This is a genomic window from Streptomyces sp. NPDC003456, from assembly GCF_042878735.1.
Classification (GTDB): domain Bacteria; phylum Actinomycetota; class Actinomycetes; order Streptomycetales; family Streptomycetaceae; genus Streptomyces.
On sequence record NZ_JBIAOK010000005.1, the window covers coordinates 307,509 to 364,369 of the forward strand.

The following is a 56,861-nucleotide window of genomic DNA, read 5'->3' on the forward strand; positions in this document are numbered from 1 at the left end:
TGGGTCGGCTCCCGCCACGTGCTGCGGCTGGCCCTCGACCGCGAGAGCACCCTCCGCCAGCGCCGCGAACTGCGGCTGCGCGACCTGGTCCGCCCGCACCTGCCGATGACGGTGCCGGTCAGCGTGGCGGCCGGCGAATGGGCGCCGGGGCTGACCTACACCCTGGACACCAAGGTGCCCGGCGGCTCCGGCGAGCGGCACGACGTGTCGGCCGTCGGCGAGGCGGACCTCGCGGCGCTGCTCACCGGCCTGCGCGAGGTGCCCGCCCGGCAGGCCGAAACCCTGGGCGTGCCGCGCGCCGCGCCGCGCTCCCTGGAGGCCCTGCGGCGGGCGGCCGCCCGGGCCGCGCAGCGCCTCGCCGAGGCAGACGAGTTCGACGCCGCCGGGCTCGACCGGCTCACCGCCCCCGCCGCGGCCCAGCTCGCCGCCCAGCCCGGCTCGGCCGTCCTCACCCACCGTGCGCTCACCGGCGGCCACCTGGTGGTGAGCGCCGACGGGCGGGTGCGCGGCGTGCTCGGCTGGGGCGGGGCGGTCGTCGGCGACCCGGCGGAGGACATCGCCGGCCTCGCCGCCGCCGTCGGCTCACCGGCCGCCGTACGTGCCGCCACCCTCGCCGGGTACGGCGCCCGTCCCTGCCTTCGGGGCCTGTGGCTCGCCCGCTGCGACAGCGTCGTCCGCCTCGCCGAGGCCCTCGCCGCCAAGGACACCACCGCACTGCGCACCCGGCTGCGCCACGCCTGGGAACCGATCCTGTTGGAGCGGGTGACGGATCTGGGCGCCCCGGAGGACGTCCCGTAACGGCCCAAGCAGTACGGCACCTTTCGGCCCGATGCGGGAGGGGCCCTGCGCAACTGGCGCCAGGGAGAGGTGCGTTCGAGTCGCCCGGGTTCGGTCGCATTTCCCCCGCTCCTTGATCGAAAGGGGAGGGGCCGGTTCCTGCCCGCATGAGAGGTGAGTTGCCGGGAACGACCCGGAAGTTTGTGCGACTCCTGTGACAACTTGTGGGCGCCCGGTGGCCGCTGGGGTCGCCGGGATCTGCCTTCCTGTGGGGGGAAGTCATGCACGAGCGTGCCTTCGGCATGCCGTTTCGGCGTGCCCGCAAGAGATCAGCAACCGGTGTTTCCCTGGCGGCGATCGCCTCGATCACCCTGGCCGTCTCCGTCCTGCCCGGCGCGGGCGTGGCGGCGGCCGACGACAAGCCGGTGTCGGCCTGGGGGAAGGACAGCCCGGACTTCGAGATGCCGCCGGTGAAGGTCGGCGCGAACCGGCCGGTGGCGTCGGAGCGCTCCGGGAATCCGACGGACGAGGCGTTCCTGCCCTGGCAGCGCGAGCAGCGCGAGCGCGTCAAGGGCCCTGCGGGCAAGGCGGGCGGCGGCAAGCAGGCGCCGTCCCGGTCCGCGGCCGCCGACACTTCCACGCAGAGCCTCGTCCCCGAGGGCCAGGGCAATGTGCCCTGGCACCGCTCCACCAGCTTCGCGATCACGGACGCGCTGACCGCGAAGATCGACTATTCGACCGGCAACCTGATGCTGACGGCGACGGACTTCGACATCGCCGGCGTCGGCCGGCGCCTGCAACTGGCGCGCACCTACAACTCCCTCGACGCTCCTTGGGGCCGGGTCTCGCAGCGCTGGTGGCAGCAGTACGAGCGCTACCTGTCCGTCGGCTCCTCGGAAGTGATCTTCTACGACGCCTCCGGCGCGACGGTCCGCTTCACCCAGAACAGCGACGGCTCCTTCACCACGCCCAAGGGCTACTCCCAGGACCTGACGAAGAACGCGGACGGCACCTACACCCTCACCAAGTGGAAGTCGGGCGAGAAGGAGACCTACAACCAGTACGGCACCCTGACGAAGATCACCGACCGCAACAAGGGCACGATCACCGTCACCCAGCACGACGAGGACGGGCAGAACAAGGGCTTCAAGCTCACCGACACCCGCTCGGGCCGCTTCATCGACCTGGTGAAGACCTACCCCTCGCAGTGGCAGGCCAAGGACAACACCGGCCGCACGGCCGTCTACAACCTCGACGCGGAGGGCAACCTGGCCTCCACCACCGACACCGAGGGCAAGACGGTCACCTTCCGCCACGACTCCTCCGGCCGCATCGACAAGATCACCACGGCCGAGGGCCGCGTCACCGTCTTCACCTACGACGACACCAACCGCGTCACCTCCATGCTGCGCGGCACCACCCTCAACAGCGACGGGCACACCGGCCCGACCTGGACCTACAGCTACAGCGCCGCCTCCCCGACGGCTGCCGGCACGACCACGGCCAAGGACCCGGAGCTGCACGCCACCCAGTACGTGCACGACGGTGACGGCCGGGTCACCGAGGTGTTCGACGCGCTGGAGCGCAAGCGGTCGACGAAGTTCGACGCCAACAACAACATCGACTCCACCACGGACGCGATGGGCTCGGGCACCACCCCGGGCAACGTCACCGACTACGGCTTCAACACCCGCAACAACATCGAGACCGTCACCCTGCCCACCGGTGGCAAGACGGTCAACAGCTGGCAGACCATCGCCGGCGGCGACGTGCCCAAGGACTCCACCAACGCCGACGGCGAGAAGACCAGCTTCACCTACGACACGGCCGGCAACACCACCTCGGTGGCCCAGACCGGAACCGGCGGCGGAAACGTCTCCTTCGAGTACAACCCCGCCACACCCACCTGCGGCGGCTTCGAGGGCCAGCGCTGCAAGGCGAAGACGAGGATGACCTCCACCAAGACGGTCACCACCGACTTCAAGTACGACAGCAAGGGCAACCTGAAGACGGTCAAGGCCCCCGCGCCGCTGGGGGAGACGACGTTCACCTACGACGCGCTGGGCCGCACCGAGACGGTCACCGACGCCCGCGGCGTCAAGAAGGTGTACGTGTACGACGAGCGCGACCGCATCACGACGGTGTCCTCCACCAACGACACGGTGCGCTACTGGTACGACGGCGACGGCAACCTGGTGCAACGCTCGGACAGCACCGGGACGGTGAAGTACGAGTTCGACCCGCTCCAGCGCGAGACGGTCCGCCACCTGCAGGACGGCTCCCAGACCCTGCTCGCCTACACCCCGGCCGGCAACGTCGACTACTACCGGGACCCGGCCGGCACGACCGACTACACCTGGAACGAGGTCAACAAGCTCACCGAACTGAAGGACCCCCAAGGGAAGATCACCACGTACGGCTACAACAACAACGACGTCCGCACCACGACCACCTACCCCGGCGGCACGGTGCACAAGGTCGACGTCGACAACTCCAGCCGCCCCAAGGCCATCAAGGCGACCTCCCGGCAGGGCACCCTGGTCGACCTCGCCTACACCTACGGCTACGGCACGAACGCCGGCACCGACGGCTCCAAGATCCGCACCTCGACGGACACCGTCCGAGGCACCAAGCGCACGTACTCCTACGACGGAGCGGGCCGCTTCTCCTACGCCAAGGAGGAGAAGTCCGGTGCGGTCACGGACTCCTGGCAGTACTGCTACGACCTGGCCGGCAACCTCACCTCGCAGGGAGCCGACCAGGGCTGCCCGCGTGGCACGACCTACACCTACAACGACGCCCAGCAGCTCACCGCCAAGTCCTCCACGAGCGGCCCCTGGTCCTACGACGCGATCGGCAATGAGACGGCCGGCGCCTCCACGGACGACTTCGCCCGTACGGGAGAGTCGTACACGGACCACTCGCAGCTGAAGTCGATCACTGTCGCCGGGAAGACGTACGCCGGCCAGTACGGTTCGACCGACCAGAGCGAGCGCGTCAAGCTGGGTGACACCTTCTTCCACAACGGCCCGCTGGGGCTGTCCGCGAAGACAACTGCCGCTGTGGACATGGGCTTCAACCGCGAGCCCGGGGGCACGTTGAACTCCATGACGACCGGGGGCAGGACGTACTACTACCTCACGGACGCCATCGGCAGCGTGGTCGCCCTGGCGGACGGTGACGGCAAGAAGGTCAACACCTACGCCTACAGCCCGCGCGGGGTGCGCATCCTGTCCCAGTCCTCCGAACAGGTCGCCCAGCCCTACCGTTTCGCGGGCGGCTACCAGGACCCCACCGGGCTGTACCACTTCCAGGCCCGCTACTACGACGCCAACATCGGCCGCTTCACCCAGCCCGACCCCTCCGGTCAGGAGAGAAACCCCTACCTGTACGCCGAGGGCGACCCGGTCAACCGGATCGATCCCAATGGGCTCTTCTCGGTCGAAGGAACCATGAAGGGGATGCTCAAGAACGCCGGACGAGCGACCCGGGCCAACGCCATCTACAAGACGGGCAATGCCCTGCTCGACGGTGACTACGGCAAGGCCGCTGCCGTGGTGGTGGGCGAGGTGGCGTCCAGCGTCACCGGCGCAGCATGTGGCGCCGTGGCGACAGCCGCTGGAGCACCGACTGCTGGGGCAGGAGGCTTCGTCGTGGGAGCCGCCTGCTTCACGGGAGCTGAGTACGTCGGCAACGCGGTGGAGAACAAGGCGACTGACGCCTGGTCGTGAGGTCAGGCACGTGAGAGGAGAACCAGTGGAAACGACGAGTACCTACCTGCTGGCCAATGAGGGCCGCGTCATGCCCGAAGGCACTGCTGGGCTGGTGATCCTCGGCATTGCCGTCGCCGCCCTGATAGCCATGATCATTTATGGCAGAGTGAGCCGGAACCGCGGCCGCCGAGGCTGATCGGGATCACTCGACCTGTCACGTGTTGCCGCTGCCCCCGAGTCGTCGAGACCCGGGGGCAGCGGGCGAGCCACCGGTTGCGACAAGGGTTGCGTCTTGTGTGCTGGAGCCGCTGGCGGTCGGGACGACCGGCGGAATGCCGACGCAAGGCTGGAAACCGGATGGCCTTCACCGCGATGCCCTAACTCGCACTACCGCGGACGGCAACGAGGTCAACACCTGCGCCTACAGCACCCGCGGCGTGCGCATCCTGTCCCAGTCCTCCGAACAGGTCGCCCACCCCTACCGTTTCGCGGGCGGCTACCAGGACCCACCGGGCTGTACCACTTCCAGGCCCGCTACTACGACGCCAACATCGGCCGCTTCACCCAGCCCGACCCCTCCGGCCAGGAGAAGAACCCCTACCTCTACGCCGAGGGCGACCCGGTCGACCGGATCGATCCCAACGGAACACTGTCGTTCGGGCCGGTTCTGGACGCCATCTCTTTGGGTAACGACGCCGCAACCGTGGGTAAAGCATGGAACGCGGCTGTTGACGGTGACTACGGCAGAGCCGCCGGAATCACCTTCGGTCTGCGCCGCCCCGCTCACTTCGAGGAGAAGCCGTGATTCAGATCGCCTCAGAGGGTAAAGGATGGTGGATTCCCGAAGGATGGGGGCCTCTCATGATCGTCGCTGCCGTCGCGTGCGTATTCGCTAGCGTTTTCTACTACCGTCAACGGCAGAAGTGAGGCGCGTTCGGTGACGAGGGGCGCGGTGGCAAAGGTCAATGAGTCCAGGCATCCCGCTGTCATCGCCAAGCGCCATTCCGTTTTGGGGCTCTGATCATTACCGGCAGAGGCATTGAATCCATCCTGATTGGGCTGCTGCGCACGCCTGCGCCGTCCCTCCCCACCGGAGAGAAGGTAAGTGCAGGACGCGGTGGGGATGGCTCCCGTACAAAAGCGCCACCCCGAACGCAAGCGGTCGGCTCGGCTACGTGCCCATCGGTGCAAGCCGGTGGCAGTGAAGGGGGGCGCACGGTGCGCCAGGTCGGAGCATCACTCCAGCGCCAAGCGCTGGCCAAGCGATTGTTGACCACGACACATGTCTTCGGCGTGCTTGGCGTCGTACTTTCAGCCGCGCTATTGATCATGGGCATGATCGCTGGCGGACTGACCATCCTCGCCATGACCGTCCTCTTCTGGGGCGGGGCAGTCATCGCCGCGCGAGCAGCGGCAAAAAGGCAAGTGTAGGAGTGGGTGGCGCCTGCCAGAAGAAGGCGACACCCCACCATCAGAGGACCGTGGTCTGGTTGCCGTACGCCTCTACCTCGCCCACGCATGTGTGGTGGCCGCAGCGGACGTGGACGGCAACAAGGTGGACGCAACGAGCTAGAACCCCACGAGGCCGGCGCATCACATGGAGGAGATCCCCTGCACTCACACATCGCTTCTACGTCCCTAGCTTACAAAGGACTTGATGGCGTCCCTCTCTGGCTGTTGTCCGGAATCGTGATCGTAGTTTTCATCACCTTCGGCGTGACGCAGGTCCGTAAGCGCAAGTAGCCCACAGCCATCCAGCGAACGGAGTTTGCTGCACGCGCCGTTCGCTGGGTCTTTCCGGTGTCCCCACCGATCGGGTGATGACCATGGTGCCCGCAACGGGCTGGGGTCTTCGCCATCGGGTGCCTCGTGAGGCGTGTTGCATGCTTGAAGGGCTCGGCAAAGGCAGCGACTTGCTGAAGACCGGTATCGCCGCTTTCCAGGGCGCCACTCGTGCGGCCTGGGCCAGTGTGGCTGGGTGGGCCGTCGGCGCGGTGGCTGGTGCGGGTTGTGGCGCTCTGACCGCGGGAACAGGGATGGGAGCGGATCCGTCGCAGGGAGGGAAAGGTAACCCAACCCTGATTCGGAAGGAGCGAGTATGAGCCAGGGAAGCTTCACCGACGCCAGCAGAACCCGCAGGAATATGCGATGGACGACAGCGATCCTCAAAGGGGAGGCAGCTCGTCGCCCGCTGCGGCAACCCCCTGTTCCGGTTCACCGGCGACCGCAAGGACTTCAGCGTCCGGCCGTGAAACTGCTGGGCGCAGGGCGGGGCCAAGCGGGAGGACCCGCCGGCGAGGCGCTGGCAGCGGGCAAGAAATCGCCCGCCTGGGACACGGCGCTCACGTGCTCCGGCGAGAGTGCCGCGACCCCGACCACGACCACGACCACGCCGACCGGAACGAGCTTCAGGCGTGGCTTGCGGTGCAGGGGGTAGCGGGGCCCATCATGGGGACAGGGCATCAGCATCCTTGCCGTTCTATCTGCCGCGCAGGCGGCGTCCTGGGAGGCAGAGGCGCCTGGCGGCCGCCGAGTTGGTGCTCCAAGACTCGCGACGGCGTATGTCGACACGTACACCTACAGCCCGCGTGGGGTGCGGATCCTGTCCCAGTCGTCCGAACAGGTCGCCCAGCCCCGACTTCCAGGCCCGCTAGAAACCTTCCGGCTCGGACCGTCAGTCGAGCAGGTCGCTCTCGGTCACCCGGTGTGCCTCCAGCTCCGGTGCGGCGAGCAGGTCCGCGATCAGGGCCTCCGAGCCGCCGACGTACGTGCTCTTCAGGTCGGTGTCGCCGCCCACGCACCAGGCGTGGTCGTCCGGCCACCACAGGTCGGGGAGTTCCGCGTCAGGGTCGAGCGAGTGCGGTGAGACGGCGTCGGACAGCGTTCCGCTCATCAGCACCCTGCCTCGGTGAGGGGTCTCGAAGCGGGGCACCGCGTCCCAGTCCCAGCGCCCGTAGCCCTCCCACAGCGCGTACCAGCACCGGTCGGGCGTACCGGTGTGCCGGGTGAGGACAGGGACGAGGGCGCGTGCCACGTGACCGGGTGTGGGCCCCTCGCCGGGAGAGGTGTCCCAGACGCCGGGCAGGTGCAGGTCGCCGTACGACTCGTCCCGGGTCACGCCGAGCAGGTCGTGCCAGGGCAGGGTCCCGGAAGGCGTGCGGCCGTAGGCCGCCCCGACGGTCTCCCAGCGCACCGGGTGCTCATCGAGGTACGCCGGGTGGAGGACACGGGCGTACGCGGCGAATCCGGGGGCGGCCACCCCGCCTACGGTGCCGAAGCGCCCGGGCCCAGGATGCCGGCCGGTCAGCCAGTCGGCCGCGGAGAGGTCGGCCGTCCGTACCCGCAGGCGCCCGTAGCGCTCGGGTCCCGGCGTGCGATGAGTCGATCCGAAGGTGGTCACGGATCCAGTCTGCCGTCCTCCGCCGCCCGTATGGACGCCGTGGAGTGGGTGGCAGGCTGCTGAGCCGGGCCCTCGTCGGTCACCGCCGCGGTGCGCGTGAGGCCAGCAGGAGCGCCCCGCCGACGGCGAGCGCTCCCGCCGCCATGACCCCACCCCGGGAGCGCCAGGACATGACCGACCAGCACGACTGGCCGGACAGCAGAGATGCGGCGCTCAGCCAGGAGCCCACCGAGGCGACGGAGCCGGCAGAGCCGATGGAGCCGATGGAGAGCGCCGATCCCACGGAGCCGATGGACAGGACGGAGCCCACCGAGCCGATGGAGAGTACGGAGTCCCGGGACCAGAGGGAGAGTGCGGCGGCCATGGTCCGATCGTAGACGCGGTGCGCTCCGGGTGCCCGTCGCGGCGTCGCCCCCAACGGTCGGCGGCCTCCCCCCCCAAGCGGCGATACGCACATCGAACGCGGATCCACCTCGACGAGGCGGGTACCCGTTGCCGGACAACAACGGTGCGAGCCACGTGGGAGAGTCATGACGAGCGAGACGGAACGAGGCAACAGGTTCTGCAAGGCGTGCGGTACGCCGGCGGAAGACGGGAAGCTGTGCAGCCACTGCGGCGAGGTCCTGAACTTCCCGGACGGGGGTGGGCTGGTGGAGGACGAGGGCGCCGCCGTACGGAGGGACCTCGAGGGGCGCTCCACCCATCCGTAGAAGTGAACGACCGCCGCCTCGGCGCACCCGGTCTTCACCGTCATCGCGACCGTCCTGGCCGTGTTCGGCATTCTCCACGCCACCGGCGCAGTCGCCTCGGGGACGAACTCGGTGGCCTGGAGCGTATGTCCAGGCCACCGAAGCCGTTCCTCATGCACTGGTCATGCACTGCCCAACGGAACTGCCGTCGGCGGGACCGCGGATGCGGAGGGCGACCGGCCCTCACTCCTGCAGCAACACCACGCCCGACTCGGCGGGCACCCGCACCACCCCGTCCGCCCCGGGTGTGTCCACCGGCTCCCACGCGGCCAGGACGCGCGCGTGCGGGACGCCGAGCGGCAGGTCGGCCGGTTCGGCGGCCAGGTTCACCGCCACGAGGACGTCCCCGCGCCGGAAGGCGATCCAGCGCCGTTCCTCGTCGAAGGCGACCTTGGTGTCGGCGAGGTCGGGGTCCGTCAGGTCGGGCTGTGCGTGGCGCAGGGCGAGGAGCTGCCGGTACCAGGCGAGCACGCGCGCGTGCGGCTCGCGTTCCGGTTCCGACCAGTCGAGGCAGGAGCGGTCCCGTGTGGCGGGGTCCTGCGGGTCGGGAACGTCCTCCTCCTTCCAGCCGTGCGCCGCGAACTCCCGCCGCCTGCCCTGCCGTACGGCCTCCGCGAGCTCCGGGTCGGTGTGGTCGGTGAAGAACTGCCACGGTGTGCCCGCCGCCCACTCCTCGCCCATGAACAGCATCGGCGTGAACGGCGCGGTCAGGATCAGCGTGGCCGCGCACGCCAGCAGGCCGGGGGAGACCAGCGCGGAGAGCCGGTCCCCCTGCGCCCGGTTGCCGACCTGGTCGTGCGTCTGGCCGTAGCCGAGCAGCCGGTGCCCGGCCACCCGGGCGCGGTCCAGCGGCCGCCCGTGGTGCCGCTCGCGGAAGCTCGAGTACGTCCCGTCGTGGAAGTAGCCACCGGTCAGGGTCTTGGCGAGACCGCCGAGCGGGGCGCGCGCGAAGTCGGCGTAGTAGCCCTGCGCCTCACCGGTCAGCGTGGTGTGCAGGGCGTGGTGGAAGTCGTCGTTCCACTGCGCGTGCAGCCCCAGCCCGCCCTCGGAGCGCGGGGTGATCAGCCGGGGGTCGTTCAGGTCCGACTCGGCGACCAGGAACAGCGGCCGGCCGACCTCGGCGGCCAGGGCGTCCACGGCCGTCGACAGCTCCTCGAGGAAGTGCAGCGCGCGCGTGTCGACCAGCGCGTGCACCGCGTCCAGCCGCAGCCCGTCGAGCCGGTAGTCCCGCAGCCACGCCAGCGCGCTGCCGATCAGGAAGTCGCGCACCTCGTCCGACCCGGGTGCGTCCAGGTTGACCGCCGCGCCCCACGGCGTGTGGTGGGTGTCGGTGAGGTACGGGCCGAAGACCGGCAGGTAGTTGCCGGAGGGGCCGAAGTGGTTGTGCACCACGTCGAGCACCACCCCCAGGCCCAGTTCGTGGGCCCGGTCGACGAAGCGTTTCAGCGCCTCGGGTCCGCCGTACGGCTCGTGCACCGCCCACAGGGAGACGCCCTCGTAGCCCCAGCCGTGCGTGCCGGGGAAGGGGGTGAGGGGCATCAGCTCCACGTGTGTGACGCCCAGTTCGGCGAGATGGCCGAGCCGTTCGGCGGCCGCGTCCAGCGTGCCCTCGGGCGTGTAGGTGCCCACGTGCAGCTCGTACAGCACCGCACCGGCCAGCGGGCGCCCCTGCCACTGCGCACGCCAGGTGTGCCGCTCGTGGTCGACGACGGCGCTCAGCCCGTCCGGACCGTCCGGCTGCCGGCGCGAGCGCGGGTCGGGCAGCACGGGACCGCCGTCCAGGGCGAAGCCGTACCGTGACCCCTCACGCGCTTCCGCCTCGCCCCACCACCACCCCGGCCGTTCCGGATCGCGCTCCAACGCCCGCGTGACGCCGTCGCACTCCAGCGTCACCCGGTCGGCCTGCGGTGCCCACACCTCGAACTGCACGGACGGTTCCCCTTCGTCTGCTCACCGTGATGTAGCCCGTCCATGGTGCGTCAAACACGATCAATCCGCTGGCGCATCCACCCATTCGCCGCGGGTCTCCCGGTTACCGGGTGCCGGGCGGCCGCCGTCCTGTTACCTGGACAGTGCGCCCCGCGCTGCCCGACAATCACGGGGTGACGTCGTCCTTCGAGTTCAACACGTACCCCGCGCGGCTGTCCGACGCGGAGCGCGACAGGGCGCTGAAGGTGCTCCGGGACGGCGCCGCCATGGGCCGCCTGTCCCACGACACGTTCGTCCGCCGCATGGAACTGGCGCTAGCCGCCCGCCGTCCCGACGAACTGGCCGTGCTCACCGCCGACCTGCCCACGGAGAGCCGCTTCTCCCGCATGGTGTTCGGCAGTGTCGAGGCGGTCTCCGGGTTCACCGTCCGGCTGCGCAGGGCCTGGCAGGCCGAGCGCCTGCCGAAGCTGCTGCTCCCGCACCCGGAGCACGGCCACCCGCTGCGGATAGGGCGCGACCCCGCCAGCGGACTGCGCCTCAGCCACGAGACGGTCTCCCGGGTGCACGCCGAGCTGCGGCGCCAGGGGGGCCTGTGGGTCCTGCGCGACCTCGGCTCCACCAACGGCACCACCGTGAACGGGCGGCGGGTCGTCGGCGCGGCCGTCGTCCGCGAGGGCGACCAGGTGGGCTTCGGCCGCATGATGTTCCGGCTGTCGACGGGATGACGGCCTGACGGCTTCCCGCTCTGTGCCGGGCGGCCGCACCCCCCGCGTCCATCCGTCGACCTCGCGGCCCCGTGTCCCGGCGGCCTCAGGACTCCTCCGTGTCCGACGGCGTCACGGCCCCCGCCTGACGGCCGCAGCCCCCGGCACCCGACGGCTCCCCCCCGAGGCATCACGCCCTCGCCCCCCGCCCTGACGGCTCGGCCTCCGGCCCCGCTACGCCCCGAGCACGCCGGTCCGTTGACCGGAAAGCGCCCCACCGCTCAGCTCTGGCCTGGGCGTTACCGGGCGTAGATCAACCGGTCCTGGCTCAAATGCCCGTGCCGTCCACGGTGTTGACGTGTCCTCGAACTCGTGACTCACTGTGCGTACGCCCTCCACATCGGGTGAAGCCACGGCGCCGCATCGGGGAGGTGTGCCCTGCCGCCCCTGCCCCGCTACCCCACCGTCGACGAGCTCGGCGCCCGGGCCGCCGCCCTCGCCGCCCGACACCCCCGGGACGCCCGGCTGCGCCGGGTCGGCACCTCCCGGGCCGGCACCCCCCTGTGGCTCCTGTCCGTCGGCCACGGCGACCGCCAGGCCCTCGTCGTCGCCGGGCCCCACGCCAACGAGCCCGTGGGCGGGGCCACCGTGCTGCGCCTGGCCGAGCGGACCCTGGCCGACCCCCGGCTGACCGACGGCGCCGACGCCACGTGGAACCTGCTGCTGTGCCTCGACCCGGACGGCCTGCGCCGCAACGAGGGCTGGCTGACCGGCCCGTACACCCTCGGCCAGTACTTCCGGCACTTCTTCCGGCCCGGCTTCCTGGAGCAGCCCGAGTGGCTGCCCGACGGCGCGGACGCAGCCGCCCTGCCCGAGACCCGGGCGCTGCTCGACGTGCAGGACGAGCTGCGGCCCGTGCTGCAGTGCTCCCTGCACGGCGTCGACGTCGGCGGGGGCTTCGTCGAGCTGACCCGCGACCTGCCCGGCCTCGGCCGGCGCCTGGCGCACATCGCCGCGCGGCTCGGCATCCCCCGCGAACTCGGCGCCTACGACGCCCTGTACTGGCCCGGCCTGGAGCCCGCCGTCTACCGCATACCCCCACCGCGCCGGGCCGGCCTGGCCGCCGCCATCACGGAGGCCGCCGTCGAGTCGACCTGGTTCCACCCCCGCCGGCACGGCACCGTCACCGCGGTCGTCGAAGCTCCCATGTGGGGTGTGGCGGCCGTGTCGGACGGCTCCCCGCCCCCGGACCGGGACGCCGTACTGCGGGAGGTCAGCCGCACCCTGCGCCACGACACCCACCTGCTGCGGCTGCTGCTGGCCAGGATCCGTCCGCAGCTCGCCGGTGTGCCCGACGCGGCCCGGCTGCTCGCCCCGGTCGGCGACTACCTGCTGGTCTGTCCCGGCCTCGCCGACGCCTGGGACCCCGACACCGCCGGCGGACCGCATCCCATGCCGCACCTGACCGCCGCGCACCTGGCCGCCCTGCGCATCTCCGGACGCCGGCTGGCCCTGCGCACGGCGGGCCTGCTCCACCAGCTCGTACGGTCCACCGGGCGCGACCCGTCCGGTGTGCTGCCGGAGCTGGACCGGCTCATCGACACCTGGTGCGCCGACTACCGCGACGGCTGCCGGGCGCGCTGGATCCCGGTCGCCCGGCAGGCCGAGTACCAGGCGCGCGTGGTGCTCTCGGCGTTCGAACTGACCGCCCGCCAGGCGCGCCCGGCCGCTCCGTCCCCCGCCCCGGGGAGGGACCCCGGAGCGGCGGTCCCGTAGCGGCGGTCCCGTAGCGGAGGTCCCGTAGCGCTCCGGCCCTCCGGCGTTCGCGCCCCCCGGCCGCCCGGCGACTGCGGGCCGCCCCGCCCCGCCGCACCGCGTCGGTCGCTGCGTCTCCTCACCGCAGTCGGCTACTGCGTCTCCTCGCGCGCGTGCAGCGCCGCCGTGACCACCGTGCGGGCCTGGTGCTCGACCTGGTTCTCCAGCGGCACCCAGCGGGCGCGGAACCGCTCCGCGAACGCGTCGCTCCACGTGGCCACCAGCGTCTCGAGCCGCTCCGCCGCCCGCTCGTCCGTCCCGCGCAGCACCCGCAGCAGCATCGCCGCCGCCCGCAGCGGCACCCGGCGCACAAAGGCGTCCACGCTGCCGACATAGGCCCGGGTGAGGTCGGGGGGCGGCGTGTGCAGCAGGTCCGAGGCCAGGCCCGGCACCAGTTCCAGACCCCACCGGGCCGCCCGCAGCAGCGGCCCGTCCGGTCCGGCGAGCCGGGCGCCGTCGAGGACGCGGGTCACCTCCAGCGCGTCGCGCTGCAGCCGCCGGGCCAGCCGGCCGATGGCAGCCACCGGGGAGGGGTGCGGAGCCGGGTCGTCCACCAGGTCGCTGGCCCACATCGGCACCTCCACCACCGCGGTCAGGCCGCCGTAGCGGTGGGCGTGGTACCAGGTGCTGAGCCGCGCGTCGTCCGGCAGGCTCGGGTAGGCCGGCCCGATCCCCGGCGCGGGCATGACGTGCACGCCCGGACCGGAGGCGGGCCAGCCCGCGGCGTCCGAGGCGCCGGTCTCCACCGGGATGTGCAGCTCGGCGGCGGACTTGGCGAACGGCTCGGCCAGCCCCGGCACGTCCCGGGTCAGCTGCACCCAGCTGCCACCCAGGTCCGTGCCGTGCAGCGTCACCTGGAGGTAGGGGCGCAGTTCGTCGATGACGCCGGTCAGGGCCCGCGTCTCGGGCGGCAGCCGGTCCGGCGGCAGCAGGGACGGCGCCCACTCCGGCTGCTCGGGCCCCGCGGGCCGGAAGAAGCCGAGGTGGTAGTCGTGCAGGCTGCGCGGCGCGGGCGTGACGTGCAGGCTCGCCCCGTCGGGGTCCGCGCACAGCAGGAAGTGCCAGGAGATGCCGTCGCGCAGCTCCCGCTGCTCCAGCACCCGGCGGGCGACCGCGAGCAGGGTGCAGGAGCCCGTCGGCTCGTTGGCATGGGCCCCGGCCACCACCAGGACGGCGCGGCGCGCGCGGCCCACGGACAGCAGGTGCAGGGGCCGTCCCGCGCGTGAGGCACCCACCTGGCGCAGGGTGCACACGCCGGGGCGTTGGGCGGTCAACGCCCGGGCGGCCGAGACCAGTTCGGTCACCGTCGGGTAGCGCAGCTCCGGCAGGACACTCACCCCCGTCACATCCGCCCGAGTTCGCCTTCGCAGTACCCCACGGCCATGGTGCGAAGTCAAGGGCGCGACGGGGGAGCCTCCCGGGGGCGCCCGGAGGCACCGGGAGCCCGCCGCGGGCAGTGGTGTGCCGGGTCACGCCGGACGGGTGACCCGGCCCCGCCCCGCCTCAGCCGCCCGTGCGCTCCAGCAGGACCACCGGCAGGTCGGTGAACAGCTCCGCCACCGGGACGTCACCGGTGAACGTGCGGTCCGGGCGCAGGGCGTCCGACCAGCGGCCCGGCGGCAGCGTCAGCGCGGTGTCCCGCCAGCCTCCCGCCTCCGCCAGCCGCAGGGACAGCCGGGTCACGGCCGTCACCACCTCGCCCGAGCGCGCGAACGCCAGGCAGTGCGCGGCCGCCGGGCCCTGCGCCGGCAACGCCATGTACGTCGCCGTGTCGCCGAAGGCGCCGGGGCGGCGGGCCCGTACGCCCAGCGCGGCGCGGGTGAGTGCCGCCTTGTCCGCGGACGTGCCGCCCGCGTCCCGGGGCGGGTAGTCCACCGCCCGCCGGTTGTCCGGGTCGACCAGGGCCAGGGACTCGGCCTCCGTGCCCTGGTAGACGTCCGGGACCCCCGGCATCGTCAGGTGGACGAGGGCCGCGCCGAGCACGTTGGCCCGGATGTGCTCCCGCAGGGAGGCTCGGAACGCGGCGATCCGCTCACCCGGCGGCCCGCACGGGCCGGCCGCCACGAACCGCTCCACGGCCTCCTCGTAGGGCGGCTCCTGCTCGGTCCAGCTGGTGAACAGGCCCGCCTCGCGCACGTGCTTCAGCAGGGCGCCCTGCACCCGCTCCGGCTCCGCCGGCCCCAGCCCGAACACGGTCTGCCAGGCCGCCCACGCCAGCTGCGCGTCCGGCACGCCCGCGCCGTCGCGGGTGACCTCCGTGAGGACGTCGGCCCAGCGCCCGGGGCACTCGGTGAGCACGTTCAGCGCCGCCCGCACGTCCGCGCTGCGCTTGGTGTCGTGGGTGGAGGCCACCGTCCCGGTCAGCGGCCAGTCGCGCTGGATGCGCGCGCAGTACGCGTGGAACTCCTCCGGCGGCAGGGCGGGACGGCCGGGATCGCCGCCCACCTCGGTCGCCGACAGCAGCGGCACGTACCGGTAGAACGCCGTGTCCTCCACGGACTTGGCCCGCAGTGCCGAGGAGGTCTGCGCGAACCGCGTGCGGAACTCCACGTGGGCGGGCCCGTCGCCGTACCGGCCCAGCACCAGGTCCCGTACGACGTCCACCGCTCCGGCCTCCTCGGGCACGGCGAAGGCGTGCCGGGCCTCGGCGGCCGCCTCCTCGGTGACCACGGACGCGGCGCCGGTGGACTCGTAGGGCCGGTAGACCTCCATGCGCACCAGCAGCTCCTGCAGCGCGGTGCGCAGCGCCCAGGGGGCGCGGTCGCGCAGCGCGGGTTCCGGCGAGGAGGCGCACAGCCGGGTCGCCACCCGCGTCAGCCGGTCCGTCTCGGCGGCCAGCTCGTGCGTGAGCACCTTGTACGCCGCCCGCCGCACGGTCGCCTCCCACTGGCCGCCCCGGTCGGTCTGCGGGGCCGCGAAGCGCCGGTACTGCCCCAGCAGGTCCCCGAAGCCGGCCGGGTCGGCGAACACCGCGTCCACGTGCCGCAGGGCGTCGTAGCCGGTGGTGCCGGCGACGGGCCAGGAGGCCGGCAGCCGCTCGCCGTCGGCCAGGATCTTCTCCACGACCGTCCAGCGGCCGCCCGTCGCCTCGTGCAGCCGGGTGAGGTAGGCGTCGGGGTCGGCGAGCCCGTCGGGGTGGTCGATGCGCAGCCCGTCGATCACGCCCTCGTGCAGCAGCTCCAGGATCTTGTCGTGGGTGGCCTCGAAGACCTCCGGGTCCTCCACCCGCACGCCGATCAGCTCGGAGATGCTGAAGAAACGCCGGTAGTTGAGCTCGGTCCGGGCCAGCCGCCACCACACCGGGCGGTACCACTGCGCGTCCAGCAGGTGCGGCAGCGGCAGGTCCTCGGTGCCCTCGCGCAGCGGGAAGACATGGTCGTGGTAGCGCAGGACGTCCCCGTCGACGCGCAGCTCGTCGAGCACCTCGCCCAGCGGCCCGCCGAGCACCGGCAGCAGCAGCTGCCCGCCCTGGGCCTCCCAGTCGATGTCGAACCAGCGCGCGAACGGAGACTTCGGGCCCTCGCGCAGCACCTCCCACAGGGCGCGGTTGTGGCGCGGGGACATGGCCATGTGGTTGGGGACGATGTCCACCACCAGGCCCAGCCCGTGCTCCCGGGCGGTGCGCGCCAGCGCCCGCAGCCCGTCCTCGCCGCCCAGCTCCTCGCGCACGCGCGCGGGGTCGACCACGTCGTAGCCGTGCGTCGAGCCCGGCACCGCCTCCAGCACGGGCGACAGGTGCAGGTGCGAGACGCCGAGCGAGGCCAGGTACGGCACGGCGGCCTCGGCTGCTCCGAACGGGAAGTCGGGCTGCAGCTGCAGCCGGTAGGTGGCCGTGGGCACCACCGGGTCAGGACGCTCAGGTGTCATGCAGACCTACGTACCCGCACGGCCGGGGTTCGTGCCTCCCGCGCCGCCGGGTGCGCCGCGCGTCGCCCGGACGAGTGGCTTCGTCCGGACGACGGGCGGCGGCTGCGGCCCGCGGGCCGCGGGGAGGCTAGACGGGCCGGCGCAGCACCGTCATGCTCCGGTCGGTCAGCGTCAGCCGGTCCCCGGCCTGCACCTTCAGGCCGGTGTCGGCGGGCACGCCCTGCGGGCGGGCCGTGTCGACCACGACCTCCCACTGCCGCCCGTGGTTGACGGGGATCTCGAACTCCAGCGGGTCCGGGGAGGCGTTGAACATCAGCAGGAACGAGTCGTCGGTGATGCGCTCACCTCGTGCGTCCGGCTCCGAGATGGCGTTGCCGTTGAGGAAGACCGTCAGCGCCGACGCCTGGGCCGAGTCCCAGTCCTCCTGGGTCATCTCCCCGCCCTCGGGGGTGAACCAGGCGATGTCGGACAGGTCGTCGTGGGTGCCCTCCACGGGCCGCCCGTGGAAGAAGCGCCGCCGGCGGAAGACGGGGTGGTTGCGGCGCAGCCACACCATCGCGCGGGTGAAGGCCAGCATCTCGGTGCTCCGGCCGTCCTCGGCGGCGCCCTCCCCCTCCTCGGGCCATTCCACCCAGGACAGCTCGTTGTCCTGGCAGTAGGCGTTGTTGTTGCCGTGCTGGGTGCGGGCGAACTCGTCCCCGTGGCTGATCATGGGCACGCCCTGGGACAGCATCAGCGTCGCGATGAAGTTGCGCATCTGCCGAGCCCGCAGCGCCCGCACGTCCGGATCGTCGGTCTCGCCCTCGACGCCGCAGTTCCAGGACCGGTTGTGGCTCTCGCCGTCCCGGTTGTCCTCGCCGTTGGCCTCGTTGTGCTTGTCGTTGTAGGACACCAGGTCGTGCAGGGTGAAGCCGTCGTGGCACGTGACGAAGTTGATCGAGGCCAGCGGGCGGCGGCCGTCGTCCTGGTACAGGTCCGACGAGCCCGTCAGCCGCGAGGCGAACTCCGCGAGGGTGCGCTGCTCGCCCCGCCACAGGTCGCGCACGGTGTCGCGGTACTTGCCGTTCCACTCGGTCCACAGCGGCGGGAAGTTCCCCACCTGGTAGCCGCCCTCGCCGACGTCCCACGGCTCGGCGATCAGCTTCACCTGGGAGACCACCGGGTCCTGCTGCACCAGGTCGAAGAACGACGACAGCCGGTCCACCTCGTGGAACTGCCGGGCGAGCGTCGCCGCCAGGTCGAAGCGGAACCCGTCGACGTGCATGTCCGTCACCCAGTACCGCAGCGAGTCCATGATCAGCTGCAGGACGTGCGGGGACCGCATGAGCAGGGAGTTCCCCGTGCCCGTCGTGTCCATGTAGTAGCGGGGGTCTTCGGTCAGGCGGTAGTAGCGCGGGTTGTCCAGGCCCTTGAAGGACAGGGTCGGGCCCAGGTGGTTGCCCTCGGCGGTGTGGTTGTAGACCACGTCGAGGATCACCTCGATGCCCGCCTCGTGCAGGGCCTTGACCGCCGACTTGAACTCCAGCACCTGCTGGCCCCGGTCGCCCCAGGACGCATAGGCGTTGTGCGGGGCGAAGAAGCCGATGGTGTTGTAGCCCCAGTAGTTGTTCAGGCCCATGTCGACCAGGCGGTGGTCGTTCACGAACTGGTGGACGGGCATCAGCTCCAGCGCGGTCACGCCGAGCTCGGTGAGGTGCTCGATGATCGCCGGGTGCGCCAGGGCCGCGTAGGTGCCGCGCAGCTCCTCCGGGAGGCCGGGGTGGCGCATGGTGAGGCCCTTGACGTGGGCCTCGTAGAGCACCGTGTGGTGGTACTCGGTGCGCGGGCGCCGGTCGTCGCCCCAGTCGAAGTAGGGGTTGACCACGACGGACGACATGGTGTGCGGCGCCGAGTCGAGATCGTTGCGCCGGTCGGGATCGTCGAAGTGGTAGCCGTAGACCTCCTCGCCCCAGTCGACGGACCCGCTGATCGCACGCGCGTACGGGTCGAGCAGCAGCTTCGCGGAGTTGCAGCGCAGTCCGTGCTCGGGCGCGTACGGACCGTGCACGCGGAAGCCGTACCGCTGCCCGGGCATGATGCCGGGCAGGTACGCGTGCCGGACGAACGCGTCGCTCTCGCGGAGCTCGATCGCCGTCTCCGAGCCGTCGTCGTGCAGCAGACACAGCTCTACTCGGTCCGCGGCTTCGGTGAAGACCGCGAAGTTGGTTCCGGCGCCGTCGTACGTGGCACCGAGTGGATACGCCTCTCCAGGCCAGACCTGCATGGCTACGACTCTTTCAGGTGTGCGGCGCCGGTGGGGACGCCTAGGTCCCGAGTCTCCCCGAAAGTGAGGGAACCTCCTGTGACTTATCTCCCTCTTACCGAGTGACCAGTGCATACGCGGTATGCCGAAACGTTGGGGCAAACACATACTCCCGGAGCTGTTGGGGGAGTAGGGGGAACTACGTGCGCAGCAGAGTGCACCGCCATCTGGGCAAGGTGGTGGCCGGGACGGCCGTCGCGGTGGCCGGCACCGCCGTGATGATCGGGATCACGCTCCCGGGCACGGCGGGGGCGGACGACACGCGGACCGGGGCGGGGAGGTCCGTCCCACAGGAAGCCGGCGCGGACGGGGCGGGCCGGGCGGTGGCGCCCGGGGTCGTCGAGCAGGCGCCGGCCGAAGGAGAGAAGGGCACGGGCCGCGACCCGCTGACCGACGACGAGACGGAACGGGTCGCGAAGATCGCCCTCAGCCGGCAGCTGTTCCGCAGCAGTGAGGGCGTGGACGGGGAACGGGGACCCCAGCTGCTCGGTGTCGACCTCGCCGAGCCGGAGGCGGACGAGGTGGGCGACCCGGCCGCGCCGCGGCGCGCCGACGTGACGTTCTACGACTACCGGGACGACACCCTCGTCACCCGGACCGTCGAGCTCGGCACCGGTAACTTGGTGGAGACCGCCACCCAGCGCGGCGTCCAGCCGCCCCTGAGCCTCGCCGAGAAGGCCGAGGCGGCCGCCCTCCTGATCGCCGACCCGCTCGGCGCGGATCTGAAGGCCGACTACAAGGACGCCACCGGCCGGCCGCTCACCTCGCCGGACCAGCTCCGGCTCAGCGGCGCCGTCTACCGGGCCGCGCCGGGCGCCCAGCCCGCCGCGCTGGACCGCTGCGGCGAGCACCGCTGCGTCCGGCTGTTCCCGAAGGTCAAGAACGGGCCGTGGGTCGACGCCAGGTCGATCGTGATCGATCTGAGCGCCCGCAAGGTCGCCCGGCTCGACCACTGACCCGCTCCGTCCGCTCACCCGTCCACCTCGCTTTCCCGGCAGGAAGTCATCTCGTCATGCGTGTGAACCGCACCATCACGGCCCGTACCCGCGTGGCCACGGGCCTGACCGTGGCCGCCCTGGCCGCCGGTGTCACCACCGGCGCCGGACCCGCCGCCGCCCGCCCGCAGGCCGCCCCCGCGCCGGCCGCCGACTGCAGCGCGGCCTACCGCATCGAGCAGAAGCTCTCCACCGGCACCACCTGGCGGATGTGCTGGCGCTACGACGGCAAGGCCGGCCTCGTCCTGGAGAAGATCTCGTACCAGCCCAAGGGGGAGGCCAAACCGATCAGAGTCCTCAACAGCGCCCGGCTCGGTCAGATCCACGTCCCCTACGACGACGGCAAGGTCGAGTACGACGACCTGACCGGCTTCGACTTCGCCCAGGGGCTGATGAACCTCGCCCCCGGCGAGTGCCCGGGCGGCACCATCAAGACGGTCAAGGTCCCGGAGTCCTGGAACGAGGACCCCAACGTCAAGGGCCTGTGCACCACCACCCGCTCCCGCGGCCACGCCTACCGCATGCAGGGCGACACCGCGAACAAGGTCTTCCAGACCGCGGGCAAGGACCTCCTCGTCTACACGGTGAACCAGGTCGGCTGGTACGAGTACATGTCCGAGTGGCGCTTCCAGGACGACGGCACGATCACCATGAACGTCGGCGCCACCGGCAGCCTGTCCTACGACGACTACGACGCCGGCGACGGCCGCGGCTGGCCCATCGGCAAGGGCGCGCGCGCCAAGGCCACCAGCCACAGCCACAACGCCTTCTGGCGGCTGGACTTCGCGCTCGACGGCTCCACGAAGAACACCGTCGAGCAGTACGACTCCACCGTCACCGCGCCCACCCGCGGGCAGCGGGCCCCCACCACGAAGACCACCCGCACGAAGGTCACCAAGGAACTCGCCGGGGACAGCAAGAACTACCGGTGGTGGCGCGTGGTCAGCGCATCCGGCAAGAACAAGGACGGACACGCGCGCTCCTACGAGATCGTCCCGGGGCCGTCCACCAAGTACCCGGGCCGCGGCTACACCAAGCACGACGTGTACGTCACCCAGTACAATAAGTGCGAACTGTTCGCCAGCCACAACCCCGGCAGCTGCGGTGCCGGCGCCGGCAAGTCCGTCGACAAGTGGGTCGACGGGCAGAGCCTGACCCACCCGGTGGTCTGGACGAACATCGGCTTCCACCACATAGCCCGGGACGAGGACCAGCAGCCCATGCCCGTCCACTGGCAGGGGTTCTCGATCGCCCCGCGCGACGTCACCGCGATGAACCCGCTCACCCCGGCCGAGCTCGACTGGCAGAACGGGCACTGGCAGCCCCGCAGTTGAGAAACTTGCGGCCCATCCGGCTGCACCGCCGACCGCTCCCGGAGTACCCTTCCTTGATCGTTGGATGGGGCCTTCGGGAGTGTGACGCCGGGCCCCTCGGGAGTGCTCGGGGGAGCGGAAGGCGGTGCGCGGGTGGGCTCGGGAGGGCTGGAGCTGCCCCCTGGTGACGAGGGTCACGAGGGGAGCTCCGCAGACGTCCCGCCCGGTGCCGTGTCCCTGGCGCGGCCGATGGACGCGGCGGGCTCGATCGGGCCCGAACTGGACTGGGGCGCCGACGCCTGGCGCGAGGTGCGCACCCGGGCCCAGCGGGCCGGCCGGGCCTACATCTGGCTGAACCTCGTCGAGCAGCGGCTGCGCGCGGTCGTCGCCGCCGTCCTGCGCCCCGTCTACGAGCCCGTGCACGGCGAGGACTGGGTGGTGGCCGCAGCGGGGCCGGCCGGCCAGGAGTGGGTGCAGCGGGCGGTCGCGGTGCGCGAGGTGAGCCGCCGCAAGGGCTATCTGCTCGACCCGGCCGACGACAACGTGCTGTCCTTCCTCACCCTGCCCCAGCTGCGCGAGCTGATGGTGCAGCACTGGCCCTGCTTCGAGCCCTACTTCGACGACCGCCGCGACGTCGAACTCGCCCTGGACGAGCTGGAGGTCACCCGCAACGTCGTCTCCCGCAACCGGGCCCTGTCCGAGGCGGTGCTGAACCAGGCCGAGCGGGCCTCGGCCCGGCTGCTGGAGATGCTCGGCGCGGGCGGCGACGTGCCCTCCGCCCGCCGGCTGCCCGTCGACGCCGTCGAGGACCTGGTCGGCGACCGGTACGCCGACGTCGTCGCCGTCCACTCCGACCGGGTCCGGCTGATGCGGCAGTTCCCGGCCGAGGACATCTTCGGCGGCGCCCGCCGCCTGGACGCCATCGGCATCGGCCTCAACCTGCTCGTGCAGAACTTCTCCGGGCGGCGCCTGGTGCGGCTGGCCGAGTCCGGCTGCCGTGTGCGGCTGCTGTTCCTCAACCCGGCCTCCAGCGCGGTCAAGCGGCGCGAGCGGGAACTGGGCATCAAGCGGGGCGAGCTGGGCCGGGCCGTGGAGATGAACATCCTGCACATGCGCCGGGTGCGCGCCCGGCTGCGCGACCCGGGGGCCTTCGAGATCCAGGTCTTCGACGAGACGCCCCGTTTCACGGCCTACCTCGTCGACGGCGACGGGGCGGACGGCATCGCGGTCGTGCAGAACTACCTGCGCCGCACCCGCGGCATGGAGGCACCCGTCCTCGTGCTGCGCAACAGTGGCAAGGTGGTCAAGCCGGGCGAGAACGACGAAAGCGGACTCTTCCCCACCTATCGCGAGGAGTTCGAGACGATGTGGGCGGATTCGCGGCCGGTGTCGTGAACCACCTGGGCGGTTCCGGACGGCCTGAGCGGCCCGGTGGAAACGGAGCGCGCCCCTTCGATTGTCAGTGGTGCGTGGGAAGGTGGGGACCACTGGGGGAACGCACCACAAGAAGGGGGGCCCGCCCATGGGCTGGCACCGGGAGCTGCTGATCGGCTTCGACCTGGAGACGACGGGCACGGATCCGCGCGAGGCGCGCATCGTCACGGGAGCCGTGATCGAGGTCAGGGGCGGGGAGCCGATGGGCCGCCGGGAGTGGCTGGCCGACCCCGGGGTGCCCATCCCCGAGGACGCGGTGGCGGTGCACGGCATCAGCAACGAGCGGGCGGCGGCCGAGGGCCGGCCGGCCGACCGGGTGGCGGACGCCCTCGCGGACGTCCTGACCTCCTACTGGAAGGCGGGCGTACCGGTCGTCGCCTACAACGCCACCTTCGACCTCACCCTGCTCTCCGCCGAGTTGAGACGGCACGGCCTGCCGTCCCTGCGCGAGCGCCTGGGCGGCGCGGACCCGGCCCCGGTCATCGACCCGTACACCATCGACCGCTGGGTCGACCGCTACCGCCGCGGCAAGCGCAACCTCGAAGCGGTCTGCGCGGAGTACGGCGTCGTCCTGGACACCGCGCACGACGCCCTGGCCGACGCCCTGGCCGCCGCCCGCCTGGCCGGCGCGATAGCCGACCGCCACCCCAAGATCGCCATGCTCGGCCCGGCGGAGCTCCACCACCGCCAGATCGAGTGGTACGCGCGGTGGGCGGCGGACTTCCAGGACTTCCTGCGCGCCAAGGGCGACCCCTCGGCACAGGTCGACGGGGCCTGGCCGCTGCGGGAGCTCGCCGGCGAACGGGTCTGAGCGGCCGGGCGGTTCGTTCAGAACCGGGTGGTTCGTTCAGAAGGGGTACCAGCGCACGGTCTCGTCCCCGTCGCGCAAGGACTGCACGCGCCGCTCGAACTCGGCCCGCGCCTTGGGGTTGCCGGGCGCGTGCTGGGCGACCCAGGCGCAACTGGCCGTCTCCCGCGCCCCGCGCAGCACCCCGCAGCCCTCCCAGGACCGCACGTCCCAGCCGTAGGTCCGGGTGAAGGACGCGTAGTCCTCGTCCGGGAGCCCGTACCGGTCGTGGGACAGCGCCATCACCACCAGATCGTGCTCGCGCAGGTCGGCGGAGACCGTCTCCAGGTCGACCAGGACCGGCCCGTCCGGCCCGACATGGACGTTGCGCGGCAGGGCGTCCCCGTGGATCGGGCCGGGTGGCAGATGGGGGGTCAGGGCGGCGGCCTGCGCGGCGAACCCGTCCCGCCGGGCCCGCAGATAGGCCGCGTCCGCGGGGTCGACGGCGTCGCCGGCGAGCCGCAGCCACCGCTCCACGCCGCCCAGCAGATCCCTCGCCGGCAGCTCGAAGGCAGGAAGGGGCGTGGCGTGCACGACCCGCAGCAGTTCGGCCAGATCCCGCGGTTCGGCGGGCCGTACGGCGTCCGGCAGCCGGTGCCAGACCGTCACCGGGTGCCCGTCGACCAGGAGTGCCTCCGCTTCGGCCGCCCGCACCGCCGGCACGCCCGCCTCGGCGAGCCACGCCGCGACCCGCAGTTCGCGGCGTGCCCGGTCCAGGAGTTCGGCGTCGCGGCCGACCTTGACGACCAGGTCACCCGCGGCGAAGACCGCGTTCTCGCCCAGGGCGAGCAACCGCGCCTCACGCGCCGCCCCGGGCAGCACCTCCGCCCGGGCCAGTACGTCACGCGCCCGTGCCTCGTCCATCGTCCGCCTCCGTCGTCCGTGCGGCGACCGCCGTGTTCCGGCCATCGCTTGCGACAGTGTCCCATCGGCACAGGTCGCGGGGCACGAGCGGTCCCTTGACGAGCCGGACGGCCTTCACGACCATGACGTGGCCGGCCGAGCCGCACAGAGGGGCTGATCCCGTGACGTCCGTGACCGAGGCTCCGCCCCCGGGCCGGCAGGCCGGCCGCGATCCCGGCCGGGCCCGGTCCCGGCGGGCCGCCGACCACGGCGCCTGGTTCCTGGTGCTGCCCGCCCTCCTTCCCATCCTCGTCCTCAGTGTCGGCCCGCTGCTGCACGGGGTCCTGCTGGCCTTCACCGACGCCCAGTCGGGCCGCACCCGGGACACGCAGTGGATCGGCGCCCTCAACTTCCGGGACCTGCTGCACGACACGCTGTTCTGGGAGTCGTTCCGGATCGGCCTGGTGTGGGCGGTGGGGGTGACCCTGCCGCAGTTCCTGCTCGCCCTGGGCCTCGCCCTGCTGCTGAACCAGGACCTCCGACTGCGCTGGCTGGCCCGGGCCCTGGCGATCGTCCCCTGGGCCATGCCCGAGGTCGTCGTCGGCGTCATGTGGCGGCTGGTCTACCACCCCGACGCCGGGGTGCTGAACGAGACCCTGCGCGACCTCGGTCTGGGCGGCGGACGGGACTGGCTCAGCAGCCTGGCCACCGCACTGCCCGCCGTGATCCTCGTCGGCGTCTGGGCGGGCATGCCCCAGACGACGGTCGCCCTCCTCGCCGGCCTGCAGAACACCCCGCGCGAACTCCACGAGGCCGCCGCGGTCGACGGCGCGGGCGCCTGGCGCCGGTTCCGCACGGTCACCTGGCCCGCCCTGAGACCCGTCGCCCTGGCCGTCACGGCCCTCAACCTCATCTGGAACTTCAACTCCTTCGCCTTGGTCTACGTCCTCACCAGCGGCGGCCCGGGCGGCCGGACCCGGCTGCCGATGCTGTTCGCCTACGAAGAAGCCTTCCGCTACGGCCAGTTCGGCTACGCGGCGGCGATGGGCTGCGTGATGGTGGCGCTCGTCTCGATCGCGCTGGCCGTGTTCCTGGCCGGGCGCCTGCGGGCAGGTGACGACACGTGAGGACGAGCGCCCCGGCCCGTGCCGGCCAGTACGCCGCGCTGCTGGCCTACCTCGTCTTCCTGGCCTTCCCGTTCCTGTGGCTGCTCTCCACCGCGTTCAAGCCGCCCCGCGAGCTGGGCAGCCTGCACCCCACCTGGATCCCGCGCGAGGCCACCCTCGGCAACTTCCGCCAGGCCTTCGACGAGCAGCCGCTGCTGCACGCCGCCCTCAACTCCTTGCTGGCCGCCGCCTCGGCAGCGGTCGTCGCCGTGCTGATCGCCACGCCCCTGGCCTACGTGCTGGCCCGGCGCCGCACCCGGCTCACCCGGGCGGTGACGGGCTGGGTGGTGGTCAGCCAGGCGTTCCCGTTCGTGCTGCTGATCATCCCGCTGTTCCTCGTGCTGAAGAACCTCCGGCTGATCGACTCCGTGCCGGGGCTGGTGCTGGTGTACGTGGTGTGGGCCCTGCCGTTCGCGCTGTGGATGCTCACCGGTTACGTCCGGGCCGTGCCGCCCGAGCTGGAGGAGGCCGCAGCCGTCGACGGGGCGGGCCGGCTGCGGACCCTGGTGTCGGTGACCGCGCCGCTGCTCGCGCCGGGCCTGGTGGCGACGGCGCTGTTCGCCTTCGTCACCGCGTGGAACGAGTTCTTCTTCGCGCTGGTGCTGCTCAAGACACCGGAGAAGCAGACGCTGCCCGTCGTCCTCACGCACTTCATCGGCGCGGAGGGCGTCGCCGACCTCGGGCCGCTCGCCGCCGCCGCGTTCCTCGCGACCCTGCCCTCCCTGGTCGTCTTCGCGATCGTCCAGCGGCGCATCACCGGCGGCATGCTCACCGGAGCGGTGAAGAGCTGATGCGCGCCCGCCCGCCGGCCCTCGTCCTGGCCCTGGTCCTGGCGCTGCTCCTCGCGGGCTGCTCCACCGGCGACGGCAGCGACGACGGCGGCCCCCTCACCTTCCGCTTCCAGTCCCTGGCCTGGCAGGAGGAGTCCGTCCGGGCCACCGAGGAACTGGTGGAGGAGTGGAACGCCACCCACCCGGACGTGCGCGTCGAGTACGTGCAGGGCAGCTGGGACAGCGTCCACGACCAGCTCCTCACCGCCTTCGAGGGCGGCGAGGCGCCCGACATCATCCACGACGCCTCCGACGACCTCGCGGACTTCGCCTACGGCGGCCACCTCGCCGACCTCACCGGCCTGCTGTCCGCCCGGCTCAGGTCGGACATCCCGCGGCGCAGCTGGGAGACGACCACGTTCGGCGACGGCGTGTACGGCGTGCCGTTCCTGCAGGAACCGCGCGTGCTGATCGCCGACCGGACGCGGCTGGAGCGGGCGGGGGTGCGGATCCCGACCCCGGAACGGCCGTGGAGCTGGGCCGAGTTCCGCCGGATCACGGCACGCCTGAGCGGCCCGGGGAAGTACGGCGTCGCCTGGCCGCTCAAGGAGCCCGTCTCCGCCACGCTCAACCTCTCGCTGTCGGCGGGCGGCCGGCTCTTCCACCGCGGGCCCGACGGCAGGGTCACCGTCCGCTTCGACGAGGCCGACCAGATCGTGCCGCGCATCGTCCACGAGCAGGTGAACACCGACCGCAGCGCCTCGCCCACCACCCTGGGCAGCGGCGGCTCGGACACCCTGCCCGGGTTCTTCGGCGGCCGGTACGCCATGGTCCCGCTGGGCTTCTCCTACCGGCAGCAGATCGTCCAGCAGGCCCCGGAGGGCTTCGAGTGGCAGGTGCTGCCCGCCCCGGCCGGCGCCGCCGGGCTCACCCAGGGCGTCAGCCCCCAGACCCTGTCCATCGCCGAGGACTGCCCGCACAAGCGTGAGGCCGCCGCGTTCCTGGACTTCCTGCTGCGCCCGGAGAACATGGTCCGGCTCGCCCTCGGCGACTGGATGCTGCCCACCGGCACCGAGGCCCTGCGCGACCCGGCGCTGCGCACCGCCCGGCACGGCTGGGCCACCGGCACCGCCCTCGCCGCACACCTGAGCCCGGCACCCGCGCAGACGGTCCGGGGCTACCCGGAGTGGAAGGACAAGGTGGCGACACCGGCGCTGCAGGAGTACTACAGCGGAGCGATCGGCCTCGACGACCTGCGCGACCGCCTGGAGAAGGACGGCAACCTGGTCCTCGCCCGGTACCAGCGCTGACCCCCGGCAGACGTCGATCTGGGGTGGCCCGGGTCCCCGAAGGGTGCGGGAACATCCGGGCTCAGTCAACCGTGAAGGTCGCGGTCTTGTCGTCGAAGGCGGTGTCGCCGTCGTCCGCCGTGGCGAGGGTGGCGACGTGCCAGCGGCCCTTGGCGGACTCGGCGGCCTCGGCAGCGGTCACCGTGACCTTGTAGGTGCAGCGGGCGGTGTCGTCACCGGTGGGCTTGCACGTGGCCGACTCCACGGCGGCCAGGTCCTTCTCGGTCAGCGGGTTCTTCGCGACGGTGGGGGAGTTCGCGGGCCAGGCCAGCACCTTGAGACCCTTGACGCCGGAGTCCGCCGTGACGTCGGTCGTGAAGGTGAAGGAACCCTCGCGGTCCGTGGCCGGGGCCTGGTAGCGGGCGGTGCTGTTGTCCAGGACGGGCCGCTGCTCCCCGGCGTGGGCCAGGGCGAACGCTCCGGCACCGCCGAGGACGACGAGTGCGGCGGTCGAGCCCAGGATGATGCGTCGAGACATGTCGGTTCCCCCGTGGTCGTGTGCACTTCAGCGGCGCTCGGCTGCGTCGCTGCATCAATGATCACCGCGCGGGGGCAGCCCGGCCTTGAGTACGCGTACTCAACTGTGGCTGGGGACTTGGGCCCCTGGCCCTGCCCCCGAGGACGCCGAGCCGGTGAGCGGAAACCGTGTTGCACGAGACGTATCGTCTCGCCTAGGGTCGGTGGCATGACCCCTCGCGCGCACATCGCCATGTTCTCCATCGCCGCCCACGGCCACGTGAACCCGAGTCTGGAAGTGATCCGCGAACTCGTGGCCCGCGGCCACCGGGTGACCTACGCGATCCCGCCGGTGTTCGCCGGGAAGGTCGCCGGCACCGGTGCGGAGGTCAAGCCCTGGACCTCGACGCTGCCCTCGCCCGACGACGACCCGGAGGCGTGGGGGAGCACGCTGCTGGACAACGTGGAGCCGTTCCTCGACGACGCGATGCAGGCCCTCCCGCAGCTCGCCGAGGCGTACGAGGGTGACGAGCCGGACCTCGTCCTGCACGACATCGCCGCGTACCCCGGCCGGGTCCTCGCCCACCGCTGGGGCGTGCCCGCGATCTCCCTCTCCCCGGCGATGGTGGCCTGGGAGGGGTACGAGCAGGAGGTCGCCGAGCCCTTGTGGGAGGAGCCGAGGAGGACCGAGCGGGGCCGCGCCTACTACGCCCGGTTCGGTGCCTGGCTGGAGGAGAACGGCATCGCGCTGCACCCCGACGCGTTCGCGGGCCGGCCCGACCGCTCGATCGTCCTGATCCCCAAGGCGCTCCAGCCGAACGCCGACCGGGTCGACGAGCGCGTGTACTCCTTCGTCGGCGCCTGCCAGGGCGACCGCACCGCCGAGGGCGGCTGGCAGCGGCCGGCCGGGGCCGGCAGGGTCGCGCTCGTCTCACTCGGGTCCGCCTTCACCAAGCAGCCCGAGTTCTACCGGGAGTGCGTGAAGGCTTTCGGCGACCTGCCCGGCTGGCATTTGGTGCTCTCGATCGGCAAGCACGTCGACCCGGCCGGTCTCGGGGACGTCCCCGGGAACGTCGAGGTGCACTCCTGGGTGCCGCAACCGGCCGTGCTGCGGCAGGCCGACCTGTTCGTCACGCACGCCGGCGCGGGCGGCAGCCAGGAGGGTCTGGCCACGGCCACGCCGATGATCGCCGTACCGCAGGCCGCGGACCAGTTCGGCAACGCCGAGACGCTCCAGTCCCTGGGCGTCGCCCGGTACCTGCCGACCGAGGAGGCGACCGGCGCGGCACTGCGCGCCGCGGCCCTCGACCTCGTCGACGACCCGGAGGTCGCCCGGCGCCTGAAGCAGATCCAGGCGGACATGGCCCGGGAGGGCGGCACGCGACGCGCGGCCGACCTCATCGAGGCCGAACTGGCGGCCCGCAGGCCCTGGACCGGCCTCCGGCGCCGGTTCACCCGTCACACCGCGACGGCCTGACGGGTGAGGGGCAGCCGGGCGTGGTCGAGCGTGGCGTCCATGCGCGCCGACTGCCCGCGGGTGAACATGAACATCGCGGCGTCGTCGGTGTAGTCCATGTAGTTCATGAACATGTCCCCTTCCGGTCCGTTGCCGCACGTCACGTGGGGGAAGGCGGGGGAACCGGTGTTGGGTCCGCCCTGGTTGGGGGTGTCCGCCACGAAGTCGTCGCCGCTGCATCCCTCGTCGTCGTCGCCCCAGATGTGCCGCAGGTTCAGCCAGTGCCCGATCTCGTGCACGGCCGTGCGGCCGCCGTCGAAGGGCGCCGTCGCGGTGCCGGTGGTGCCCAGGGCGGTGTGGGTGACGACCACCCCGTCCGTGGAGGCGGCGCCGCCCGGGAACTGGGCGTAGCCCAGCAGCCCGCGACGCAACTGGCAGACCCAGAGGTTCAGATAGATGTCGGCGGGCCAGGCGTCCTGACCCCCGCTCAGGCTGAACTTGACCAGATCGTCGGTGCCCCAGTGGTCGACCGTGGTCCCGGTGCGCGTGATGCCGTCCGTGGGGCGGCCCAGCGGGTCGGTCCGGGCCAGGTGGAACTGCAGGTGGGTGTCGGCCACCAGGTCCCGCCACACCGCGGGCACTTGGCTCACGTCCTCGTTGCGTGCCCGGAAGTCCCGGTTCAGCACGTCGATCTGACTGTGGATCTGGGCGTCGCCCACGTTCTGCTCGGGGTGGCTGTGCACGACATGGACGACGACGGGGATGTCGATCGGGCCCTGCCGGCCGGTCGCCTGGTCCATCGACTCGTAGGCGAACGCGGTGTTCTCGATCAGGGCCCGGTTCTCGGCGTACTCCGGGTTCAGGGTGAGGAGTCTGCGGTGCACCTCCATGGCGCCGCACCAGCGGCTGTAGTCGGGCGAGGTGGCGCGAAGGAATGCCTGCGCATCGGACATGGCGTGCCCCTTCGAGGGAAGCGGGGACGTGCCGCGCACGCGGTTGCGGAACTGCGCGTCTGAGACGCGTCGCGAGGGCCGGGCGCCGTCGGGCGGAGCGGTCGGTTGCCCGTTCCCTCCGAACCCATACACTGGTAATTCTAGTCATTTCGGCTGAAGAGCGGCAATGCCGACCCTGTCGGACGAGTGAGGTGGACCGGGTCATGCGAGAGCCCCCGCCGGGCCTGTTCCGCTCGTGGCTCCACTCCTACGAGGAGGACCACGAGGACGTACGGGTCTACCGGCCGGACGACTTCCCCTTCCCGCCGGCGCGCGGCCGCCGCGGCATGGAGTTCGCCCCCGACGGCACCCTCGTCGACCACCCGCTGGGCCGCGGCGACGCCCCCGCTGCCGTACCCGGCCGCTGGCGGCTCGTGTCGGACCGTCACCTCGCGCTGACCTTCGGAGGGACCCGCCCCGCCCGGCAGCTGGAGATCGTGCGCTGCGACGAGCGGGTGCTCGAGGTCAGGCGCCTGGAGCAGTGAACCCCTGCCTCCCCGGGCCACCCGAAGTTGAACGAGAAACCTCACGGTTGCACCGTCAACTTCATGGGCTGCAAGGACACTTGCCACCCCGCACTGAGCAGCGGAAACTGTAAGTGATGACGTGGAGCCCACCGACACTCCGACTCTGCGCCGCCCCGACGGACAAACACGGGGGTGACCCGGTGGAGAACGAACTGCACATCCTCCTCACCGAGGAGGACGCGGAAGCCGAACGCGTCGCGGAGCTGACCGGCCACCTGCGCGAGGAGTTGCTCGACCTCGACGTGGAGGACGTCACCACGGTCCCCGGCGGCGAGGTCCCGCCCGGAGCGCGGGCCGTGGACGTCACCCAGATCGGTGCCCTGCTGGTGACTCTGGGCAGCTCGGCGACCGCCCTGAACCAGGTGATCAGCGTGATCCGGTCGTGGCTGGGCCGTCGCCACGAGACCCGTCCGTCCCTGCGCCTGCAGATGGGGGACGACGTCCTGGAGGTGTCCGAGGCCACCGAGGACCAGGTCGCCGAGGCGTTCAGGACCTTCGTCGAGCGCCACGCGAAAGCCGGAGCCGAGCCATGACGGATTCCCGGCACGCACTGATCATCGCCAACGACCGGTACGCCGACCAGGGACTCAAGCAGCTCAGGGCGCCCGCCCAGGATGCCGGGGCTCTGGAGCGGGTGCTGCACGACCCGCAGATCGGCGACTTCGAGGTGGAGGTCGTGCACAACGCCTCGGCCGACCTCATGCGCCGGCGCATCCAGGGCTTCTTCACGGACCGCCGCCGCGCCGACACGCTCCTTCTGCACTTCTCCTGCCACGGCCTCAAGAGCGAGTCCGGCGAGCTGTACTTCGCCGCGAGCGACACCGAGCCCTCGCTGCTGGCCGCCACCGCCGTCCCCTCGCAATTCGTCCGCGGCTGCATGTCCGCCACCCGGGCGGGCCGCAGCGTCCTGTTCCTCGACTGCTGCTACGGCGGCGCCTTCTCCCGGGGCTCGGGCTCCGTGCGTGCCTCCGGAGAGGTCAACGTCCTCGAGTCCTTCGCGAAGGACGAGCCGGACAGCGGGCGGGGCTGGGCCGTCATCACCGCGTCCGACTCCATGGAGTACTCCTTCGAGGGCGACGAACTCGCCGAGAACTCCGCTCCGCACCCCTCGTTGTTCACCCGCGCGGTGGTCGAAGGCCTGGAGACGGGCGAGGCCGATCTCGACGCCGACGGTCACGTCTCCCTCGACGAACTGTACGAGTACGTCTTCCGGCACGTACGGGAGCAGAACCCCCACCAGACGCCGAAGAAGGCGGCGGAGCTGCAGGGGGAGCTGCACCTGGCGCACAGCCGGCGCGGCGGCATCAAGATCGTGGCCCTCCCGTCGCCGCCCGCCCTGAGGACGGCCATGAGCAGCGACGAGTTCCTCACCCGGCGGGGCGCCGTCACGGAGTTGTGTGCTCGCCTGCAGCGCCCGGAGCTGCCCGTGGCGGAAGGGGCGCGTCAGCACCTGGCGGAGGTCGCCCAGAACGAAGTCCAGCCCCTCGCCGACCAGGCGGCCGCCGCCCTGCGCGAGATCCGCCTGGCACCGTCCCCGGACCACCTGGACTTCGGCCGCGTTCCGAAGGGCTCGCACCCTCCCCGGCGGACCGTGACCCTGCACGGCCCACCCCTGGCACGGCACTGCCTGGCCCAGCCCAAGCAGTCGTGGCTGCGGGTCGATCCGACCCGGAGCGGCCTCGAGGTCCACGTCGACACGGCTCGCACGGGGCACCTGTCCGGCGACCTCGCGTTGAAGGGCGTGGCCGACGAATCGGTGATCCACGTCGAGGCCGAGGTGACCCCCGCGGACGACGCTCCCGAGCCGCGCGGACCGGACGCCGCGAACCGCTCCCGCACGCCGAAGCCGCCGGCGGGCGGCGAGCGGCCCACGGTGGTGTTCGCTCCGCCGCGCGTCCCACCCCCGCCGAAGGAGCCGCCCCGGACCGGCGAGAACCGGGAACCGACGGGCCGCACCACCTCGTCCCGGCGCGCTCCCGCCCTCGCCGGTGCCGCCCTCGCCCTCGCCGTCACGGCGCTCGCCCTGCTCTTCATGACCCTGCAGAGGGCCGTGATGGCCGTCACCGCGCGGGTCGACGCAGGGTCCACGGGGCAAGTCGAGGACAGTGTCCGCGCGCAGGGGGCACTCACCCCGCTGATCGTCTGCCTGGTCACCGGTGCGGCGGCGCTGATCGCCGGCGCGTTCGCCCGGCACGATCTGGACGCACGGCGCGAGCGCTACACGCGGCGGGCGGCGAGTGGCACGCACACCCTGACCTCCGTGGCGAAGGGCCTGGCGATCCCCGCCCTGACCCTGGCGGTCCTCGCGGGCATCACCTATCTCGTGGGCAGCGGCGAGTGGTGACCACCGGCCGCAGCTCGGCCGGTGGTCCGCGGCACCGAGGCGCGGCGGGGCGTGGAAGGGCCCGTCGGCCGCCCCGGCAGCCGACGGGCCCGTCGCACATCGCGCCGCTCAGACCTTGAGCGGTGCGCCCTCGTCGTCCCGTGCCGCCGCCCGCGCGACCGCCTGCGGCGCCTCGTCGTGGGTGAGGTCGGGCATCCGGTGCAGCCACTTGGGCAGGTACCAGTTGCGCTCCCCGAGCAGGGCCATCACCGCCGGGAGCAGCACGCCCCGGATGATCGTCGCGTCGATGAGGACGGCCGCCGCGAGGCCCACGCCCATCTGCTTCATGGACTGCATGGACAGCGTCCCGAAGATGGCGAACACGGCGACCATGATGACCGCGGCGCTCGTGACGACCCCCGCCGTGGTGACCACGCCGTGCCGGATCGCGTCCTTCGTCTCCAGCCCGCGCAGCCGCGCCTCACGGATCCGCGACACCACGAACACGTGGTAGTCCATCGACAGGCCGAACAGGATCACGAACAGGAACAGCGGCAGCCAGGTGATGATCGCGCCGACGCCCTCGGCGCCGACCAGGGACGCGCCCCAGCCGTGCTGGAAGACCGCCACGAGGATGCCGTACGCGGCGCCCACCGACAGCAGGTTCAGCACGATCGACGTCAGCGCGATCGTCAGCGAGCGGAACGACAGCAGCATCAGCGCGAAGGCGAACACCACCACGAACGCGAACACCGGCACCACCGCCCCGGCCAGCTGGTCGTTGAAGTCCTTCGACCCGGCCACCTGCCCGGTGATCGGAGCCTCCAGGCCCTCCACCCTGCCGAGCGTGGCCGGACGCACCTCGTCGCGCAGCTTGTCCAGGCTCTGCCCGGCCTTGTCCAGGTCGGAGCCGCCCACCAGCGGCACGTAGACGAACGCCACGTTCTGCGCGTCGTGCAGCTTGATCTCCACCGGGCCGCGGGAGGCGCCCGAACTGATCGCCCGGTCACGGAAGTCGGCGAGCGCCGCCTTCACCTCCGGCGCGTTGACGTCCCGCGCCCTGACGACCACCTCGGCCGGCTCCGAACCGCCCGGGAAGGCCTCGTTGAGCCGGTTGTACGTCTGCACGATCGGCAGCGAGTCGCCGAACTCCTGGTCCAGCGTGAGCTGCTGCGTCTTCATGCCGAGCGCGGGAGCCGCGATGGCGAGCAGCGCCCCGGCCGCCACCGCCACGGAGACCACCGGACGGGCCAGGACGCGCCGCAGCACGGCCGTCCAGAACCGGCTGTCCCCGCGGGCGGCCCGCTTGCGCCGGCGCAGGAAGGGGATACGGCCCTTCTCCACCCGCTCGCCGAGCAGCGACAGCAGGGCCGGCAGCACGGTCACGGACCCGACCATGGCCACGGCGACCACCATCAGCGAGGCCAGGCCCATCGCCTCGAACTCGGCGAGCCCGGTGAACAGCATGCCCGCCATCGCCACGCACACCGTGACGCCCGAGACCACGATCGCCCGGCCGCTGGTCGCGGCGGCGATCCGCAGCGCCGTCTGCGCGTCCCGCCCGGCCTCGCGCTCCTCGCGCTCGCGGCGCAGGTAGAACAGGCAGTAGTCGACGCCGACCGCCATGCCGACCAGCAGCATCACGGAGTTGGCGGTCTCGCTCATCGGCATGACGTGGCTGACGACGCCCATCAGGCCCATCGTCGCCATGATCGCGGTGACGGCGAGCGCCACCGGCAGCAGCGCGGCGACCAGCGCCCCGAACGCGATGAGCAGGATGCCGAGCGCGACCGGCACCGCCGAGTACTCGGCCTTCTTGAAGTCGTCGCCGAACGCGTCGTCGAACGTCTTCATCATGCTGGCGCCGCCGATCTCCTCGATCCGCAGCGACGGGTGGTCCTCCTGCACCCCCTCGACGGCCTTCAGCACCGGCTCGACCCGCTCGCCGGCGGTGTCGGACGGGCCGCGCATGTCGAACTGCACCAGCGCGCTGCGCCCGTCCTTCGAGATCGTCTTCGCCTCGTAGGGAGAGGTCACGTCGGTGACCCGGCCGGTCGCCTCCACGGCCTCCACGACCGCCGTGACGGCGTCGCGGAACTCGGCGTCGGTCGCCTGGAGGCCGCCGCCCCGGGCCTGGATGAGGACGGTCTCACCGGCCGGTTCCTCGATGCCGGCGTCCTCGACGATCCGCGCGGCGGTGTGCGTCTCGCCCTTCAGCTGGTCGCTGTCCTTGACGTCGACCCGGCCGGCCGCCGAACCGAGTCCCATCGCCAGGACGACGAACAGGACCCAGATGCCGACCGCGGCCCATCGGTGCCGGGCGCTCCAGCCGCCGGCCCGGGCGGCGAACCCCCGCACCCGTGTTTCTCCGTTGCCCATGACGGGTCTGCCCCCTCGTGCCTCGGCGGCGGCCCCCTGCCGCCCGCTTCCGTCTCGAAACTAGGCGCCGGGCAAGACCATCTCGTCGTGCTGGCCGGTGAAGTGGCGGGGCCGGTGTCCTCCCCTCGGACCTGGCCCTCTCCCCACTGGGGAGGACCCGCACCGACCGTGGTCCCTTACACCTATAGGGACGCACCCCGAGGCCGCCGGGGTGTGTGGATCCTGGGCAGACGGTTGTGCCGCGCGGCGACCCGTGAGTAATTTCGGGGCCGGGCAGCGGCCCGCCCGGCCGTCGTGCCCGCCCCCACGGGGCACGACGGCCGCCTCAGGGCCTGGCATCGGGACCATGCCGACCCGAGCGGGGCAGGCATTCCCGCCGGCCCGGTCCGGACGACGGGCCGTAGGCCGTGTCCGCGGAGTCCCTCCTGCCCTCCGGGCGGACGGACGGACTCCGCGGACACGACCTAGGGTGAGCGGATGACGACGACTTACGCGGCCCTGCTGCGCGGGATCAACGTGGGCGGCAGCCGGAAGGTCCCGATGGCCGAACTGCGCGCGCTCCTGACCGACCTGGGCCACGGCGACGTGGCCACCTACCTCCAGAGCGGCCAGGCCGTGTTCTCCGCCGCGCACGGCGACGAGGAGTCGCTGGCCGCCGGGATCGCGCAGGCCGTCGAGCAGCACTTCGGATTCGCTGTCGACGTGATCGTGCGCGACCACGCCTACCTGAGGGCGATCGCCGAGGGCTGCCCCTTCCCGGCCGCCGGCCTGGAGCCGAAGCAGCTCCACGTCACCTACTTCTCCGCACCCGTCACCCCCGACCGCTTCGCCGGGATCGACCCGGCCGCCCACCTCCCGGAGGAGTTCCGCCTCGGCGACCGCGCCCTGTACCTGTACGCCCCGGACGGCCTGGGCCGCTCGAAGCTGGCCGAACAACTGGCCAGGCCCCGCATCACCCGGAACCTGATCGCCACGACCCGCAACTGGAACACCGTCCTCAAACTGGTGGAGATGACGGATGCCTGAGCCCGACCCCGGCATCCGGGCGGCCGTCGAGGGCGAGCTGGCCCTGCTCGACCCCCGCACGGGCCGCTCGCCCGAGCGGGTCGAGGCGCTGCTGCACCCGGACTTCCACGAGTTCGGCGCCTCCGGGCGGCACTGGGACCGGGCCGGGATCATCGCCCTGCTGACCGAGGCCGACGCCGGCGACCGGCCCGCCGCGACGACCGGCATGCGCGGGGTGCGGCTCGCCCCGGACCTGGTCCACCTCGTCTACGACACGGAACTCGACGGCCGCCTGGCGCACCGCAGTTCGCTGTGGCGGCGGACGGACGGCGCGTGGCGGCTGTACTTCCACCAGGCGACCCCGTTCGGCCCGCCGACCCGGTGACCCGGTAGGCCGGTCACCCCTCCCGGGCGGGCCGGCCCCGCCGCGTGTGAACAGGCGGGTCGCCGCAGCCGTACCTACGGGCGACGGACGGCACGGACACGGAGTCTCGCCCGAGGGAGCGCACGGCCGGCGACAGGAGCGCGCAGTCATGACCGACACCCACCTCGTCTACGCCTACGCGGTCCTGCGCCGCACCCCCGAGGCCGCCGCGGCGGCGGCACACCTGCGCGGCGTGGCCGGAGAACCGGTCCGTCTGGTGGATCCGGCGACCGACGCCTCGCCCCTGTCCTTCGCCGTCGGCCCGGTACCGCCCGGCGACTACGCCGAGGCCCCCCTACAGGCGCATCTGGACAACCTGGACTGGCTGGAGTCCACGGTCCGCTCCCACCACGGCGTGGTGGCGGGCCTGGTCGCCTCCGGCACGGCCGTCCTGCCCCTGCGCCTCGCCACGGTCTACCCCGACGAGCACAGCGCCCGGCACGCCCTCGACACCCGCCGCGACTACTTCCTCTCCCTGCTGGCCCGCCTCACCGGGCACGTGGAACTCGGCGTCAAGATCTACGCCGCGCCGGACGCCGTCCCGCCGGGGAGCGATCCGCGGAGCACCCAGGAGGCGGCGCCGGGGCTCGGGGTGGGCCGGGCCTACCAGGCCCTGCGCCGCCGCAGGCAGCGCAGGACCGAGGAGGCCTGGCACGCGGTCGTCCACGGCGCGGCGCGCCTCACCGAGACCGCCGGGGTCCTCTCCGTCGACCGTGTCGCCCACAGCCCCGAGCGGACCGGCCCGGCGGGGCGCGGCACGACCCTGGGCAACGACGCCTACCTCGTCCCCCGGGACCGCGTCGACGCCTTCCGCACGGGCGTCCTCGCCGTCGCCCGGGGCATCCCCGGACTGCGCGTGGAGGTCACCGGCCCGTGGGCCCCGTACTCCTTCGCCCTCCAGCCGGAACCCGCGCCGTGACGCCGTCCGTTCCGTGAGGGCGTTCGCGCCTTCCCGGCCGTCCGGTCAGGACGCCGTCCGTGCCGCCCGGGGTGGCGGCTCAGGCGCTCGCGGCCCGCAACGCCGGTACGCGCGCCGCCTCGTAGCGCTCCAGCACCACCCGGGCCACCTCGGGCGCCGGACCCAGGACGTCCGCGAGGACGTCCGCCTCCGCCGCGCCCCGGGCGATGCGGTCGGGCAGGAAGCCCGGTGCCAGGACGTAGGGGGCGACGGCCACCCGGGAGCAGCCGAGGGCGCGCAGTGCGCGGACCGCGTCCTGCGTGCGGGGCAGGGAGGCGGAGGCGAACGCGGGCCGCACGGCGCACCAGCCGGTGTGCCGCCACTCCCGCGCGATTGCTGCGATCACCGCGTTCGCCTCCGGGTCGGAGGACCCCGCCGAGGCCAGTACGACCCCGGTCGAGGACTTGTCGGCGGGCGTCAGACCCGCCTCGTACAGCCGCCGCTCCAGCGCCGTGAGCAGCAGCGGGGAGGGGCCGAGGACCTCCGCCTGGCGGATGCGCAGCCGCGCGGGCGCCTCCGCAAGGACCGCCGGGATGTCCGCCTTGGCGTGGAAGGCCCGGGTGAGCAGCAGGGGCAGCGCCACGACGTCACGGACGCCCTGGACCGCCAGGGACTCCAGCACCCCCTGCACGGACGGCACGTTGAAGTCCAGGAAGCCGGTCTCCACCCGCACGCCGGGGCGCAGCGCGCGCACCCGGCGCACCAGGGCGTGCACGGTCGCGGCATGGCGCGGGTCGCGGCTGCCGTGGGCGATGACCAGGAGGACGGGCGGCTGGATCATGTCACTCACTTCACGAGCAGGCCGCGGCTGCGCAGCACCCACCGCTCCAGCGGACTGAAGATCAGCAGGTCGATGGCGATGCCGACGATCAGGATGAGCAGGATGGCCTCGAACACCATGGCCATGTCGCTGGCGTTGCGGCCGTTCTCCAGCAACTGGCCCAGTCCGACACCGAGGTCGGGGAAGGAGGCGATGATCTCGGCCGCCATCAACGAGCGCCAGGAGAACGCCCAGCCCTGCTTCAGGCCGGCCACGTAGCCGGGCAGGGCCGCGGGCAGGACGATGTGCCAGGTGCCCTTCAGGCCGGTGGCGCCGAGGGTGCGGCCCGCGCGCAGGAACAGCGGCGGCACCTGGTCCACGCCCGACACCAGGCCGTTGGCGATCGAGGGCACCGCGCCGAGCAGGATCACCGCGTACATCATCGAGTTGTTCAGGCCCAGCCAGATGACCGCCGGCGGGACCCAGGCGACCGACGGCAGGGACTGCAGGCCGGACAGGATCGGGCCGATGGCCGCGCGGACGAACTTGACCCGGGCGACCAGCAGGCCCAGCGGGGTGCCGATCACCAGGGCCAGGCAGAAGCCGAGCAGACCGCGCGAGACGCTGGTCCAGATGTAGCCGAGCAGTTCGCCCTCGAGCCACGCGGTGTGCACCACGTCCCACACCGCGGACGGTGCGGGCAGCTTGGTCGGATCGTCGACGATCTTGAAGGAGACCAGGGCCTGCCAGACGGCCATCACCAGCGCCACGGCGAGCACCGGGGGGAAGATCTTCTCGGTGAGTGTCTGCCGGAACGGCTTGCGGCCGGTCGGCACCGTCTCCAGTGCGTCCAGGCCCGCCTCTAGCCCGGCGAGATCGCTGCCGTCCTTGGTGACGGTCGTGGCATCAGTGCTGGCCATGGCGGCGGATCTCCCCACGCAGTTCTTCGGTGATCTCGACGGACAGTTCCGCGACGGCGGTGTCCTCGATGCGGCGCGGGTGCGGGATGTCCACCGTCCACTCGCGGGCGATCCGCCCCGGGCGGGAGGACAGCAGCACCACGCGCTGCGCGAGCCGGACCGCCTCGCGCACGTTGTGCGTGACGAACAGCACCGACACCTGCGTCTCGCGCCAGATGCGGGTCAGCTCGTCGTGCAGCACGTCCCGGGTGATGGCGTCCAGCGCCGCGAACGGCTCGTCCATCAGCAGCAGGTTGCTCTCCTGGGCGAGCGCCCGGGCCAGCGCCACCCGCTGGCGCATCCCGCCGGACAGCTCGTGGACGCGCTTGCCGTGGGCGCCCTTCAGCCGGACGAGCCCGAGCAGTTCCTCGGCCCGCTCCCGGCGTTCGGCCTTCGCCATGCCCCGCAGTTTCAGGGCGAGTTCGATGTTCTTGCCCGCGGTCAGCCACGGGAACAGGGCGTGCTCCTGGAACATCAGCGCCGGACGCCCGTCCGTGGTGATCTCGCCGGCGCTCGGCCGGTCCAGGCCCGCCACCAGGTTGAGCAGGGTCGACTTGCCGCAGCCGGAGGCACCCAGCAGGGTGACGAACTCTCCGGGCGCGACGTCGAGGGTGATGTCGTCGAGGACGAGCTGCTGTCCGGCGGGGCCCGCGAACGACTTCGAGACATGCTCGATCCGTGCGGCGTGTGTGGCCGCCTCGGTGCCGTCGGCGGCCTTGGCGAGGGTCGTGGCCATGGTCGTCACCTCCTGGGAGTGTTCGGGATGCGGGCTCAGCCGACGCCGAGGCCGGCGTCGTCGACCGTGGGCTCGCCCTCGGCCTTCAGGACCTCGTTCAGCGGCGCGAGGTCGTAGATGCCCTTCAGGTCCGGCTTCTGCAGCAGGCCCGCCTTCACGGCGTGCTCCGCCTCGGTGCCGAGCGTGGAGGCCAGCGGATCGTCGGTGAACCGGATGGACTTCCACGCCGGGTCCAGCACGGCGGCGGGCAGGGCCTTGCCGGAGTCCCGCGCGAGCCGCTCGTTCGCGGCCCTTTTCGCCGCGTCCGGGTGGGCGTTGATCCACTGGTTGGTCCTGACCGAGCCCCGGAGCACGGCCTCGACCACCTTCGGGTGCTTCTCCAGGAAGTCCTGCCGCACGATGATGTTGGTGATCACGAACTTCCCGTCCGGCCACAGGCTCGACTCGTCCAGGAGCACCCGGCCGCCCTCGGCGACGAGCTTCGACGCGGTCGGCTCCGGCACCCACGCGCCGTCGACCGAACCGGACGCGAAGGCGTCCGGGGTGACCTTGTTGTCACTGCGGACGACCGTGACGTCGCCCTTGCCGCTCTGCGGGTCGACCTTCCAGCCCTGCTCCGCGACCCAGTTGAGGAACGCCACGTCCTGCGTGTTGCCCAGCTGCGGGGTGGCGATCCGCTTGCCCTCGACGTCCTTCAGGCTCGTGACCTTGTCCGGGTTCACCACCAGCTTCACCCCGCCGGAGGCCGAACCGCCGATGATGCGCAGGTTCTTGCCGGCCGACCTGGTGTAGCCGTTGAGGGCGGGGGAGGGGCCGATCCAGCCGATGTCGACGGACCCCGCGTTCAGCGCCTCGATCTCGGAGGGACCGGCGTTGAAGACGGCCGGCTCGGCCCGGGTGGCGCCGAGTTCCTTCTGGAAGAAGCCCTTCTGCATCCCCACCAGGGCGGTGCCGTGGGTCAGGTTGCCGAAGTAGCCGATCTTGACGCTGTCGAGACCGTCGATCCTCTTCGCCCCGGCGGCGACCCGGGCGGCGCCGTCGTCCTTGGCCTGCGATCCGTAGCCGCAGGCGGCCAGGGTCAGCAGGGGCAGCGCGGCCACGGCCGCGAGGCCGCGGCGCAGGGCGGATGGTGCAGGCACGGGAGGTGGTCCTCTCGGAGGCCCGGCGGTCACGGTCTGTCAGGTCGTGGCCGGGAGGTCGGCGGGTTTTCGGCGGCGGGGGTCGAGGGCGCGCGAGCGGTGCGCGGACATCAGCGCGCACATCGCGCCACTCCGCCCTGCCCGCTCCCCAGCACACCGCTGCCGACGCGGCCGCCCTCCTTGGCGAACAGGGAGTAGAAGTCCGGGGCGCTCATGTCAGAAGTCCCACCCGTCGTCCTCGGCCCGGTCCTTGACGGGCTCGGGGGCGGCGAAGGACTCCCCGACCATGCCGGCGGTGAGGGTGGTGCCGTCGTCGGGGTCGATCAGGATGAACGAGCCGGTGCGGCGCGAGTCGGCGTAGGAGTCGACCGGCAGCGGCTCGGCGGTCCGGATCTTGACCCGGCCGATGTCGTTGGCGACGAGCTGCCCCGGGTGCGGGTGCAGCGACAGGTCGTCCAGCGTCAGCCGGGACGGGATGTCCTTGACGATCGCCTTGACCGTACGCGTGCCGTGCTTGAGCAGCACCCGGTGGCCGACGGTCAGCGGGGCGTCCGCGACGTGGCAGACGGTCGCCTCGACGTCCTGCGTGGTCGCCGGGGCGTCCTTGCTCGGCACGATCAGGTCGCCGCGCGAGATGTCGATGTCGTCCTCCAGCAGGACGGTCACCGACTGCGTCGTCCAGGCCACGTCGACCGGTTCGCCCAGCAGGTCGATGCCGGAGATCTTCGAGGTGCGCCCCGACGGCAGCACGGTCACGGCCTCGCCGACCCGGAAGGAACCGGCCGCGATCTGGCCCGCGTAGCCCCGGTAGTCGGGGTGGTCCGCGCTCTGCGGCCGGATCACGTACTGCACGGGCAGCCGGGCGTGGCAGTGGCTCAGGTCGTGGCTGACCGGCACCGTCTCCAGGTGCTCCAGCACGGTCGGGCCGCCGTACCAGTCCATGTGCGAGGACGGGTCCACGACGTTGTCGCCCACCAGCGCCGAGATCGGGATCGCGGTGACCTCCGGCACGCCCAGCTCGGTGGCGTACGCCGTGAACTCCTCGGCGATCGCCGCGAACACCTTCTCCTCGTAGCCGACGAGGTCCATCTTGTTGACCGCGAGCACCACGTGCGGCACGCGCAGCAGGGCGGCGATGGCGGCGTGCCGCCGGGTCTGCTCCACGACGCCGTTGCGGGCGTCGACCAGGACGACCGTCAGCTCGGCCGTGGAGGCGCCGGTGACCATGTTCCGCGTGTACTGCACGTGCCCGGGGGTGTCGGCGAGGATGAACCGCCGCCTCGGCGTGGCGAAGTAGCGGTAGGCCACGTCGATGGTGATGCCCTGCTCCCGCTCGGCGCGCAGGCCGTCGGTCAGCAGCGCCAGGTCGGGCACGTCCTGCCCGCGGCTCGCGGAGGCGCGCTCCACGGCCTCCAGCTGGTCGGTGAGGACCGACTTGGAGTCGTGCAGCAGGCGGCCCACCAGGGTGGACTTGCCGTCGTCGACGGAGCCCGCGGTGGCGAAGCGCAGCAGGGTGGTGTCCGCGAGCTCCTCGGTGGTGATCGTGCTCATCTCTAGAAGTACCCCTCGCGCTTGCGGTCTTCCATCGCGGCCTCGGACATCTTGTCGTCGGCGCGGGTGGCGCCGCGCTCGGTGAGGCGGGAGGCGGCGATCTCCACGATCACCTTCTCGATGGTGTCGGCGTCGGAGTCCACCGCGCCGGTGCAGGACATGTCGCCGACAGTCCGGTAGCGCACGAGCCGCTTCTCGACGCTCTCGCCCTCCTTCGGCCCGCCCCACTCGCCGGCGGTCAGCCACATCCCGGCGCGCCGGAACACCTCGCGCTCGTGCGCGTAGTAGATCTCGGGCAGCTCGATGCCCTCGCGGGCGATGTACTGCCACACGTCCAGCTCGGTCCAGTTGGACAGCGGGAACACCCGCACGTGCTCACCCGGGGCGTGCCGGCCGTTGTACAGGTTCCACAGCTCGGGGCGCTGGCGGCGCGGGTCCCACTGGGAGAACTCGTCGCGCAGCGAGAACACCCGCTCCTTGGCGCGGGCCTTCTCCTCGTCGCGGCGCCCGCCGCCGAAGACGGCGTCGAACCGCTCGGCCTGGATCCTCTCGGTCAGCGGCAGCGTCTGCAGCGGGTTGCGGGTGCCGTCCGGGCGCTCCTTGAGCACGCCGCGGTCGATGTAGTCCTGCACGGACGCCACGTGCAGCCGCAGCCCGTGCCGGGCGACGGTGCGGTCGCGGTAGTCGAGGACCTCGGGGAAGTTGTGCCCGGTGTCCACGTGCAGCAGGGAGAACGGCACCGCCGCCGGGCGGAACGCCTTCAGCGCCAGGTGCAGCATGACGATGGAGTCCTTGCCGCCGGAGAAGAGGATCACCGGCCGCTCGAACTCGCCCGCCACCTCGCGGAAGATGTGCACCGCCTCGGACTCGAGGGCGTCCAGGTGCGACAGCGCGTACGGGCTGCCGGTGTGCTCGGACACGGTGGCGACGGTCGTCGTCATGCCAGTCCCCTTTCGGTCAGCAGGGCGTACACCGACGCCGCGGACTCCTGCACGGTCTGGTGCTGCGACTCGATCCGCAGATCGGGCGAGGCGGGCTCCTCGTACGGGTCGTCGACGCCGGTGAGCCCGGTGAGTTCGCCGGCGGCCTGCTTGGCGTACAGCCCCTTCACGTCCCGCTCGCTGCACACCTCGACCGGTGTGGCCACGTGCACCTCGACGTAGGCCGTCCCGTTCGCCTGGTGGCGCTTGCGGACCGCCTCGCGGCTGTCCTGGTAGGGCGCGATGACCGGGACGAGGGCCAGCACGCCGTTGCGGGCGAGCAGTTCGGCGACGAAGCCGATGCGCTGCACGTTGGTGTGCCGGTCCTCGCGGCTGAAGCCCAGGCCCGCCGAGAGGAACTCGCGGATCTCGTCGCCGTCGAGCACCTCGACCCGCTGTCCCCGCTCGCGCAGCCGGCCGGCCAGTTCGTGGGCGATGGTGGTCTTGCCCGCACTCGGCAGACCCGTGAGCCAGACGGTGGCTCCGGTCGTCACGTGAGTCTCCTGAATCGTCTGAGTCGTCTGAGTCGTCGAAAGCTTCCGGGCCGCCGGGGTCGCCGTCATCCGTGCAGCCCGCACTCGGTCTTGGCGCGGCCCGCCCAGCGGCCGGCGCGCGCGTCCTCGCCCTCCAGCACCCGGCGGGTGCAGGGGGCGCAGCCGACGGAGGCGTAGCCGTCCGTCAGCAGCGGGTTCGTCAGGACCCCGTGCTCGGTGACGTAGGCGTCCACGTCGTCCTGGGTCCAGCGGGCGATCGGGGAGATCTTGACCTTCTGCCGCTTGTCGTCCCAGCCGACCACGGGGGTGTTCGCGCGGGTCGGCGACTCGTCGCGGCGCAGCCCGGTCGCCCAGGCCAGGTAGCCCTGGAGGCCCTCCTCCAGCGGCCGGACCTTGCGCAGCCGGCAGCACAGGTCGGGGTTCCGGTCGTGCAGCTTCGGGCCGTACTCGGCGTCCTGCTCGGCGACCGTCTGCCGCGGGGTGAGGGTGATGACGTTGACGTCCATCACGGCGTCCACCGCGTCCCGGGTGCCGATGGTCTCCTCGAAGTGGTAGCCGGTGTCGAGGAAGACGACGTCGACGCCGGGCATGGCGCGCGAGGCGAGGTGGGCGACCACGGCGTCCTCCATGGAGGAGGTCACGCAGAAGCGCTTGCCGAACGTCCCGGCCGCCCAGGTGAGGATCTCCAGCGCGGAGGCGTCCTCCAAGTCGCGGCCCGCCTGCTCGGCGAGCGCCTTCAACTGGTCGGTGCTTCGCTCTTCCTGAGTGGTCGTCATATCGGTTCCCCTCCGGAGTCGGCTCGCTTCGCCCCCTGGGACAGCAGCCCGAGGAACTTCAGCCGGAACGCCCGGCTGCACGCCGCGCACTCCCACGCGCCGTGCCCCTCCTCGCTCGGCCGCAGGTCCTCGTCGCCGCAGTAGGGGCAGTAGAACGGCGCCATGCGCTCGCTCACGACAGGGCCTCCTCGTCGGCCCGGGACGCCCAGGCGGCGAACCGCTCGCCGTCCGTGCGCTCGGCCTGGAAGCGCTTCAGCACGCGCTCGATGTAGTCGGGCAGTTCGTCGGAGGTGACCTTCAGGCCGCGCACCTTGCGGCCGAACCCGGCCTCCAGGCCGAGCGCCCCGCCCAGGTGCACCTGGTAGCCCTCGACCTGCTCGCCCCGGTCGTTCAGGACGAGCTGCCCCTTGAGACCGATGTCCGCCACCTGGATGCGGGCGCAGGCGTTCGGGCAGCCGTTGAGGTTGATGGTGAGCGGCTCGTCGAACTCCGGCAGGCGGCGCTCCAGTTCGTCGATGAGCTGCGCACCGCGCTGCTTGGTCTCGACGATGGCGAGCTTGCAGAACTCGATGCCGGTGCAGGCCATGGTGCCGCGCCGGAACGAGGAGGGGCGCGCGGTCAGGTCGAGTGCCTCCAGGCCCTCCACCAGCGAGTCGACCTGGTCCTCCTCGACGTCCAGGACGATCATCTTCTGCTCGACGGTGGTGCGCACCCGGCCCGACCCGTGGGCCTCGGCGAGGTCGGCGATCTTGGTGAGCGTCGCACCGTCGACCCGGCCCACGCGCGGGGCGAAGCCGACGTAGAAGCGGCCGTCCTTCTGCCGGTGCACACCGATGTGGTCGCGCCACTGCTGCGAGGGCTGCTCCGGGGCGGGGCCGTCGGTCAGCTTCCGCCCGCCCAGGTACTCGTCCTCCAGCACCTGCCGGAACTTCTCCGCGCCCCAGTCGGCGACCAGGAACTTCAGCCGGGCGCGGTTGCGCAGCCGGCGGTAGCCGTAGTCGCGGAAGATGGAGATGACGCCCTCGTAGACGTCCGGGACGTCCTCGATGGCCACCCAGGCACCCAGCCGCACGCCGAGCTTGGGGTTGGTGGACAGGCCGCCGCCGACCCACACGTCGAAGCCGGGGCCGTGCTCGGGGTGCTCCACGCCGACGAACGCGACGTCGTTGATCTCGTGCACCACGTCCAGCAGGGGAGAGCCCGAGATGGCCGTCTTGAACTTCCGCGGCAGGTTCGAGTACGCCGGGTTGTCCAGCACCCGGCGCTTCATCTCCTCCAGGGCCGGGGTGGCGTCGATGATCTCGTCCTCGGCGATGCCCGCCACCGGGGAGCCGATCATCACACGCGGGGTGTCACCGCAGGCCGTGATCGTGGACAGGCCCACGCCCTCCAGGCGGTTCCAGATCTCGGGCACGTCCTCGATCCGGATCCAGTGGTACTGCACGTTCTGCCGGTCGGTGATGTCCGCGGTGCCGCGCGCGAACTCCTGCGAGACCTCGCCGATGACCCTCAGCTGCCGCGTCGTCAGCGCCCCGCCGTCGATGCGCACGCGCAGCATGAAGTACTCGTCGTCCAGCTCCTCCGGCTCCAGGATCGCCGTCTTGCCGCCGTCGATCCCGGGCTTGCGCTGGGTGTACAGGCCCCACCAGCGCATCCGGCCGCGCAGGTCGTTCGGGTCGATCGAGGCGAAGCCCCGCTTGGAGTAGATCGTCTCAATGCGCGTCCGCACGTTGAGACCGTCGTCGTCCTTCTTGAACTGCTCGTTGCCGTTCAGCGGGGTGAAGTGCCCCGCGGCCCACTGGCCTTCTCCGCGGTGACGGCTCGCCTTGCGGCGGGGAGTCGCGGCGGCAGGCTTCTGCGGGGTGGCGGCCATGGGGATACGTCCTTCGGACAGCGATCGGGCAGGGGGCGGCGCGCGGCGCCGTCGTTGAGGGGTGGCGGGCGGGAGGCTCTGACCTGCGCGTGCGCGCACGAGCGCACGTGCGCGTCGTTGCGCGGGCAGCAGGCGGGAGAGGGGGGATGTGCGGCGTGTGCTGAGTGCTCTCAGTGCGCCGGACAGATGGCGCTGGACATGCGGCCGAGGTCGACGTGCCGTCGACTCACCAAGGCGATTCCAGTTCCAGACATGGCGGAAGCGTGTCACGGCGATCTGGACACAGTCCAGCATTGTCCAAGATGCGGACACCCTTGTCTCGTAGAGCAAGACAAGGGTGTTCTGGGTCACATCGTGCCGGGTGGCGGTGTCCGTCCCGGTCAGGCGGGGAACGCCCCGGGCCAGGGTCCCGGAGTGGCCACGTCTGCTTCCTCCTCGACCTTGGTGTCGAACAGCGTGAAGCCGCGCCGGCGGTAGTTGTCCATCGCGTGCTCGCCGTCCTTGCTGCAGGTGTGCAGCCACACCCGCTTCGTCGGCGTCAGTCCGGCCCAGCGGTCCGCGAGGTCCCAGGCCCGGGCCGTGCCGTAGGAGAGCAGGTGCCCGCCGATGCGCCGGCCGCGGAAGGCCGGGAGCAGCCCGAAGTACACGATCTCCACGACCGCGTCGTCCTGCGCCTCCAGCTCCACGTACCCGGCGGGCGTACCCCGGTCGTAGGCCACCCACGTCTCCACACCGGGCCGGGCCAGGTGCTCCGTCCAGCGCGCGTACGACCAGCCCAGCCGGTCCGTCCAGCGGATGTCGCCGCCGACCGAGGCGTACAGGAACCGGCTGAACTCGGGCGAGGGCACCTCGGAGCGGACGATCCGGACGTCCCCTTCCGGCTTCTCGGCCGGCAGCAGGTCGGTGGGGGCGGTCTGCTCCAGCGACCAGGTGGTCACGGCGATGGTGGTCATGCGGGCCAGAAAATCATCCGGCCCGCCGGTCTGTCGATGCCGGTCCCTCCGCCTCCCGGCCCGCGGGGCGCTCGACGGCCCGGTTCGCCTACTCGTCCGAGGAGCGTTCCGCGGCCCGGTCGACCGACGCCAGCGGCACCGCGAACAGCATCCGCCCCGACTGGGACCACACCTCCCCGGTCTCCTCCCAGTAGGACAGGGAGCCCGAGCCGCCGCTCCAGCACTGGCGCGTCTCGTCCGGCCCGCACGCGGCCGCCCCCGCGCCCCCGGTGTCCTGGCGCCACAGCGTCCCGTGCGCCCCCGGCTCGTCCGCCGCCCGGTCCAGGTACCAGGCCGAGCCGCGCGCCAGCACGCCCCGCACGTCGGCCGCCTTCGACTCGTACGCCGCCACCGGCTCCGCCCGCCCCGAGGCGCCGGTGGACAGCAGCCCCGAGCGGGCCGGGTCCCGGCTGAGGGCGTAGCGCCACAGCCGGGTGCGCCGCTCGCCGTCGGTGGGCACCCACTCGCCGGTGACCAGGCTGTCGGGGGAGGTGCTGCGGTCCAGGGAGACCGCGGCCGGGCGCGGACCGCCCGCGGGCAGGCGGTAGGAGGCGACGGCGGGCAGGACGAAGCGGGAGCCGTGCGCCGACCAGCCGCCGCGCACCCGGCCGACCGCGCCGGAGGCGACACTCGCGCGCTGGATGCGGTGCAGGTCGAACACGTACAGCCCCTGCCGGTCGCCGTCGCGGGTCGTCACCAGCAGCTTGTCCTGGTACCAGGTCATCCCCGACAGGGGGGAGACGAGGCCGCGGTAGTCCCGGCCGCCGTCCACCGGGACGGCCAGCAGCGCCCAGGCGTAGCGCGGCCGCGCCGGGTCGTCCGCGTCGACGAAGGCGACCTTGGCCAGGCCCTGCTCGGGGGACGGCCCGTCCAGGGAGCCGCCCTCGCCGCCGCGGGTCCAGCCGGACAGGACGACACGGTTCGCGCCCCAGCGGCCGTCGTCGTCCGCGTCGCCCGAGGTGGTCACCGCGCCGGGCTGCCAGCCCCGGGTGTCGGCCTCGCCGAAGCAGTACGCCCGGGTCGCCGCGGGGGCGACGGGCAGGTCGCGCCGGTCCGCGGCCGGACAGCGTGCCGCCCGGTGCAGGGGCAGGTCCGCGTCCTCCAGCACCGCGCCGACCCCGACCGGCCGGCCCATCCCGGCCGCGAGCCGGTCCAGCCACCTCTGGGGCACCCGGTGCTCGGCCAGCGCCGGCCGCGCGGTCCCGGAAGGCGACGTCACCGTGCGCAGGGCCCCGGGGGTCTCGGCGACCGTGGCCTGCGAGGCGCTGATCAACGTGGCGGCGGCGGTGAGCGCGAGAGCCGTCCCGGCGAGGGTCGCGCGCAGCGCCCTGCCCCGTCTGCGCCGCCGGTGTCTGCCGCGATGCTTCATACCGTCCTCCCGAGACGGACCAACTGCGCCCTGTGATCCGCACGTTGACGCAGGAGCAGGTGGGGGTGGCCCGTACACGGATGCTACGGCAGGTGAGGGCCCGGCGGACGAAGACCCTGCAAATATGCGCAAGATGCACTCCTGGGGACGGACCCGCGCGTACGGCGGGTGAACCTCAGGGCGCCGGTGCGGACCCGCGGTGCCGGCTCACCGCCGGCGCGGCCGAGTGCGGCAGCAGATCGCGCGGATCGTCCGGGAGCACCACCTCCACCTGCACGTCCTCGGCGAACCGGTACGGCCGGTGCTGCAGGAACGCGCCCAGATAGCGCCGCACCCGCGACATCTCCGCCCGGACCGTCACCGTGCGGCCCGGGTCGCCGAACACGTCCCCGGCCAGACCCGAGGCGCTGCGCCCCGAGCGGTGCACGGCCAGGAGGTAGAGCAACTCGGCGTGCCGCGGGCTCAGTTCCCGCGTCCAGGAGCCCGCCCCGCCGGACACCTCCACCGACCAGCGGCGCGCGCGGCCGAGGTCGAGCACGATCCGGGCCGAGCCCTGCGGCCCCGGCCCGTCGGCGGCGGGCCGCAGCAGCCAGCCCCCGGCCAGCGGCTCCACCGCGCACAGCCCGAGCGCCGGGAGCCACCTCTGGCCCGGGGACAGGCCCTTGGGCAGCGCCACCCGCCGCGTGTACGGCATCCCGCCCACCGCGGCGGTCCAGCCGTCCGGGTCGACGACCACGGCCCGCCCGGTGAGCCGGGCCAGCATCGGAGCCGCCACCGCCCGCAGCCGCTCCAGCGACTCCAGGTGCATCTCCCGCAGCCGCGCCTCGGCGAGCTTGGCCACCGAGTCCACCCAGGCGAGCGTGGCCGGGTGCATGGTCTCCAGCGGGCCGCTGACGTCGACCACGCCGAGCAGCCGGCCGTCCCGCGGGTCCGTCAGCGGGGCGCCGGCACAGGTCCATTCGGTCTGGAAGCTCACGAAGTGCTCGGAGGCGAAGACCTGGACGGGCCGGCGCACCACGGCCGGGGTGCCCACGCCGTTGGTCCCGACGACGTCCTCACGCCAGTCCGCGCCGAGCGCGAAACCCAGCCCGTCCGCCTTGCGCAGCACCGGGGCGCTGCCCTCGCGCCACAGCACCCGGCCCTCCTCGTCGGCCACGACCATGATGTGGTGCGCCACGTCCGCGGCCGCCAGCAGCCCCTCGCGCAGCACCGGCAGCACGTGCCGCAGCACCGACGTCTCGCGCCGCCGCTGCACCTCCTCGCGGGAGAGCGGATCGGCCCGGACGCCGCGGTCCGGATCGACGCCGCTGCGCAGCATCCGGTCCCAGGACTCCTCGATCACCGGGCGCGGTGCGACGGGGCCGGGCCGGCCCGAGAGCCGGGCCGCACGGACCTCGCTGAGGACCCGGGCCGCGCGGGAGGTGTCCACGGCGGCCAGGTGCGTGACGTCCATACGCGTGCGCCCCCAGGATCGCGGCTGACTGTGTGTCTCATAGTGCCGTCTGCCCGAGAGCGTCGTGCACACTCCGCACACAGTCAGCAGCAAGTTGCAACCCCCTGCAACCCTGGTGAACGGCCCGGAGGTGTCCGAAACTTGATCTGCGCCGTCCCGAGCGGCGTTCACGGCTCGAAGGGGCCTGTGCGGCGGGGGTGGTGCCGTGTCGGCGCAGCACCACCCCCGCTTTCCCGGTCCCCGGTCCTGAACGGCCGGTCAGGACACCGGCCGGGCGCGCTCCACCACGGAGGCCAGATCCAGCGTGTGCGGCAGCGTCCCGAAGGCCGCGCCGCCGTCACCGCCCAGCCGGCCCGCGCAGAACGCGTCGGCCACCTGCGGCGGCGCGAACCGGACCAGCAGGGATCCCTGCAGCACCAGCGCGAGCCGCTCCACCAGCCGCCGGGCCCGCCCCTCCACGCCGTCCAGGTCGGCGAGTTCCGTCAGCAGGTCCTTGACGGCCGCGTCCAGCCGGTGGTCGGCGCCGCGCGCCTGCCCGACCTCGCGCAGGTACGCGTCCAGCGCCGCCGGCTCCCGCCGGAGCGCCCGCACCACGTCGAGCGCCTGGACGTTGCCCGCACCCTCCCAGATCGAGTTCAGCGGCGACTCGCGCACCAGCCGGGGCATGCCCGACTCCTCGACGTAGCCGTTGCCGCCCAGGCACTCCGCCGCCTCCACCGCCACCGCCGGGCACCGCTTGGTCACCCAGTACTTGGCGGCCGGCACCGCGATCCGCAGCAGCGCCCGCTCCTGCTCACCGCCGTCGTCCCAGGCCGCGGCCAGCCGCAGGGCGAGCGTCGTCGCCGCCTCCGACTCCAGCGCCAGGTCGGCCAGCACATTGCGCATCAGCGGCTGGTCGGTGAGCTTCGAGCCGAAGGCCTCCCGGTGGGAGCAGTGGTGCACGGCCTGCGCGACGGCCTGGCGCATCAGCCCCGCCGACCCCAGCACGCAGTCGAGCCGGGTCGCCGCGACCATCTCGATGATGGTGCGCACCCCGCGCCCCTCCTCGCCGACCCGGCGGGCCCAGGTGCCGTCGAACTCGACCTCCGCCGAGGCGTTCGACCGGTTGCCCAGCTTGTCCTTGAGCCGCTGGAGCAGGAACACGTTGCGCGTGCCGTCCCGCAGCACCCGCGGCACCAGGAAGCAGGTCAGCCCGCCCGGCGCCTGCGCCAGCACCAGGAAACCGTCGGACATCGGCGCCGAGCAGAACCACTTGTGCCCGGTCAGCTCGTACGTCCCGTCCTGCGCCAGCGGCCGTGCCGAGGTGGTGTTCGCCCGGACGTCGCTGCCGCCCTGCTTCTCGGTCATGCCCATCCCGAACAGCGCCCCCGCCTTCAGGTGCGCGGGCCGCAGCTCGCGGTCGTAGACCATGGACGTCAGCCGCGGCTCCCACTCGGCGGCCAGCTCCGGGTCGGTGCGCAGGGCGGGCACGGCCGCGTGGGTCATGGACAGCGGGCAGCCGTTGCCGGCCTCGACCTGCGTCCACACCACGAACGCGGCGGCCCGCCGCACGTGGCCGGCCGGCCGGTCCCAGGCGGCCGTCAGGCCGGCCGAGACGCCCTTGCCGAGCAGCCGGTGCCAGGAGGGGTGGAACTCGACCTCGTCGATCCGGTTGCCGTACCGGTCGTGGGTGCGCAGCCGCGGCGGGTTCTCGTTGGCGAGGACTCCCCACTCCTGCACCTGGGCCGAGCCGGAGGTGCGCCCGAGGGCCGACAGTTCGCCGAGCACCTCCTCGCGCAGGCCCGGTTCCACGTGTCGTTCGACCGCGGCGGCCAGGGCCCGGTCGGCGGAGAAGACGTCGTACCCGACCAGGGGCGGGACCTGGTTCGTCACGGTGTGCGTGCTGCCTGCCATGGTGCGAACGTACCCCGTGCCCCCGCCCTGCTCACCGGCGGAGCCGGGCGGGTCCGCACGGACCCGGCCTGTGGGTGAGTGGGGCCGGACGTGACGGATACCGTTAGGGGGTGCAGCCAGCAAGTGACACCCCCGACGCGCCCTCCGGGCGCCTCCACAGGGCGCGTGCCCTGTACCGGAACGTCTCCAAGCGCAAGACCGCCTGGCTGCTGCTGAAGGACACCGTCAACTCCTGCATCGAGTACCGCATCCTGGGGCTGGCGGCCGAGGCCGCGTTCTTCACCCTGCTGTCGGTGCCCCCGCTGCTGCTGAGCATGATCGGACTGCTCGGCTACGTCGACGCCTGGACCGGCGCCGACACCATCCAGAGCCTGCAGCACAACCTCCTGAACGCCGCCCGCACGGTCCTGTCCGACCGGGGCGTGCGCGAGATCGCGGAGCCGATCCTGCACGACGTGACCAAGGGCGGCCGGCCCGACGTCATCTCCCTCGGCTTCCTGTTCGCCCTGTGGTCCGGCTCCCGCGCGGTGAACGTCTTCATCGACACGATCACCGTCATGTACGGCCTCGACGGCGTCCGGGGCATCGTCAAGACCCGCCTGATGGCCTTCCTGCTGTTCATCGTGGCCCTGCTGATCGGCTCCGTGGCGCTGCCGCTGATGGTGGCCGGGCCCGACGCCGTGGTGCGGATCGTGCCCTGGTCGACGACGGTCGTGCAGGTCCTGTACTGGCCGGTGGTCATCCTGCTGTCCATCGCGTTCCTGACCACGCTCTACCACGTGTCCGTCCCGGTGCGCTCCCCGTGGATCGAGGACGTGCCCGGCGCCCTCGTCGCCCTCGGCATGTGGGTGCTGGGCAGCTTCCTGCTGCGGATCTACCTGACCAGCACGGTCGAGGGACCCACGATCTACGGCTCCCTCGCCGCGCCCGTCGCCGTCCTGCTGTGGATCGGTGTGTCCGCGTTCGCCGTGCTCGTCGGGGCCGCGGTCAACGCCGCCATCGACCGCGTCTGGCCCGCCGCCGCGACCGCCGCAGCCCGCGAGGCCAACGAGCGCATGCGGCAGGCCCAGGTCGCCGAGTACGTGGCCCGCGCGGCCGCCCAGGGCGAGGCCGACCCGGACATGCCCTCCGAGTTCCCCGAGCGCTGGTCCCGCTTCCTGCCCCCCGAGGACGTCTCGTCCCGGTTGCGGACGCATGTGAAGAGCACCCACGCCAGGAACGGCCAGAGCCACGCGGAAGGCAGGGAACCGGGGGACAAGTGACCGCACGGGACGCGGACCGCCGGCGAGGAGGCCTCCCGCCCGCGGGCCGCCGTCCCGTCACCGGAGCGGCGCGGCGTGGCCCTCCGTCCCGGCGGCTCGGGCCCGCCACGTTCCCGTCGCCGCCTCCTCGCGGGCGAAGTCCGCGAAGTCGCGGGGCTCCCGGCCCAGGACCGCGCGGACACCGTCGCACAGGTGCGCGTTGCGGCCGTCCAGCAGCGTGTCGAAGACCGCGGTGAGGGCCTCCACCTCCTGCTGCGGCACCCCGAAGCCGGCCAGCGCCCGCCCGTAGTCCCGCGTCGGGACGGGCCGGTAGGCCAGCGTGCGGCCCGCCGCCCGGGCGATCTCCGCCACCGCTTCCCCGAAGGTCAGCAGCCGAGGCCCGGTCAGGGCCAGGGTCCGCCCGGCGTACCGGTCGCCGGACGTCAGGACGGCCACCACCACGTCCGCCACGTCCCGCACGTCGACGAACGGCTCCCGCACCTCGCCCGCCGGGAACACCAGCTCCCCGCGCTCCCGCAACTCCTCCACCAGCGGTCCCTCGCTGAAGTTCTGCGCGAACCACGCGGACCGCACCACCGTCGAGCGTGCCCCGGAGGCGTGCAGCGCCTCCTCGGCCGGCAGCGCCTGGTCCTCGCCCCGCGCGGACAGCAGCACCAGCCGCCGCACCCCGAGCCCCACGGCCCGCCGCGCGAGCGCGCCGACCGCCTCGGCGGCGCCGGGCGCTCCCACGTCCGAGGGCACGGCCAGATAGGCGGCGCCCGCCCCGCGCAGCGTCGGCTCCCAGGTCGAGTCGTCCCACCAGTCGAAGCCCGTCGCCCGCGACGCCGCCCGCACGGAGAGTCCCGCCGCCCGCGCGGCCCGCGCCACCCTGCTGCCGGTCCGGCCCGAGGCGCCCGTCACCACGACGGTCGCCCCCCGCGCCCCCCGCGCACCGCTCCGCGGCACGCTCCCGGTCTCCACGCCGTCGATCTCCACGTTCCCGGTCTCCGCGCCGTCGATCTCCCTGCCCTCGGTCTCCACGTTCCCGGTCATCGCCTCCTCGGCCGTGACCTGCTCGGCCTTCCGGTTCTCCGTCCGCGTGTGCTCCGCCGTGTTCGTCATGCCGTCGAGTCAACTGCCGTGCGCGGCACGGAACCATCGCCGAACGGCTCGTTCCCATACGCCCGCGTCTACGCTGACCCCATGGACGCACTCACCGGCCTGCTGGAGGGTCCCCGTGCCAGGGGCGCGTTCATGATCAGGGCGTGCTTCGACCCGCCCTGGGCGGTGCGGGTGGAGGACGGGGCGCCGCTCACCGTGATGCTCGTGGTCCGCGGCGAGGCCCTGGTCCTGCCCGACGGGCGCGAACCGGTCCGGCTGCGCGCCGGGGACCTGGCCATCGCGCGCGGTCCCGCCCCGTACACCTGCGCCGACGCCCCCGGCACGGCACCGCAGGCGCTCATCCTGCCCGGCCAGGAGTGCCACCGCCCCGACGGGCGGCCCCTGAACGGCTCCATGGACCTCGGCGTGCGCACCTGGGGCGACCGCCCCGAGGGTGCCACGGTGCTGCTGATCGGGACCTACCCCCGGCGCGGCGAGATCGGCGGCCGGCTGCTCGACGCCCTGCCGCCGCTGCTGACCCTCACCCCCGAGGCGTGGGACTGCCCCCTCACGCCCTACCTGTGCGAGGAGATCGTGCGGGACCGGCCCGGCCAGGAGGTCGTGCTCGACCGGCTGCTGGACCTGCTGGTGATCGCCGCGCTGCGGGCCTGGTTCGCCCGGCCCGAGGCGGAGGCCCCCGCCTGGTACCGGGCCCTGGCCGACCCGGTCGTCGGCGGTGTGCTGCGGCTGCTCCAGGACGATCCGGCCCACCCGTGGACGGTCGCCGCGCTCGCCGCGAAGGCCGGGGTGTCCCGCGCCGCCCTCGCCCGCCGCTTCACCGCCCTCGTGGGCGAGCCGCCGATGACGTACCTCACCGGCTGGCGCCTGGCCCTGGCCGCCGACCGGCTCCGCGACAGCGACGACACGCTCGACGCGGTGGCCCGCAGGGTCGGCTACGGCAGCGCGTTCGCCCTGTCGACGGCGTTCAAGCGCGTGTACGGGGTGAGCCCGGACGGCTACCGGGACCGCCGTGCCGGGTGAAGCGCCGCTC

General features: G+C 72.6%; 49 protein-coding genes and 1 pseudogene (1 of these 50 only partly in view). 24 read left to right on the forward strand and 26 right to left on the reverse strand.

Annotated features, from left to right (window positions below):
• The 5 genes from ACFYWG_RS22390 to ACFYWG_RS22410 all read left to right on the forward strand — a co-directional run.
• Positions 1–798: the 3' portion of an aminoglycoside phosphotransferase family protein gene (locus ACFYWG_RS22390; RefSeq protein WP_389203519.1), read on the forward strand. Its footprint begins 276 nt before the window's first position; only the last 798 of its 1,074 coding nucleotides appear in the window; the start codon falls outside the window, past its left edge; the stop codon is at positions 796–798.
• A 260-nt stretch (positions 799–1,058) separates the two neighbouring features.
• Positions 1,059–4,508, forward strand: coding sequence for an RHS repeat-associated core domain-containing protein (locus ACFYWG_RS22395; RefSeq protein WP_389203068.1), 3,450 nt, complete (start codon positions 1,059–1,061; stop codon positions 4,506–4,508).
• Positions 4,509–4,533: 25 nt separating this feature from the next.
• Positions 4,534–4,686 (forward strand): hypothetical protein, encoded by a 153-nt coding sequence (locus tag ACFYWG_RS22400; protein WP_333937401.1) that lies wholly within the window; start codon positions 4,534–4,536, stop codon positions 4,684–4,686.
• 96 nt (positions 4,687–4,782) lie between these two features.
• The gene (locus ACFYWG_RS22405) at positions 4,783–5,295 is read left to right on the forward strand and encodes an RHS repeat-associated core domain-containing protein (RefSeq protein WP_389203071.1); all 513 of its coding nucleotides are present in this window, start codon (positions 4,783–4,785) and stop codon (positions 5,293–5,295) included.
• A 413-nt stretch (positions 5,296–5,708) separates the two neighbouring features.
• Complete coding sequence (locus ACFYWG_RS22410; RefSeq protein ID WP_383500445.1) at positions 5,709–5,921, forward strand: hypothetical protein; 213 nt, start codon at positions 5,709–5,711, stop codon at positions 5,919–5,921.
• Between the two features lie 1,243 nt (positions 5,922–7,164).
• Here ACFYWG_RS22410 and ACFYWG_RS22415 read toward each other — a convergent pair.
• Positions 7,165–7,890 carry a hypothetical protein gene (locus tag ACFYWG_RS22415; protein ID WP_383500430.1) on the reverse strand — a complete coding sequence of 242 codons (726 nt, stop codon included), beginning with the start codon at positions 7,888–7,890 and terminating at the stop codon, positions 7,165–7,167.
• A 79-nt stretch (positions 7,891–7,969) separates the two neighbouring features.
• The gene (locus ACFYWG_RS22420) at positions 7,970–8,254 is read right to left on the reverse strand and encodes a hypothetical protein (protein WP_376325223.1); all 285 of its coding nucleotides are present in this window, start codon (positions 8,252–8,254) and stop codon (positions 7,970–7,972) included.
• Between the two features lie 166 nt (positions 8,255–8,420).
• Here ACFYWG_RS22420 and ACFYWG_RS22425 point away from each other — a divergent pair, with 166 nt between their 5' ends.
• Complete coding sequence (locus ACFYWG_RS22425; protein ID WP_383500426.1) at positions 8,421–8,600, forward strand: hypothetical protein; 180 nt, start codon at positions 8,421–8,423, stop codon at positions 8,598–8,600.
• Between the two features lie 222 nt (positions 8,601–8,822).
• On the opposite strand, the gene treZ is transcribed toward ACFYWG_RS22425, so the two are convergent.
• A complete protein-coding gene (treZ, locus tag ACFYWG_RS22430; RefSeq protein ID WP_383500424.1) occupies positions 8,823–10,568 on the reverse strand; it encodes a malto-oligosyltrehalose trehalohydrolase in 1,746 nt (581 codons plus the stop codon).
• A 173-nt stretch (positions 10,569–10,741) separates the two neighbouring features.
• Between treZ and ACFYWG_RS22435 the strand changes: the two genes are divergently transcribed.
• On the forward strand, positions 10,742–11,293 hold the full coding sequence (locus tag ACFYWG_RS22435; protein ID WP_376325230.1) for an FHA domain-containing protein: 552 nt from the start codon (positions 10,742–10,744) through the stop codon (positions 11,291–11,293).
• Positions 11,294–11,710: 417 nt separating this feature from the next.
• Positions 11,711–13,048, forward strand: coding sequence for a M14 family zinc carboxypeptidase (locus tag ACFYWG_RS22440; RefSeq protein ID WP_376325622.1), 1,338 nt, complete (start codon positions 11,711–11,713; stop codon positions 13,046–13,048).
• A 131-nt stretch (positions 13,049–13,179) separates the two neighbouring features.
• Here ACFYWG_RS22440 and ACFYWG_RS22445 read toward each other — a convergent pair whose 3' ends face one another.
• From ACFYWG_RS22445 to glgX, 3 genes are all read right to left on the reverse strand, one after another.
• On the reverse strand, positions 13,180–14,424 hold the full coding sequence (locus ACFYWG_RS22445; protein ID WP_385417525.1) for a M14 family zinc carboxypeptidase: 1,245 nt from the start codon (positions 14,422–14,424) through the stop codon (positions 13,180–13,182).
• A 166-nt stretch (positions 14,425–14,590) separates the two neighbouring features.
• Positions 14,591–16,954 carry a malto-oligosyltrehalose synthase gene (gene treY / locus ACFYWG_RS22450; protein ID WP_389203077.1) on the reverse strand — a complete coding sequence of 788 codons (2,364 nt, stop codon included), beginning with the start codon at positions 16,952–16,954 and terminating at the stop codon, positions 14,591–14,593.
• A gap of 127 nt (positions 16,955–17,081) precedes the next feature.
• The gene (glgX, locus tag ACFYWG_RS22455; RefSeq protein WP_376325237.1) at positions 17,082–19,217 is read right to left on the reverse strand and encodes a glycogen debranching protein GlgX; all 2,136 of its coding nucleotides are present in this window, start codon (positions 19,215–19,217) and stop codon (positions 17,082–17,084) included.
• 182 nt (positions 19,218–19,399) lie between these two features.
• Between glgX and ACFYWG_RS22460 the strand changes: the two genes are divergently transcribed.
• The 4 genes from ACFYWG_RS22460 (at position 19,400) to ACFYWG_RS22475 (ending at position 23,809) form a co-directional block, all read left to right on the forward strand.
• Positions 19,400–20,212, forward strand: coding sequence for a Tat pathway signal sequence domain protein (locus ACFYWG_RS22460; protein ID WP_389203080.1), 813 nt, complete (start codon positions 19,400–19,402; stop codon positions 20,210–20,212).
• A 56-nt stretch (positions 20,213–20,268) separates the two neighbouring features.
• Positions 20,269–21,585: a copper amine oxidase gene (locus ACFYWG_RS22465; RefSeq protein ID WP_383500411.1), complete on the forward strand. Its 1,317-nt coding sequence runs from the start codon at positions 20,269–20,271 to the stop codon at positions 21,583–21,585.
• Between the two features lie 132 nt (positions 21,586–21,717).
• Entirely contained in the window at positions 21,718–22,959 is a 1,242-nt protein-coding gene (locus tag ACFYWG_RS22470; RefSeq protein WP_376325245.1) for an SAV2148 family HEPN domain-containing protein, read from the forward strand.
• 127 nt (positions 22,960–23,086) lie between these two features.
• The gene (locus ACFYWG_RS22475) at positions 23,087–23,809 is read left to right on the forward strand and encodes a 3'-5' exonuclease (RefSeq protein WP_376325247.1); all 723 of its coding nucleotides are present in this window, start codon (positions 23,087–23,089) and stop codon (positions 23,807–23,809) included.
• 36 nt (positions 23,810–23,845) lie between these two features.
• On the opposite strand, the gene ACFYWG_RS22480 is transcribed toward ACFYWG_RS22475, so the two are convergent.
• Complete coding sequence (locus ACFYWG_RS22480; RefSeq protein ID WP_389203083.1) at positions 23,846–24,709, reverse strand: phosphotransferase enzyme family protein; 864 nt, start codon at positions 24,707–24,709, stop codon at positions 23,846–23,848.
• 161 nt (positions 24,710–24,870) lie between these two features.
• On the opposite strand from ACFYWG_RS22480, the gene ACFYWG_RS22485 reads away from it, so the two are divergent.
• From ACFYWG_RS22485 to ACFYWG_RS22495, 3 genes are read left to right on the forward strand one after another with little or no spacing between them, the layout of a single operon-like run.
• The gene (locus ACFYWG_RS22485; RefSeq protein ID WP_383500405.1) at positions 24,871–25,815 is read left to right on the forward strand and encodes a carbohydrate ABC transporter permease; all 945 of its coding nucleotides are present in this window, start codon (positions 24,871–24,873) and stop codon (positions 25,813–25,815) included.
• Positions 25,812–26,645, forward strand: coding sequence for a carbohydrate ABC transporter permease (locus tag ACFYWG_RS22490; protein ID WP_383500402.1), 834 nt, complete (start codon positions 25,812–25,814; stop codon positions 26,643–26,645). The genes ACFYWG_RS22485 and ACFYWG_RS22490 overlap by 4 nt, the downstream gene beginning before the upstream one ends.
• The gene (locus tag ACFYWG_RS22495; protein WP_389203085.1) at positions 26,645–27,934 is read left to right on the forward strand and encodes an ABC transporter substrate-binding protein; all 1,290 of its coding nucleotides are present in this window, start codon (positions 26,645–26,647) and stop codon (positions 27,932–27,934) included. The genes ACFYWG_RS22490 and ACFYWG_RS22495 overlap by 1 nt, the downstream gene beginning before the upstream one ends.
• A 61-nt stretch (positions 27,935–27,995) precedes the next feature.
• Here the strand turns inward: ACFYWG_RS22495 and ACFYWG_RS22500 are convergent, their stop codons facing one another.
• Complete coding sequence (locus ACFYWG_RS22500) at positions 27,996–28,451, reverse strand: DUF5707 domain-containing protein (protein WP_389203087.1); 456 nt, start codon at positions 28,449–28,451, stop codon at positions 27,996–27,998.
• A 167-nt stretch (positions 28,452–28,618) separates the two neighbouring features.
• Here ACFYWG_RS22500 and mgt point away from each other — a divergent pair.
• A pseudogene (mgt, locus tag ACFYWG_RS22505) lies at positions 28,619–29,906 on the forward strand (macrolide-inactivating glycosyltransferase).
• On the opposite strand, the gene ACFYWG_RS22510 reads toward mgt, so the two are convergent.
• Positions 29,888–30,838 (reverse strand): zinc metalloprotease, encoded by a 951-nt coding sequence (locus ACFYWG_RS22510; RefSeq protein ID WP_389203089.1) that lies wholly within the window; start codon positions 30,836–30,838, stop codon positions 29,888–29,890. The pseudogene mgt and the gene ACFYWG_RS22510 overlap by 19 nt on opposite strands.
• A 203-nt stretch (positions 30,839–31,041) precedes the next feature.
• Between ACFYWG_RS22510 and ACFYWG_RS22515 the strand changes: the two genes are divergently transcribed.
• The 3 genes from ACFYWG_RS22515 to ACFYWG_RS22525 all read left to right on the forward strand — a co-directional run bounded on the left by ACFYWG_RS22515 (position 31,042) and on the right by ACFYWG_RS22525 (position 33,748).
• Positions 31,042–31,362 carry a hypothetical protein gene (locus ACFYWG_RS22515; RefSeq protein ID WP_383500390.1) on the forward strand — a complete coding sequence of 107 codons (321 nt, stop codon included), beginning with the start codon at positions 31,042–31,044 and terminating at the stop codon, positions 31,360–31,362.
• 182 nt (positions 31,363–31,544) lie between these two features.
• A complete protein-coding gene (locus tag ACFYWG_RS22520) occupies positions 31,545–31,937 on the forward strand; it encodes a hypothetical protein (protein ID WP_383500387.1) in 393 nt (130 codons plus the stop codon).
• Positions 31,934–33,748, forward strand: coding sequence for a caspase domain-containing protein (locus ACFYWG_RS22525; protein ID WP_389203092.1), 1,815 nt, complete (start codon positions 31,934–31,936; stop codon positions 33,746–33,748). Before ACFYWG_RS22520 ends, ACFYWG_RS22525 begins: the two co-directional genes overlap by 4 nt.
• 108 nt (positions 33,749–33,856) lie before the next feature.
• Here the strand turns inward: ACFYWG_RS22525 and ACFYWG_RS22530 are convergent, their stop codons facing one another.
• Positions 33,857–36,106, reverse strand: a complete 2,250-nt coding sequence (locus tag ACFYWG_RS22530; RefSeq protein WP_389203094.1) for an MMPL family transporter — start codon at positions 36,104–36,106, stop codon at positions 33,857–33,859.
• A gap of 477 nt (positions 36,107–36,583) precedes the next feature.
• Here ACFYWG_RS22530 and ACFYWG_RS22535 point away from each other — a divergent pair, with 477 nt between their 5' ends.
• From ACFYWG_RS22535 to ACFYWG_RS22545, 3 genes are all read left to right on the forward strand, one after another.
• Positions 36,584–37,132: a DUF1697 domain-containing protein gene (locus tag ACFYWG_RS22535; protein WP_389203096.1), complete on the forward strand. Its 549-nt coding sequence runs from the start codon at positions 36,584–36,586 to the stop codon at positions 37,130–37,132.
• Positions 37,125–37,496, forward strand: coding sequence for a DUF4440 domain-containing protein (locus ACFYWG_RS22540; protein WP_383500375.1), 372 nt, complete (start codon positions 37,125–37,127; stop codon positions 37,494–37,496). The genes ACFYWG_RS22535 and ACFYWG_RS22540 overlap by 8 nt, the downstream gene beginning before the upstream one ends.
• A 148-nt stretch (positions 37,497–37,644) precedes the next feature.
• Positions 37,645–38,454, forward strand: a complete 810-nt coding sequence (locus ACFYWG_RS22545) for a GvpL/GvpF family gas vesicle protein (RefSeq protein WP_389203098.1) — start codon at positions 37,645–37,647, stop codon at positions 38,452–38,454.
• A gap of 79 nt (positions 38,455–38,533) precedes the next feature.
• Here ACFYWG_RS22545 and ACFYWG_RS22550 read toward each other — a convergent pair whose 3' ends face one another.
• From ACFYWG_RS22550 to ACFYWG_RS22620, 15 genes are all read right to left on the reverse strand, one after another.
• The gene (locus ACFYWG_RS22550) at positions 38,534–39,274 is read right to left on the reverse strand and encodes a sirohydrochlorin chelatase (RefSeq protein WP_376325284.1); all 741 of its coding nucleotides are present in this window, start codon (positions 39,272–39,274) and stop codon (positions 38,534–38,536) included.
• A gap of 5 nt (positions 39,275–39,279) precedes the next feature.
• The gene (locus ACFYWG_RS22555) at positions 39,280–40,173 is read right to left on the reverse strand and encodes an ABC transporter permease (RefSeq protein WP_383500366.1); all 894 of its coding nucleotides are present in this window, start codon (positions 40,171–40,173) and stop codon (positions 39,280–39,282) included.
• The gene (locus ACFYWG_RS22560) at positions 40,160–40,948 is read right to left on the reverse strand and encodes an ABC transporter ATP-binding protein (RefSeq protein WP_376325290.1); all 789 of its coding nucleotides are present in this window, start codon (positions 40,946–40,948) and stop codon (positions 40,160–40,162) included. Before ACFYWG_RS22560 ends, ACFYWG_RS22555 begins: the two co-directional genes overlap by 14 nt.
• 35 nt (positions 40,949–40,983) lie before the next feature.
• Positions 40,984–42,087, reverse strand: coding sequence for an aliphatic sulfonate ABC transporter substrate-binding protein (locus ACFYWG_RS22565; RefSeq protein ID WP_385417549.1), 1,104 nt, complete (start codon positions 42,085–42,087; stop codon positions 40,984–40,986).
• A gap of 216 nt (positions 42,088–42,303) precedes the next feature.
• Positions 42,304–43,638, reverse strand: coding sequence for a sulfate adenylyltransferase subunit 1 (locus ACFYWG_RS22570; RefSeq protein WP_376325296.1), 1,335 nt, complete (start codon positions 43,636–43,638; stop codon positions 42,304–42,306).
• Positions 43,639–43,640: 2 nt separating this feature from the next.
• A complete protein-coding gene (gene cysD / locus ACFYWG_RS22575; protein ID WP_383500360.1) occupies positions 43,641–44,579 on the reverse strand; it encodes a sulfate adenylyltransferase subunit CysD in 939 nt (312 codons plus the stop codon).
• Complete coding sequence (gene cysC, locus ACFYWG_RS22580; RefSeq protein WP_389203102.1) at positions 44,576–45,112, reverse strand: adenylyl-sulfate kinase; 537 nt, start codon at positions 45,110–45,112, stop codon at positions 44,576–44,578. Before cysC ends, cysD begins: the two co-directional genes overlap by 4 nt.
• A 65-nt stretch (positions 45,113–45,177) precedes the next feature.
• The gene (locus tag ACFYWG_RS22585) at positions 45,178–45,888 is read right to left on the reverse strand and encodes a phosphoadenylyl-sulfate reductase (protein ID WP_389203104.1); all 711 of its coding nucleotides are present in this window, start codon (positions 45,886–45,888) and stop codon (positions 45,178–45,180) included.
• Complete coding sequence (locus ACFYWG_RS22590; RefSeq protein ID WP_376325307.1) at positions 45,885–46,064, reverse strand: hypothetical protein; 180 nt, start codon at positions 46,062–46,064, stop codon at positions 45,885–45,887. Before ACFYWG_RS22590 ends, ACFYWG_RS22585 begins: the two co-directional genes overlap by 4 nt.
• On the reverse strand, positions 46,061–47,761 hold the full coding sequence (locus tag ACFYWG_RS22595; protein WP_383500351.1) for a nitrite/sulfite reductase: 1,701 nt from the start codon (positions 47,759–47,761) through the stop codon (positions 46,061–46,063). Before ACFYWG_RS22595 ends, ACFYWG_RS22590 begins: the two co-directional genes overlap by 4 nt.
• Before the next feature lie 170 nt (positions 47,762–47,931).
• On the reverse strand, positions 47,932–48,015 hold the full coding sequence (locus ACFYWG_RS22600) for a putative leader peptide (protein WP_311241247.1): 84 nt from the start codon (positions 48,013–48,015) through the stop codon (positions 47,932–47,934).
• Positions 48,016–48,141: 126 nt separating this feature from the next.
• Entirely contained in the window at positions 48,142–48,714 is a 573-nt protein-coding gene (locus ACFYWG_RS22605; RefSeq protein ID WP_376325313.1) for a GNAT family N-acetyltransferase, read from the reverse strand.
• Positions 48,715–48,802: 88 nt separating this feature from the next.
• Positions 48,803–50,122 carry a hypothetical protein gene (locus ACFYWG_RS22610; RefSeq protein WP_389203106.1) on the reverse strand — a complete coding sequence of 440 codons (1,320 nt, stop codon included), beginning with the start codon at positions 50,120–50,122 and terminating at the stop codon, positions 48,803–48,805.
• Between the two features lie 175 nt (positions 50,123–50,297).
• Positions 50,298–51,575, reverse strand: a complete 1,278-nt coding sequence (locus tag ACFYWG_RS22615; RefSeq protein ID WP_389203108.1) for a GAF domain-containing protein — start codon at positions 51,573–51,575, stop codon at positions 50,298–50,300.
• Between the two features lie 258 nt (positions 51,576–51,833).
• Positions 51,834–53,468, reverse strand: coding sequence for an acyl-CoA dehydrogenase family protein (locus ACFYWG_RS22620; protein WP_383500342.1), 1,635 nt, complete (start codon positions 53,466–53,468; stop codon positions 51,834–51,836).
• Between the two features lie 110 nt (positions 53,469–53,578).
• Here ACFYWG_RS22620 and ACFYWG_RS22625 point away from each other — a divergent pair, with 110 nt between their 5' ends.
• Entirely contained in the window at positions 53,579–54,730 is a 1,152-nt protein-coding gene (locus tag ACFYWG_RS22625) for a YihY/virulence factor BrkB family protein (protein ID WP_389203111.1), read from the forward strand.
• Between the two features lie 57 nt (positions 54,731–54,787).
• Here the strand turns inward: ACFYWG_RS22625 and ACFYWG_RS22630 are convergent, their stop codons facing one another.
• Positions 54,788–55,831 carry an NmrA family transcriptional regulator gene (locus ACFYWG_RS22630; protein WP_389203113.1) on the reverse strand — a complete coding sequence of 348 codons (1,044 nt, stop codon included), beginning with the start codon at positions 55,829–55,831 and terminating at the stop codon, positions 54,788–54,790.
• A gap of 81 nt (positions 55,832–55,912) precedes the next feature.
• On the opposite strand from ACFYWG_RS22630, the gene ACFYWG_RS22635 reads away from it, so the two are divergent.
• The gene (locus tag ACFYWG_RS22635) at positions 55,913–56,851 is read left to right on the forward strand and encodes an AraC family transcriptional regulator (protein WP_383500333.1); all 939 of its coding nucleotides are present in this window, start codon (positions 55,913–55,915) and stop codon (positions 56,849–56,851) included.
• Positions 56,852–56,861 lie beyond the last annotated feature (10 nt).

Coding starts and splice junctions, on each gene's coding strand:
- ACFYWG_RS22465 (WP_383500411.1), top strand. CDS start 20,269: ATGCGTGTGAACCGCACCATCACGGCCCGTACCCGCGTGGCCACGGGC.
- ACFYWG_RS22610 (WP_389203106.1), bottom strand. CDS start 50,122: ATGAAGCATCGCGGCAGACACCGGCGGCGCAGACGGGGCAGGGCGCTG.
- ACFYWG_RS22515 (WP_383500390.1), top strand. CDS start 31,042: ATGCGAGAGCCCCCGCCGGGCCTGTTCCGCTCGTGGCTCCACTCCTAC.
- ACFYWG_RS22530 (WP_389203094.1), bottom strand. CDS start 36,106: ATGGGCAACGGAGAAACACGGGTGCGGGGGTTCGCCGCCCGGGCCGGC.
- ACFYWG_RS22585 (WP_389203104.1), bottom strand. CDS start 45,888: ATGACGACCACTCAGGAAGAGCGAAGCACCGACCAGTTGAAGGCGCTC.
- ACFYWG_RS22630 (WP_389203113.1), bottom strand. CDS start 55,831: ATGACGAACACGGCGGAGCACACGCGGACGGAGAACCGGAAGGCCGAG.
- ACFYWG_RS22535 (WP_389203096.1), top strand. CDS start 36,584: ATGACGACGACTTACGCGGCCCTGCTGCGCGGGATCAACGTGGGCGGC.
- ACFYWG_RS22540 (WP_383500375.1), top strand. CDS start 37,125: ATGCCTGAGCCCGACCCCGGCATCCGGGCGGCCGTCGAGGGCGAGCTG.
- ACFYWG_RS22620 (WP_383500342.1), bottom strand. CDS start 53,468: ATGGCAGGCAGCACGCACACCGTGACGAACCAGGTCCCGCCCCTGGTC.
- glgX (WP_376325237.1), bottom strand. CDS start 19,217: ATGCAGGTCTGGCCTGGAGAGGCGTATCCACTCGGTGCCACGTACGAC.
- ACFYWG_RS22395 (WP_389203068.1), top strand. CDS start 1,059: ATGCACGAGCGTGCCTTCGGCATGCCGTTTCGGCGTGCCCGCAAGAGA.
- ACFYWG_RS22560 (WP_376325290.1), bottom strand. CDS start 40,948: ATGGCCACGACCCTCGCCAAGGCCGCCGACGGCACCGAGGCGGCCACA.
- ACFYWG_RS22605 (WP_376325313.1), bottom strand. CDS start 48,714: ATGACCACCATCGCCGTGACCACCTGGTCGCTGGAGCAGACCGCCCCC.
- ACFYWG_RS22600 (WP_311241247.1), bottom strand. CDS start 48,015: ATGTCTGGAACTGGAATCGCCTTGGTGAGTCGACGGCACGTCGACCTC.
- ACFYWG_RS22615 (WP_389203108.1), bottom strand. CDS start 51,575: ATGGACGTCACGCACCTGGCCGCCGTGGACACCTCCCGCGCGGCCCGG.
- ACFYWG_RS22635 (WP_383500333.1), top strand. CDS start 55,913: ATGGACGCACTCACCGGCCTGCTGGAGGGTCCCCGTGCCAGGGGCGCG.
- ACFYWG_RS22425 (WP_383500426.1), top strand. CDS start 8,421: ATGACGAGCGAGACGGAACGAGGCAACAGGTTCTGCAAGGCGTGCGGT.
- ACFYWG_RS22475 (WP_376325247.1), top strand. CDS start 23,087: ATGGGCTGGCACCGGGAGCTGCTGATCGGCTTCGACCTGGAGACGACG.
- treY (WP_389203077.1), bottom strand. CDS start 16,954: ATGACACCTGAGCGTCCTGACCCGGTGGTGCCCACGGCCACCTACCGG.
- ACFYWG_RS22510 (WP_389203089.1), bottom strand. CDS start 30,838: ATGTCCGATGCGCAGGCATTCCTTCGCGCCACCTCGCCCGACTACAGC.
- ACFYWG_RS22480 (WP_389203083.1), bottom strand. CDS start 24,709: ATGGACGAGGCACGGGCGCGTGACGTACTGGCCCGGGCGGAGGTGCTG.
- ACFYWG_RS22545 (WP_389203098.1), top strand. CDS start 37,645: ATGACCGACACCCACCTCGTCTACGCCTACGCGGTCCTGCGCCGCACC.
- ACFYWG_RS22420 (WP_376325223.1), bottom strand. CDS start 8,254: ATGGCCGCCGCACTCTCCCTCTGGTCCCGGGACTCCGTACTCTCCATC.
- ACFYWG_RS22595 (WP_383500351.1), bottom strand. CDS start 47,761: ATGGCCGCCACCCCGCAGAAGCCTGCCGCCGCGACTCCCCGCCGCAAG.
- ACFYWG_RS22550 (WP_376325284.1), bottom strand. CDS start 39,274: ATGATCCAGCCGCCCGTCCTCCTGGTCATCGCCCACGGCAGCCGCGAC.
- ACFYWG_RS22495 (WP_389203085.1), top strand. CDS start 26,645: ATGCGCGCCCGCCCGCCGGCCCTCGTCCTGGCCCTGGTCCTGGCGCTG.
- ACFYWG_RS22525 (WP_389203092.1), top strand. CDS start 31,934: ATGACGGATTCCCGGCACGCACTGATCATCGCCAACGACCGGTACGCC.
- ACFYWG_RS22500 (WP_389203087.1), bottom strand. CDS start 28,451: ATGTCTCGACGCATCATCCTGGGCTCGACCGCCGCACTCGTCGTCCTC.
- cysD (WP_383500360.1), bottom strand. CDS start 44,579: ATGACGACGACCGTCGCCACCGTGTCCGAGCACACCGGCAGCCCGTAC.
- ACFYWG_RS22570 (WP_376325296.1), bottom strand. CDS start 43,638: ATGAGCACGATCACCACCGAGGAGCTCGCGGACACCACCCTGCTGCGC.
- ACFYWG_RS22555 (WP_383500366.1), bottom strand. CDS start 40,173: ATGGCCAGCACTGATGCCACGACCGTCACCAAGGACGGCAGCGATCTC.